This is a genomic window from Pedococcus soli (genome assembly GCF_054782575.1).
In genome coordinates, this window is record NZ_BAAGSF010000005.1 from 169,656 (window position 1) to 226,569 (window position 56,914).

General features: G+C 72.4%; 48 protein-coding genes, 1 pseudogene and 1 riboswitch (2 of these 50 only partly in view). Of the genes and pseudogenes, 30 read left to right on the forward strand and 19 right to left on the reverse strand.

Annotated elements, in window-relative coordinates; genetic code table 11:
- The 4 genes in view from ACYVKF_RS13910 to ACYVKF_RS13925 are tightly spaced (at most 34 nt apart) and all read right to left on the reverse strand, a layout consistent with a single transcriptional unit that may run on beyond the window.
- Positions 1-460 carry the 5' portion of an AzlC family ABC transporter permease gene (locus tag ACYVKF_RS13910; RefSeq protein ID WP_460967154.1) on the reverse strand. 272 nt of this gene lie to the left of the window's left edge, so the window shows 460 of its 732 coding nt (coding positions 1-460); its start codon is at positions 458-460; its stop codon lies beyond the left edge, outside the window.
- On the reverse strand, positions 457-1,062 hold the full coding sequence (locus tag ACYVKF_RS13915; protein WP_056917710.1) for a GNAT family N-acetyltransferase: 606 nt from the start codon (positions 1,060-1,062) through the stop codon (positions 457-459). The genes ACYVKF_RS13910 and ACYVKF_RS13915 overlap by 4 nt, the downstream gene beginning before the upstream one ends.
- A gap of 34 nt (positions 1,063-1,096) precedes the next feature.
- Positions 1,097-1,564, reverse strand: a complete 468-nt coding sequence (locus tag ACYVKF_RS13920; RefSeq protein WP_056919993.1) for a dihydrofolate reductase — start codon at positions 1,562-1,564, stop codon at positions 1,097-1,099.
- 29 nt (positions 1,565-1,593) lie between these two features.
- Positions 1,594-2,385 carry a thymidylate synthase gene (locus ACYVKF_RS13925; RefSeq protein ID WP_056917708.1) on the reverse strand — a complete coding sequence of 264 codons (792 nt, stop codon included), beginning with the start codon at positions 2,383-2,385 and terminating at the stop codon, positions 1,594-1,596.
- A gap of 157 nt (positions 2,386-2,542) precedes the next feature.
- Here ACYVKF_RS13925 and dapA point away from each other — a divergent pair, with 157 nt between their 5' ends.
- The gene (gene dapA / locus ACYVKF_RS13930) at positions 2,543-3,433 is read left to right on the forward strand and encodes a 4-hydroxy-tetrahydrodipicolinate synthase (protein ID WP_460967158.1); all 891 of its coding nucleotides are present in this window, start codon (positions 2,543-2,545) and stop codon (positions 3,431-3,433) included.
- Positions 3,430-5,115: a ribonuclease J gene (locus ACYVKF_RS13935; protein ID WP_460967160.1), complete on the forward strand. Its 1,686-nt coding sequence runs from the start codon at positions 3,430-3,432 to the stop codon at positions 5,113-5,115. The genes dapA and ACYVKF_RS13935 overlap by 4 nt, the downstream gene beginning before the upstream one ends.
- A 60-nt stretch (positions 5,116-5,175) precedes the next feature.
- Here the strand turns inward: ACYVKF_RS13935 and ACYVKF_RS13940 are convergent, their stop codons facing one another.
- A complete protein-coding gene (locus tag ACYVKF_RS13940) occupies positions 5,176-6,669 on the reverse strand; it encodes an aminotransferase class V-fold PLP-dependent enzyme (protein ID WP_460967161.1) in 1,494 nt (497 codons plus the stop codon).
- A gap of 42 nt (positions 6,670-6,711) precedes the next feature.
- Positions 6,712-6,824: riboswitch (SAM riboswitch) on the reverse strand.
- A 418-nt stretch (positions 6,825-7,242) separates the two neighbouring features.
- On the opposite strand from ACYVKF_RS13940, the gene ACYVKF_RS13945 reads away from it, so the two are divergent.
- Positions 7,243-10,014, forward strand: coding sequence for an FtsK/SpoIIIE family DNA translocase (locus ACYVKF_RS13945; protein ID WP_460967163.1), 2,772 nt, complete (start codon positions 7,243-7,245; stop codon positions 10,012-10,014).
- A gap of 11 nt (positions 10,015-10,025) precedes the next feature.
- Positions 10,026-11,366 (forward strand): multidrug effflux MFS transporter, encoded by a 1,341-nt coding sequence (locus tag ACYVKF_RS13950; protein ID WP_460967165.1) that lies wholly within the window; start codon positions 10,026-10,028, stop codon positions 11,364-11,366.
- A 66-nt stretch (positions 11,367-11,432) separates the two neighbouring features.
- Here the strand turns inward: ACYVKF_RS13950 and ACYVKF_RS13955 are convergent, their stop codons facing one another.
- The 7 genes from ACYVKF_RS13955 to kdpF all read right to left on the reverse strand — a co-directional run bounded on the left by ACYVKF_RS13955 (position 11,433) and on the right by kdpF (position 19,787).
- On the reverse strand, positions 11,433-12,074 hold the full coding sequence (locus tag ACYVKF_RS13955; protein ID WP_460967167.1) for a hypothetical protein: 642 nt from the start codon (positions 12,072-12,074) through the stop codon (positions 11,433-11,435).
- Between the two features lie 109 nt (positions 12,075-12,183).
- Positions 12,184-12,861 (reverse strand): response regulator, encoded by a 678-nt coding sequence (locus ACYVKF_RS13960; protein ID WP_460967169.1) that lies wholly within the window; start codon positions 12,859-12,861, stop codon positions 12,184-12,186.
- The gene (locus ACYVKF_RS13965) at positions 12,858-15,368 is read right to left on the reverse strand and encodes an ATP-binding protein (protein WP_460967171.1); all 2,511 of its coding nucleotides are present in this window, start codon (positions 15,366-15,368) and stop codon (positions 12,858-12,860) included. Before ACYVKF_RS13965 ends, ACYVKF_RS13960 begins: the two co-directional genes overlap by 4 nt.
- A 51-nt stretch (positions 15,369-15,419) precedes the next feature.
- A complete protein-coding gene (kdpC, locus tag ACYVKF_RS13970; protein ID WP_460967173.1) occupies positions 15,420-16,010 on the reverse strand; it encodes a potassium-transporting ATPase subunit KdpC in 591 nt (196 codons plus the stop codon).
- A gap of 5 nt (positions 16,011-16,015) precedes the next feature.
- Positions 16,016-18,043, reverse strand: coding sequence for a potassium-transporting ATPase subunit KdpB (gene kdpB, locus ACYVKF_RS13975; RefSeq protein WP_460967175.1), 2,028 nt, complete (start codon positions 18,041-18,043; stop codon positions 16,016-16,018).
- Complete coding sequence (kdpA, locus tag ACYVKF_RS13980; protein WP_460967177.1) at positions 18,040-19,689, reverse strand: potassium-transporting ATPase subunit KdpA; 1,650 nt, start codon at positions 19,687-19,689, stop codon at positions 18,040-18,042. Before kdpA ends, kdpB begins: the two co-directional genes overlap by 4 nt.
- Positions 19,689-19,787: a K(+)-transporting ATPase subunit F gene (gene kdpF / locus ACYVKF_RS13985; protein WP_235529273.1), complete on the reverse strand. Its 99-nt coding sequence runs from the start codon at positions 19,785-19,787 to the stop codon at positions 19,689-19,691. The genes kdpA and kdpF overlap by 1 nt, the downstream gene beginning before the upstream one ends.
- A gap of 88 nt (positions 19,788-19,875) precedes the next feature.
- On the opposite strand from kdpF, the gene ACYVKF_RS13990 reads away from it, so the two are divergent.
- Positions 19,876-20,538, forward strand: a complete 663-nt coding sequence (locus tag ACYVKF_RS13990) for an ion channel (RefSeq protein WP_056920122.1) — start codon at positions 19,876-19,878, stop codon at positions 20,536-20,538.
- Here ACYVKF_RS13990 and ACYVKF_RS13995 read toward each other — a convergent pair.
- A complete protein-coding gene (locus tag ACYVKF_RS13995; protein WP_056919986.1) occupies positions 20,535-21,737 on the reverse strand; it encodes a dipeptidase in 1,203 nt (400 codons plus the stop codon). The genes ACYVKF_RS13990 and ACYVKF_RS13995 overlap by 4 nt on opposite strands.
- A 33-nt stretch (positions 21,738-21,770) precedes the next feature.
- Here ACYVKF_RS13995 and rimO point away from each other — a divergent pair, with 33 nt between their 5' ends.
- The 6 genes and pseudogenes from rimO to ACYVKF_RS14025 all read left to right on the forward strand — a co-directional run.
- Positions 21,771-23,330: a 30S ribosomal protein S12 methylthiotransferase RimO gene (rimO, locus tag ACYVKF_RS14000; RefSeq protein WP_460967180.1), complete on the forward strand. Its 1,560-nt coding sequence runs from the start codon at positions 21,771-21,773 to the stop codon at positions 23,328-23,330.
- On the forward strand, positions 23,327-23,989 hold the full coding sequence (pgsA, locus tag ACYVKF_RS14005; RefSeq protein WP_235529272.1) for a CDP-diacylglycerol--glycerol-3-phosphate 3-phosphatidyltransferase: 663 nt from the start codon (positions 23,327-23,329) through the stop codon (positions 23,987-23,989). The genes rimO and pgsA overlap by 4 nt, the downstream gene beginning before the upstream one ends.
- Positions 23,986-24,549: a CinA family protein gene (locus ACYVKF_RS14010; protein ID WP_460967183.1), complete on the forward strand. Its 564-nt coding sequence runs from the start codon at positions 23,986-23,988 to the stop codon at positions 24,547-24,549. Before pgsA ends, ACYVKF_RS14010 begins: the two co-directional genes overlap by 4 nt.
- 105 nt (positions 24,550-24,654) lie before the next feature.
- Positions 24,655-24,954: a helix-turn-helix domain-containing protein gene (locus tag ACYVKF_RS14015; protein WP_056917698.1), complete on the forward strand. Its 300-nt coding sequence runs from the start codon at positions 24,655-24,657 to the stop codon at positions 24,952-24,954.
- A 46-nt stretch (positions 24,955-25,000) separates the two neighbouring features.
- The gene (locus ACYVKF_RS14020) at positions 25,001-25,111 is read left to right on the forward strand and encodes a GrpB family protein (RefSeq protein ID WP_200947846.1); all 111 of its coding nucleotides are present in this window, start codon (positions 25,001-25,003) and stop codon (positions 25,109-25,111) included.
- A 161-nt stretch (positions 25,112-25,272) separates the two neighbouring features.
- A pseudogene (locus ACYVKF_RS14025) lies at positions 25,273-25,362 on the forward strand (GrpB family protein); the annotation flags it as partial.
- 106 nt (positions 25,363-25,468) lie between these two features.
- Here ACYVKF_RS14025 and ACYVKF_RS14030 read toward each other — a convergent pair.
- Both ACYVKF_RS14030 and ACYVKF_RS14035 read right to left on the reverse strand, forming a co-directional pair.
- The gene (locus ACYVKF_RS14030; RefSeq protein ID WP_460967185.1) at positions 25,469-26,335 is read right to left on the reverse strand and encodes an Fpg/Nei family DNA glycosylase; all 867 of its coding nucleotides are present in this window, start codon (positions 26,333-26,335) and stop codon (positions 25,469-25,471) included.
- Between the two features lie 69 nt (positions 26,336-26,404).
- A complete protein-coding gene (locus tag ACYVKF_RS14035; RefSeq protein WP_460967187.1) occupies positions 26,405-31,192 on the reverse strand; it encodes an ATP-dependent helicase in 4,788 nt (1,595 codons plus the stop codon).
- Between the two features lie 109 nt (positions 31,193-31,301).
- Here ACYVKF_RS14035 and ACYVKF_RS14040 point away from each other — a divergent pair, with 109 nt between their 5' ends.
- Genes ACYVKF_RS14040 through ACYVKF_RS14070 form a run of 7 tightly spaced genes read left to right on the forward strand, consistent with a single transcriptional unit; the run spans position 31,302 to position 37,723 of the window.
- Positions 31,302-33,251, forward strand: a complete 1,950-nt coding sequence (locus ACYVKF_RS14040) for a glycoside hydrolase family 3 N-terminal domain-containing protein (RefSeq protein ID WP_460967188.1) — start codon at positions 31,302-31,304, stop codon at positions 33,249-33,251.
- Positions 33,252-33,276: 25 nt separating this feature from the next.
- Positions 33,277-33,498 (forward strand): DUF3046 domain-containing protein, encoded by a 222-nt coding sequence (locus tag ACYVKF_RS14045; RefSeq protein ID WP_056917694.1) that lies wholly within the window; start codon positions 33,277-33,279, stop codon positions 33,496-33,498.
- Complete coding sequence (locus ACYVKF_RS14050; RefSeq protein WP_460967191.1) at positions 33,495-34,535, forward strand: nitronate monooxygenase; 1,041 nt, start codon at positions 33,495-33,497, stop codon at positions 34,533-34,535. Before ACYVKF_RS14045 ends, ACYVKF_RS14050 begins: the two co-directional genes overlap by 4 nt.
- 33 nt (positions 34,536-34,568) lie before the next feature.
- Entirely contained in the window at positions 34,569-35,504 is a 936-nt protein-coding gene (locus ACYVKF_RS14055) for an ABC transporter ATP-binding protein (RefSeq protein ID WP_056917693.1), read from the forward strand.
- Positions 35,504-36,349 carry an ABC transporter permease gene (locus ACYVKF_RS14060; RefSeq protein WP_056917692.1) on the forward strand — a complete coding sequence of 282 codons (846 nt, stop codon included), beginning with the start codon at positions 35,504-35,506 and terminating at the stop codon, positions 36,347-36,349. Before ACYVKF_RS14055 ends, ACYVKF_RS14060 begins: the two co-directional genes overlap by 1 nt.
- The gene (locus ACYVKF_RS14065) at positions 36,346-37,200 is read left to right on the forward strand and encodes an ABC transporter permease (RefSeq protein WP_460967193.1); all 855 of its coding nucleotides are present in this window, start codon (positions 36,346-36,348) and stop codon (positions 37,198-37,200) included. Before ACYVKF_RS14060 ends, ACYVKF_RS14065 begins: the two co-directional genes overlap by 4 nt.
- Before the next feature lie 55 nt (positions 37,201-37,255).
- A complete protein-coding gene (locus ACYVKF_RS14070) occupies positions 37,256-37,723 on the forward strand; it encodes a GNAT family N-acetyltransferase (protein WP_460967195.1) in 468 nt (155 codons plus the stop codon).
- On the opposite strand, the gene ACYVKF_RS14075 is transcribed toward ACYVKF_RS14070, so the two are convergent.
- Positions 37,720-40,179: a caspase, EACC1-associated type gene (locus ACYVKF_RS14075; RefSeq protein WP_460967197.1), complete on the reverse strand. Its 2,460-nt coding sequence runs from the start codon at positions 40,177-40,179 to the stop codon at positions 37,720-37,722. The genes ACYVKF_RS14070 and ACYVKF_RS14075 overlap by 4 nt on opposite strands.
- On the reverse strand, positions 40,155-40,562 hold the full coding sequence (locus ACYVKF_RS14080) for an effector-associated constant component EACC1 (protein WP_460967199.1): 408 nt from the start codon (positions 40,560-40,562) through the stop codon (positions 40,155-40,157). The genes ACYVKF_RS14075 and ACYVKF_RS14080 overlap by 25 nt, the downstream gene beginning before the upstream one ends.
- A 271-nt stretch (positions 40,563-40,833) precedes the next feature.
- Between ACYVKF_RS14080 and recA the strand changes: the two genes are divergently transcribed.
- The 7 genes from recA (at position 40,834) to dapF (ending at position 47,462) form a co-directional block, all read left to right on the forward strand.
- Positions 40,834-41,895, forward strand: coding sequence for a recombinase RecA (recA, locus tag ACYVKF_RS14085; protein WP_056917884.1), 1,062 nt, complete (start codon positions 40,834-40,836; stop codon positions 41,893-41,895).
- A 33-nt stretch (positions 41,896-41,928) separates the two neighbouring features.
- Positions 41,929-42,576: a regulatory protein RecX gene (locus tag ACYVKF_RS14090; protein ID WP_056919978.1), complete on the forward strand. Its 648-nt coding sequence runs from the start codon at positions 41,929-41,931 to the stop codon at positions 42,574-42,576.
- A gap of 56 nt (positions 42,577-42,632) precedes the next feature.
- A complete protein-coding gene (locus ACYVKF_RS14095) occupies positions 42,633-43,421 on the forward strand; it encodes a YoaK family protein (protein ID WP_460967201.1) in 789 nt (262 codons plus the stop codon).
- A 97-nt stretch (positions 43,422-43,518) separates the two neighbouring features.
- Positions 43,519-45,036, forward strand: coding sequence for a tRNA (N6-isopentenyl adenosine(37)-C2)-methylthiotransferase MiaB (gene miaB, locus ACYVKF_RS14100; RefSeq protein ID WP_460967203.1), 1,518 nt, complete (start codon positions 43,519-43,521; stop codon positions 45,034-45,036).
- A gap of 21 nt (positions 45,037-45,057) precedes the next feature.
- The gene (def, locus tag ACYVKF_RS14105; protein ID WP_460967204.1) at positions 45,058-45,654 is read left to right on the forward strand and encodes a peptide deformylase; all 597 of its coding nucleotides are present in this window, start codon (positions 45,058-45,060) and stop codon (positions 45,652-45,654) included.
- A gap of 10 nt (positions 45,655-45,664) precedes the next feature.
- Positions 45,665-46,606, forward strand: a complete 942-nt coding sequence (miaA, locus tag ACYVKF_RS14110; RefSeq protein ID WP_460967206.1) for a tRNA (adenosine(37)-N6)-dimethylallyltransferase MiaA — start codon at positions 45,665-45,667, stop codon at positions 46,604-46,606.
- A complete protein-coding gene (dapF, locus tag ACYVKF_RS14115; RefSeq protein ID WP_460967208.1) occupies positions 46,599-47,462 on the forward strand; it encodes a diaminopimelate epimerase in 864 nt (287 codons plus the stop codon). The genes miaA and dapF overlap by 8 nt, the downstream gene beginning before the upstream one ends.
- Positions 47,463-47,513: 51 nt before the next feature.
- Here dapF and ACYVKF_RS14120 read toward each other — a convergent pair whose 3' ends face one another.
- Entirely contained in the window at positions 47,514-48,131 is a 618-nt protein-coding gene (locus ACYVKF_RS14120) for a class I SAM-dependent methyltransferase (RefSeq protein ID WP_460967210.1), read from the reverse strand.
- A gap of 84 nt (positions 48,132-48,215) precedes the next feature.
- On the opposite strand from ACYVKF_RS14120, the gene hflX reads away from it, so the two are divergent.
- The 3 genes from hflX to ACYVKF_RS14135 are packed head-to-tail and all read left to right on the forward strand — an operon-like array spanning position 48,216 to position 51,067.
- The gene (gene hflX, locus ACYVKF_RS14125) at positions 48,216-49,667 is read left to right on the forward strand and encodes a GTPase HflX (protein ID WP_056917682.1); all 1,452 of its coding nucleotides are present in this window, start codon (positions 48,216-48,218) and stop codon (positions 49,665-49,667) included.
- A gap of 13 nt (positions 49,668-49,680) precedes the next feature.
- Entirely contained in the window at positions 49,681-50,169 is a 489-nt protein-coding gene (locus ACYVKF_RS14130; RefSeq protein ID WP_460967212.1) for a GNAT family N-acetyltransferase, read from the forward strand.
- Positions 50,170-50,191: 22 nt separating this feature from the next.
- A complete protein-coding gene (locus ACYVKF_RS14135; RefSeq protein ID WP_460967214.1) occupies positions 50,192-51,067 on the forward strand; it encodes an SDR family oxidoreductase in 876 nt (291 codons plus the stop codon).
- Positions 51,068-51,163: 96 nt separating this feature from the next.
- Here ACYVKF_RS14135 and ACYVKF_RS14140 read toward each other — a convergent pair whose 3' ends face one another.
- A complete protein-coding gene (locus tag ACYVKF_RS14140; RefSeq protein ID WP_460967216.1) occupies positions 51,164-53,791 on the reverse strand; it encodes a DEAD/DEAH box helicase in 2,628 nt (875 codons plus the stop codon).
- A 70-nt stretch (positions 53,792-53,861) separates the two neighbouring features.
- On the opposite strand from ACYVKF_RS14140, the gene ACYVKF_RS14145 reads away from it, so the two are divergent.
- Together ACYVKF_RS14145 and ACYVKF_RS14150 are read left to right on the forward strand one after the other, a co-directional pair.
- Positions 53,862-54,911, forward strand: a complete 1,050-nt coding sequence (locus tag ACYVKF_RS14145; RefSeq protein WP_460967218.1) for a GNAT family N-acetyltransferase — start codon at positions 53,862-53,864, stop codon at positions 54,909-54,911.
- A gap of 57 nt (positions 54,912-54,968) precedes the next feature.
- A protein-coding gene (locus ACYVKF_RS14150; protein WP_056919972.1) for an ATP-dependent DNA helicase crosses the window boundary here: on the forward strand, positions 54,969-56,914 show its 5' portion. The gene runs 337 nt beyond the window's last position; 1,946 of the gene's 2,283 nt are visible here — the first part of the coding sequence; its start codon is at positions 54,969-54,971; its stop codon lies beyond the right edge, outside the window.

Sequence of the window (56,914 nt, forward strand, 5' to 3'; positions counted from 1 at the left end):
CCGCCAGCGCGCCGACGAGGGTGGCGAGGTTCCAGAGGACGAAGACACCGATGCCGGTGGCCCAGAAGCCGATCCGGCCCGCCGGGGCCTCGGGTTGGGCGACGCCGACCGCGGTCGACTCGTCGATCGTGAGCTGGGCAGCGGCGACGCGGCGGGCTCCGCGGACCCCGAGCAGGCGGGAGACCTGCAGGCCGTACAACCCGTTGCGCACCCCCAGCAGGGTCGAGGTCGCGATCGCCGCCGGCGCACCGGCCGGACCCGCTGCCAGGACGCCGACGAACGCGAACTGCGACCCACCGGAGAACAGCAGCAGCGACAGGGCCTGCGTCTGGAGGATGGTCAACCCCGCCGCCACCGACAGGGCGCCGAAGCTGATGCCGTACGCCCCGGTGGCCACCGCCACGGACAGCGACTGGCGCAGCACGGCCCGGCGTCGCCCGGGCGCGAGGGGCGCCGTCACGGGCCGTCGGGCTCGCCGTCGGGCCGGATGTCGGCGACGAGGCGCACCTCACGGGCGGTGTCACCCTCGGGCGAGACCACCCGGTCGCGGAAGGCGCCGTCGGGGTGCAGGCCCGAGGCGGACAGGAACGCCCGGGTCGCCTCGTCGGTGGCCAGCACCCAGGTGTGCAGGGTGTCGGCACCAGCACCCCGGAGGGTGTCCACCGCGGCGTTGAGCAGGCGTGAGCCGTGCCCGGCGCGACGAGCCTGTGGGTGGACGGCGAGGGCCGAGACCTCGCCCGTCGCACCTCCGGCGTCGGGGTCCTGGCTCGGACCGATGGAGGCGAACCCGACGACCTGGTCACCGGCGCAGGCCGCGAGCAGGCGGTAGACGCCCTGCGGTGGCGAGGCGAGCGACTGGCGCCACGCGCTGGCGAAGGCGTTGGGCTCGAAGGCCTCGAGCACCTCGGCCGGGACCACGTCGGCATACGCCTCGCGCCACACCACGGCCTGGACGAAACCCACGGCAGGGGCGTCGGTCTCCCGAGCGGTGCGCACGCTCGCGTCGGCCAGCGGCCCCGGCGTCTGGTCGTGCTGGTGGGAGTGGTCGTGCGGGTGGCTCATGCCGGCCATCCTCGCACCCCGTCGACGTGCGCCCTCAGCCGCGCTCGTAGGTGACCCAGCTGAAGCCGTCACGGTCCTCGCGCGCGGTCTCCTGCCAGTGCGTCGGGTCGATCTCGGGGAACCGGACGTCGCCCTCGGGGGACTGGTCCACCTCGGTGATGAGCAGCCGGTGCGCCCACGGCATCGCCTCGGCGTAGACCTGCCCGCCACCGCAGACGAACACCTCGTTCACCGGCCCTGCCAGCGACAGCGCCTCGCTGAGCGAGTGGGCGGTCTCGACGTCGGCGTGCGACCAGTCCGCCTGGCGGGTGACGACGATGGTGCGGCGACCTGGCAGCACCCGCCCGATCGAGTCGAACGTCTTGCGCCCCATGACCATCGGGTGCCCCATCGTGGAGCGTTTGAAGAAGGCGAAGTCCTCGGGCAGGTGCCAGGGCATGTCGTTGTCGGCACCGATGACGCCGTTGCGCCCGACCGCCGCGATGAGGGTCACGTTCGTCATGCCGACAGGGTATGCCGTGGGGTGACCGCTCAGACGGCGATGGGCGCCTTGATCGAGGGGTGCGCCTCGTACCCGACCAGCTCGAAGTCACCGAGGTCGAACTCGTCGATCTGCTTGCCCTTCGCGATGACCATGCGGGGCAGGGGGAGCGGCTCACGGGTGAGCTGCAGCTTCGCCTGCTCCACGTGGTTGGAGTACAGGTGCGCGTCGCCGAGGGTGTGCACGAAGTCGCCGGGCTCGAGGTCGCAGATCTGGGCGACCATCATCGTGAGCAGGGCGTACGACGCGATGTTGAAGGGCACGCCGAGGAAGATGTCTGCGGAGCGCTGGTAGAGCTGGCAGGAGAGTCGGCCGTCGGCGACGTAGAACTGGAACATCGTGTGACAGGGCGGCAGGGCCATCGAGTCGACGTCTGCGACGTTCCACGCCGAGACGATGTGGCGGCGCGAGTCGGGGTTGGTCCGGATGGCGTCGATGACCTTGGCGATCTGGTCGACGTGGCCGCCGTCGGGCGTCGGCCAGGAGCGCCACTGGTAGCCGTAGACGGGCCCGAGGTCGCCGTTCTCGTCGGCCCACTCGTCCCAGATCGAGATGCCGCGCTCCTGCAGCCAGCGGACGTTCGAGTCGCCGCGCAGGAACCACAGCAGCTCACCGATGATCGACTTGAGGTGCAGCTTCTTGGTCGTCAGGACCGGGAAGCCCTCGGAGAGGTCGAACCGCATCTGGTAGCCGAAGACCGAGCGCGTGCCCGTCCCCGTCCGGTCGGACTTGTCCGTCCCGGTCGTCATCACGTGGTCGAGGAGGTCCAGGTACTGCTGCACGACGGCAACCTAACACCGCGCGGCGACGGGACCCGGCGCCATACCGACAGGCGGTCCCGGCGATGATCCGGTCGCGCAGCACAGGGATCCCGCCAATGTCGGTGTCGCGGCACGAGCAGGGCGCTGGGCCGCCGCCGCGGAGCGATAGCCTGCGGGTATGAGCACAGCGTCTCCGTTCGGTCGCCTCCTGACAGCCATGATCACGCCGATGCGGCCCGACGGGAGCGTCGACGCCGAGGGTGCCAAGCGGGTCGCTCAGCACCTCGTGGACACCGGGCACGACGGCATCGTCGTCAACGGCACCACCGGTGAGTCCGCCACCCTCACCGACGACGAGAGCCTCGAGATGGTCAGCCTCGTCGCCGAGGCCGTCGGTGGCCGCGCCGCGGTCGTCGCGGGCGTCGGTTCGAACGCCACCGCGCACAGCGTCGAGATGGCAGGCCGCGCGCAGCATGCCGGCGCGACCGGGCTCCTGCTCGTCACGCCCTACTACAACAAGCCCACCCAGGCCGGGGTCGTCGCGCACTGCCGCGCCGTCGCCGGGGTGACCGACCTGCCCGTCATGCTCTACGACATCCCCGGACGCACGGCCATCCCGTTCACCCCGGAGACCCTTGCCGAGCTGGCCACCGTGCCGAGCATCGTGGCCGTCAAGGACGCCAAGGGCGAGGCGTGGTCGACGACCAAGGTCATGGCCTCGACCGACCTGCTGTACTACTCGGGCGAGGACGCGACCACGCTGCCGTGGCTGGCCATGGGCGCCATCGGCACGGTGAGCGTCGTCGGCCACGTCGCCGGACGCGAGTATGCCGCGATGATCGAGGCCGTCGACCGCGGCGACCTCGCGGCGGCCCGAGTCATCCACCAGCGCCTCATCCCGGCGGTCGACGCGATCATGAACACGTCGCAGGGCGCGATCATGGCCAAGGCGGCGCTCGTCGAGCTCGGCGTGATCGAGCACGCGACGGTGCGCCTGCCGCTGGTCGAGTCCCCTCCGGAGCACCTCGAGCTGCTGAGGGCGGGCCTGAAGGAGTCGGGTCTGCTGTGAGCCACCCGCACCCCGAGCTGACCGCACCGCCCCAGCTCGACCCGAACGGCGTCCGCGTCGTCGCCCTCGGTGGTCTCGGCGAGGTGGGTCGCAACATGGCCGTCATCGAGCACGCCGGCCAGCTGCTGATCATCGACTGCGGCGTCCTGTTCCCCGAGGACCACCACCCGGGCGTCGACCTGATCCTGCCCGACTTCGAGTACATCGAGGACCGCCTCGACCAGGTCCAGGCCATCGTCCTCACGCACGGCCACGAGGACCACATCGGCGCCGTGCCCTACCTGCTCAAGCTCAAGAAGGACATCCCGGTCGTCGGCTCAATGCTGACCCTGGCGCTGGTCGAGGCCAAGCTCAAGGAGCACCGGATCACCCCGTACACGCTCGGGGTGAAGGAGGGGATGCGCGAGAAGCTCGGGGTGTTCGACTGCGAGTTCGTCGCCGTCAACCACTCCATCCCCGATGCGCTCGCGGTGTTCGTCCGGACCCCCGCCGGGACGATCCTGCACACGGGCGACTTCAAGATGGACCAGCTGCCGCTCGACGGCAGGCTCACCGACCTGCGCGCGTTCGCCCGTCTCGGTGAAGAGGGCGTCGACCTCTTCATGACCGACTCGACCAACGCCGAGGTGCCGGGGTTCACCACCCCGGAGAAGGACATCGCGCCGGCCATCGACAAGGTCTTCCGCGATGCCGAGCGCCGGATCATCGTCGCCTGCTTCTCCTCGCACGTGCACCGCGTCCAGCAGGTGCTCGACGCCGCGGAGAAGGCCGGGCGAAAGGTCGCCATGGTCGGTCGCTCCATGGTGCGCAACATGGGGATCGCGGCCGAGCTCGGCTACCTGCACGTCCCCGACGGGGTGCTCGTCGACGTCAAGAAGCTCGACAACTTCCCCGACCACCAGGTCGTCCTCATCTGCACGGGTTCGCAGGGAGAGCCGATGGCGGCCCTCTCCCGCATGGCCAACCGCGACCACCGCATCGACGTGGGGCCCGGCGACACCGTCCTCATGGCGTCCTCGCTCATCCCCGGCAACGAGAACGCCGTCTACCGCGTCATCAACGGCCTGATGCGCCTCGGCGCCGCCGTCGTCCACAAGGGCAACGCGAAGGTCCACGTCTCGGGCCACGCCAGCGCCGGCGAGCTCCTCTACTGCTACAACATCGTCAAGCCGCGCAACGTCATGCCGGTGCACGGCGAGTGGCGCCACCTCGTGGCGAACGCCGAGCTCGCGGGGCAGACCGGGGTGCCGCGTGAGCGCGTGGTCCTGGCCGAGGACGGGGTGGTCGTCGACCTCGTCGACGGCGTCGCGAAGGTGGTCGGCGCCGTGGACTGCGGGTACGTCTACGTCGACGGTTCGTCGGTGGGCGAGTTCGACGAGGCCCTGCTCAAGGACCGCCGGATCCTGCGCGACGAGGGGTTCATCTCGGTGATCGTCGTCATGGACTCCGCCACGGGCAAGGTCGCCGCGGGCCCGGAGATCCAGGCCCGGGGCTTCGCCGAGGACGACGAGATCTTCAACCAGGTGCGCCCCAAGATCGAGCAGGCGCTCGCCGAGGCGACCGGCAAGGGCATCACCGACCCCCACCAGCTCGAACAGGTCATGCGTCGTGCGATCGGCAGCTGGGTCGGCGGCAAGATCCGTCGCCGCCCGATGATCATCCCGGTGGTCATCCAGGCCTGAGCCGCGTCCCCGCCAGGGGCGCGTCCCCGCAGGGACGCGTGTCCCACCAGGGGCGAGCTGCTACCAGGGGCGGGCGGGGGACAGGTCGCGGGTGTCCTCCACCGGGAGCCACCCCTGCGGCGTGACCTCGTAGGCCGCGCGCGGTCCGTTCGCAGCCAGGTCGGCGACCGCGGCGAGCAGGCGCTCGACGTGCTCGGCCGTCGTGCCCAGACCGACGCTGGCCCGGATCGCGGTGCCGGACCCGGCGCCATACGGGTCATCGAGGAGGGTGTCGACGCACAGGTGCGCGCAGAACTTCCCGTCGCGGACCCCGATCCCGTGCTCGGCGGACAGCGCCGCCGACACCAGCGAGCTGTCGAGCCCGTCGATCGTGAAGGTGGCGACCGCGACGCGCTCGTGGTCGTCGCCGAAGAGCGAGTAGGTCTCGACGCCGTCGACGGCGCGCAGGCCCTCGAGGAGGGCGGTGCCGAGGGCGTCCTCGTGCGCCTCGACCGCAGCGGCGCCGGTGCGGAGGGCGTGGCAGGCCGCGGCGAGGGCGACCGCGCCGATGACGTTGGGGCTCCCGGCCTCGTGGCGGGCCGAGCCGGTGTGCCAGGCGACGCCGTCCTCGGTGACGGCCCTGGTCGCTCCGCCCCCGGCGAGGTAGGGCGTCGCCGCGTCGAGCCAGTCGGAGCGGCCAGCGAGGACACCGGCGCCGAACGGCGCGTAGAGCTTGTGACCGGACAGGACGACGTAGTCGACGCCGAGCTCGGCGAGGTCCACGCGGCGGTGCGGGGCGTACTGCGCCGCGTCGAGGACGACCCGGGCACCGGCCTTGCGGGCGATCGCGGCGAGCTCGCGGACCGGCCAGACCTCGCCGGTGACGTTGGAGGCGCCGGTGAGGACGACGAGGCGGTGGCGGCCGTGGCGGTTCTTCAGCGCCGTGCGCAGCAGGACCGCGGCGTCGGCGGCGCTTCCGGGGACGGGCAGGCGGGTGGTCTGGCGCGCCTTCCACGGGAGCAGGGCGGCGTGGTGCTCGGTCTCGAAGACGAAGACCTGGGTGTCGCGCGGCAGGGCGCGGGCCAGCAGGTTGAACGAGTCGGTGCTGTTGCGGGTGAAGACCACCTCGTCGCCGGGCCGGGCCCCGACGAAGGTCGCGACCTCCTCACGGGCCTGCTCGTACCAGGCGCTGGTCACCTTGGAGGCGTACCCGTTGCCGCGGTGCACGGAGGAGTAGGTGCGCAGGGCGCTGTCGACGGCGGCCTTGACGCTGACGAGCGACGGCGTCGAGGCGGCGTGGTCGAAGTTCGCGTAGTCGACCGGGCCGTTGAGCGTGGGCACCACCAGCCCGGCCGAGACCACGGCGGGCAGGTCCTCGGACCGGTGGACGGGCAGCTCGGCCGGCAGGGGCTCGACCGCACCGCCGAGCGGCAGCGAGGCCGGCGCGACCAGAGGCGGAACGGCCCGGAGGTGCTCACGGGCGTTCTCCCGAGCGTGGGCGAGGGGAGCGGTGCGGCGGAACGCGTGGTCCGGCGTGCTCTCGGGAGTGGTCGGTGGGGTGCTCGCGATCGACATGGAGGTCAGCTCCTGGGTCCGGTGGGACCCGGGCTGTGCTCGGGTCCGCGCTTGCCGGCTGCGGGTGCAGTCGACCCGGTCGTCACCCGGAGCACCCCACCGCGGTGGAGGGTTGCTGGTCAGCAAGCCGGGGCTGTGCGCTGACACTCATGACCTTGACGACGAAGGTAGCGGCGGTCGGGTCGTCCCTCCACCAGCCGGACGGACCTTCTCGCCATCTGAGACCTCGGGGGAGGTCGGGCGGAACGGTGGTGCAGGTGATCTGGCGGGACCGGCGCACCCCCTGCCCCCGATGTCCTGGTACGCCTGCACCGGCGACCTCCCCGAGGGGTGGTCGCCGGTGCGGGCCCCGCCAGACGCAGGCTCAGCGTGGCAGGGCCGCACCCGTCGCGTCGGGTGGACCGGCCCCTGCTGCCCGAACCGGGGGGACCCCTCCACCTGTTCGGGGGAGCGGGTCCGCCCCGAACGGCGCGGGTGACGGCTCCAGGTCGGCTCCAGGTCGGCGTCAGATCCGCCCACGTGGAACGCGTGTGACGCGTGTGTCCGGTGTGACCTTCGCGTAGCCTGCGGACCATGGCCACACGTCCGTCCACCCCGACGCGCACCTCCTCGGCTGGGCAGGCGCGCAAGGGCACCGCCACCCGCCCCGCCAACCGTCGCACCACCACGCCCCGCAAGAGCCCCGCCCGGGGTTCCCGCGGCAAGGCCAGCGGTGGCGGCCTACCCCTGCCGCTGCGTGCGGTCCGCGGCACGTGGATGGGTATGGCGCACGTGGCCGGTGGCGCGGTCCGCCGCGTCGGCAACGGGGCCCGCGACCTCGAGCCCGAGCACCGTCGCGACGGCGTCGGCTTCCTCCTCCTCGGCCTGGCCATCGTCGTGGCCGCCCGCGAGTGGTGGGCCCTCGAGGGCCCGGTCGGCGACGTCATCCACGCCGTCGTGGCCGGCACCTTCGGCCGGGTCGCGTACGCCGTGCCGCTCGCGCTGCTCTACCTCGGCGTCCGGCTGCTGCGCGCCCCCCAGGACGACGGCGCCAACTCGCGCATCGGGGTCGGCCTCGGCGCGCTCGCGTTCGCGGCGTCGGGCCTGGCCCACGTGGCGGCCGGCATCCCCACCCCGCCGGCGGGTGCCGAGGGCATGCGCGACGGCGGCGGCATCATCGGCTTCCTCGCCTCCAGCCCGCTCAAGGCGGCGGTCTCGGTCTACGGCACCGTGCCGATCCTGCTCATGCTCGGCTTCTTCGGTCTCCTCGTGATGACCGCGACCCCGGTCCACATGATCCCCGAGCGCCTCGCCGAGCTGCGCGACCACCTCCTGCACCGCGGGGTCGACGTCGACGAGCCGGTCGCCGAGGAGGCCGAGAAGCCCCGGCGCCGCCGCCGGGTGATCGAGCCCGAGGGCCCGTTCGACGGTGACGAGGCGTTCGAGAAGGCTGCGGTCGTCGTGCCCGAGGGCAAGGACGGCCTGCGTCCCGGGCAGAAGCGCCCGACCGCCCCGGGCGTCCTCGCCCCCGGTGCCACCGGTGCCACCAGTTCCACCAGCGCCGGCGCCTCGGGCGCCCCACCAGTGGTTCCCGCCCGCCAGGTCGCCGAGAAGGTCGCCCTCGAGGCGCCGCCGACGACCCCCCTGCCGCAGCGGGTGGAGCAGCTCGCCCTCGCCGGCGACATCACCTACACGCTGCCCGACAACGCCCTGCTCGAGCCCGGCTCGCCGCACAAGGCCCGCAGCGCCGCGAACGACCGCGTCGTCGAGTCCCTCACCCAGGTGCTCGACCAGTTCGACATCGACGCGCAGGTGACCGGCTTCAGCCGCGGCCCGACGGTCACGCGGTACGAGGTCGAGCTCGGCCCCGGCATCAAGGTCGAGCGGGTCACCGCCCTCTCGAAGAACATCGCGTACGCCGTCGCCTCGGCCGACGTCCGGATCCTCTCCCCGATCCCCGGCAAGTCCGCCATCGGCATCGAGATCCCCAACACCGACCGCGAGAAGGTCAGCCTCGGCGACGTCCTGCGCAGCCAGGCCGCCCGCGGCAACGACCACCCGATGGTCATGGGGGTCGGGAAGGACGTCGAGGGCGGCTACGTCATCGCCAACCTCGCCAAGATGCCGCACCTGCTTGTCGCGGGGGCCACCGGCGCCGGCAAGTCGAGCTTCGTCAACTCCATGATCACCTCGATCCTCATGCGTTCGACGCCCGACGAGGTCCGCATGGTGCTGGTGGACCCCAAGCGGGTGGAGCTCACGGCATACGAGGGGATCCCGCACCTCATCACCCCGATCATCACGAACCCCAAGAAGGCCGCCGAGGCCCTCCAGTGGGTCGTGCGGGAGATGGACACGCGCTACGACGACCTCGCCCAGTTCGGCTTCAAGCACGTCGACGACTTCAACAAGGCGGTCAAGGCCGGCAAGGTCAAGCCGCTGCCGGGCAGCCAGCGGGTCATCCACCCGTACCCGTACCTGCTCGTCATCGTCGACGAGCTCGCCGACCTGATGATGGTCGCCCCGCGTGACGTGGAGGAGTCGATCGTCCGCATCACCCAGCTCGCCCGGGCCGCCGGCATCCACCTCGTGCTGGCGACGCAGCGTCCGTCGGTCGACGTCGTGACCGGCCTGATCAAGGCCAACGTCCCGTCGCGGATGGCGTTCGCGACGTCGTCGCTCGCCGACAGCCGGGTCGTCCTCGACCAGCCCGGCGCCGAGAAGCTCATCGGCCAGGGCGACGCGCTGTTCCTGCCGATGGGCTCGAGCAAGACGATGCGCGTCCAGGGCGCCTGGGTCACCGAGTCCGAGATCCAGAACGTCGTCAAGGCGGTCACCGACCAGCTCAAGCCGAACTACCGCGACGACGTCACCGTCGTCGCCGCCAAGAAGCACGTCGACGACGACATCGGTGACGACCTCGACCTGCTGCTGCAGGCGACCGAGCTCGTCGTCACGACGCAGTTCGGGTCGACGTCGATGCTCCAGCGCAAGCTGCGCGTCGGGTTCGCCAAGGCCGGTCGCCTCATGGACCTGCTCGAGTCACGCGGCGTCGTCGGACCGTCCGAGGGTTCCAAGGCCCGCGACGTGCTGGTCAAGCCGGACGACCTGCCCACGACGCTCGCCCTCATGCGCGGCGACGAGGTCCCGGACGCCGAGCCGGTCTTCGACGGCCAGGCCCTGGCCGACGAGGCCGGGGGAGTGGAGCACACCGACGAGGTGCCGGTCGGCGCACCGGCGCCGTCGTACCGGCCCGGCTACGCCCCCGACGACCGCTACGACAACGACCCGGTGGCCGCGCAGTTCGCGGGCCGCGAGGAGGTCGAGGAGTCCGGCGACGCCTGGGAGCTCACCGGGCGCGACTGAGGTCCGTCGGAATGGATCTGGGGTGGGCCGGTGTTGCCCTCCTCGTGACCGCCGCGCCCCAGACCGTGACCGACGACCGTACCCAGACGCTTCCCCAGACCTCCGTCGACTCCTCCCGCTCCTCCGACGAGGCCATGCCCCCCGCCCCGACGGGTCGCGCCTACGTGCGGTTCGTCCTCGTCCTCGGCGCCCTCATCGCCATCGGGCCGCTGACCATCGACACCTACCTGCCGGCCCTGCCCTCGATCACGCGTGACCTCGCCGCGTCCGAGTCGGCCGTCCAGTTCACCCTCACCGGCATCCTGCTCGGTATGGGGCTCGGCCAGCTCCTCGTCGGCCCCCTCGCCGACGCGGTGGGCCGCCGCCGCCCCCTCATCGCCGGGCTCGCGCTGCACATCGCCGCGTCGATCTTCTGTGCGTTCGCGCCGAGCATCGAGCTGCTCACCGTGGGTCGTGTCCTCCAGGGCCTCGGCAACGCCGCGGTGGCCGTGGTCGCCATGGCCATGGTGCGCGACCAGTTCGCCGGCTCCGCCGCCGCGACGATGCTCTCGCGCCTGATGCTGGTCATGGGCCTCGCGCCGGTGCTCGCACCGACCCTCGGTGGCTTCATCCTCCAGCTCACCTCGTGGCGCGGGGTGTTCGTCCTGCTCGCGATCGCCGGGACGATGATGGTGACGCTCGCGTCGTTCGCCCTGCGCGAGACGCTGCCGCCGGCGCGTCGCCGCAAGCTCGCGTTCAAGCCCGTCGTGGCGACCTACGGGTCGCTGCTCAAGGACCGCACCTTCGTCGGGCTCGTCCTGATCAGCGGCCTGATGTTCGCCACGCTGTTCTCCTACATCGGTGGCTCGTCGTTCGTGCTGCAGGACATCTACGGCCTGAGCGTCGCGCAGTTCGGCCTGGTCTTCGGGATGAACTCGCTGGGCTTCCTGACCGGTTCGCAGCTCAACCCGTTCCTGCTCAAGCGGTTCGAGCCCCGCGTTCTGGTGCGTGCCGGGGTCACGATCGGTGCAGTGGCCGCCCTGCTGACGCTCGCGTCGGCCGCCACCGGCTTCGGGGGCCTGACCCTGATCCTCGTGCCGCTCTGGTTCATCCTGTTCGCCTGCGGCCTGACCCTGCCGAACACCCCGGCGCTGGCGCTCACCCGCCACGGCGAGGCGGCGGGCACGGCGGCTGCGCTGCTCGGTGCCTCGCAGTTCGTCATCGGTGGGGCTGCGGCTCCCCTGATCGGCGCCATGGGTTCGGGCTCGGCCGTGCCGATGACCCTGGTGATGGCCCTGACGGCCTCCCTGGCGCTGGTCGTCGCGACCCTGACCCTGCGCGGGCGGCTGGCTCCGGTGGACGCCACCGCCTGACCGGCGGCACCGCGCACAGCGCGCCCCACCTCGAGCGCTCGACCCCGTCCTCATCGGGTCGAGCGCTCAGGGTTCGGTGGAGAAGGGCCGGACCGCCGGGCCCGGCTCGTCGTCCGCGGCAGCCGCCGCGATGTGGGCCACCAGCGCAGCGAGCGGAGGCGGGACCTGCTCCGCCGTCGTCGCCGCGGCCAGGGCCTGCGCGACGAGCGCCTTGCGCCCCGACGTCGTCCCGGAGAACCGGCGCAGCTGGTCGGTGACCGGCCGACCCTCCCACGTGGGCTGGCGCCGGAACGTCACGAAGCGGTCCAAGAGCCGGAGCCGGTCGAGCACCTCGATGACACGCTCGACCCCCAGCGCCCGGATCAGCTCGTCCTCGAGGTCCTGGTCGCAGACGTGGAAGCCGAGTGCGGCCATGTCGTCGGCCGAGCCCACGGGGTGACCGATCGACGCCAGTGCACGGGCGAAGTAGCCGGCCTCCCCGACGTCGCAGAGCCCGAGGACGCGCAGCCGGGCAGGGGCGTCACCGTTGGCGTGCGCACTCTGCGCAACGAGGTCGACGAGGTGGCGTCGGATGTTGGTGACGCCACCCATGTCGACGAGGTCGAGCCGGTCCGGCTGCACGGTGACCGGCCGCACGCCCAGCAGCGCGCGCACTGCAGCGACGTCGCTCTGGCCCTCGAGCAGGACCACCACCCGGTGCCCGGACATGGCCGCCAGCATGCCAGCGCCGGGTCGAGGCCGCCGCCCGGTTCGAGCCCGGGTCCCCGGCGGTCAGGCACCCGCGGGCCCGGACATGGCCTCGCGCGGCGACCCCGCGTCATACCTCGAGTCGGTAGCCCTGACCGGGGTCGGTGACGAGGTAGCGCGGGTGGGTGGGGTCGGGTTCGAGCTTGCGCCGCAGCTGGTTGGCGTAGACGCGCAGGTAGTTGGACTCGCGGCCGTACCCGGGACCCCACACCTCGTGCAGCAGGTCCTTCTGCGAGACGAGGTGTCCCGGACGGCGGGCGAGGACCGCGAGCAGCCGCCACTCGGTCGGCGTGAGGCGCACGACGTCGCCGCCGATCGTGGCCGTGCGCTCGGCGAAGTCGAGGGCGAAGTGCTCGGTGCGCAGGGCGGGCGGGTGGTTCTCGTTCTCGCCGGCCCGCCGCAGGGCGGCGCGGACCCGCGCCTGGAACTCCTCCATGCCGAACGGCTTGGTGACGTAGTCGTCGGCGCCGACGTCGAGCGCCTCGACCTTGTCGGCGGAGTCGGTGCGGGCGGAGAGCACGATGACGGGAACGCTCGAGGTGGCCCGCAGCCGGCGCAGGACGTCGATGCCGTCGAGGTCGGGCAGGCCGAGGTCGAGGACGACGACGTCGGGGGAGCGCTCGGCGATCGACTGGAGGGCGGATCGGCCGTCGCCGACGGTCTCGACCTCGTACCCACGCGCCCGCAGGCTGATCGCCAGGGTGCGGCGCAGGTGGGGTTCGTCGTCGACGACCAGGACCACGCTCATGCGGGCATCCTGCCATCGGCGCGGGGGAGCTCGAGGACGATCGTCAGGCCGCCACCGGGGGTGTCCTCCGCGGCGATGGTGCCGTCCATGGTCTCCATCAGGCCACGGGCGACCGCCAGCCCGAGTCCGACGCCGGACCCGCGCGGTGCGTCGTCGAGGCGCTGGAACGGGGCGAAGATCGCCGCCTTCGAGGAGTCCGGGACGCCGGAACCCCGGTCGACGACCCTCACCTGGAGGTGGTGACCGGTGGCGTACGCCTTGACGACGACCTCCTGGCGGCCGCCCGAGTGGTGCAGGGCGTTCTCCACGACGTTGGCCACGACGCGGTCGAGGAGGACCTCGTCGTAGAGGGCCAGCGGGAGGTCGTCGGCGGCCAGGACCCGGACGCGGTCCGGTGCCGACACCGTCGACACGGTGCGCCGGATGGTCTCCACCACAGCGCCCTCGCTGACCTGCGCGGCGACCACGCCGCTCTGCAGCCGGGAGATGTCGAGGAGGTTGGCGACCAGGGTGGTGAGCCGGTCGGAGGACTCCTCGATCGTCTCGAGCAGGTCGGCCTCGTCCTGGGCGTCGAACGCCGCACCGGGCTGGCGCAACGTCGAGACCGCTGCCTTGATGCCGGCCAACGGGGTCCGCAGGTCGTGCGACACGGCGCTGAGCAGGGCGGTGCGGGCCCGGTTGTCGCGGGCCAGGGCCCCGGCCCGGCGGGCCTGCTCGGCGAGGTCGGCTCGCCGCAGGACGGCCTCGGCGTGCGCGGCGAACGCGGAGACGAGGCGGCGCTCGTCGGCGGCCAGGACCGGCCCGAACAGGGCCAGGGTCGTCGTGTCGTCGACCGGTGCCAGCACCGCGGCCCGGTCCAGCTGGTCCACGTCGAACCCCGGCAGCGCCGCGACCACCTGCCACGGCGCCCGCACCGAGGGTCGTCGCACGAGTCCGGCCGTCGTCAGGTGGAACAGGTCGGCGGCCTGCTCGAGCAGCGCGGTGAGCGGGTCCTGCTCGCCCAGCAGCGTCTGCGCCGAACGCTCGAGTGCGAGCGACTCGCGCTGGGCGAGGCGCGCGGCGGCAGCACGGCGGTCGCTGAGGTGGACCGCGGAGGCCACCGAGACGGCGACGACGAGGAAGACGACGACGGCAGCAGCGTTCTGGGGGTTGGTGATGGTCAACGTCCCCACCGGGTCGGTGAAGAACCAGTTGAGGCTGAGCGACCCCAGCAGGGCGGACACGACGGCCGGGCCGAGCCCTCCCGCCAGGGCGCAGCCGACGGTCAGGGCGAGGAACAGCAGCACCTCCAGCGGCAGGTCGTGCGACTCCCTGGTCGCGATGAGCAGGGCCGTCAGCACCACCGTGCCGAGGGTCGCGAGCAGCCAGCCCGCCAGCCGCCTGCGCCCCGCGAGCGCCCCACGGCCACGCCGGGACTGGCCGCGGTGGGCCTGCTCGTGGGTGACGATGACCGTGTCGATGTCGCCCCCCGCGCCCTCGACCACGTGGCTGCCGACCCCGCGGCCGCGCAGCGCCTGCCACCAGGTCCGTCGGGAGGCGCCGAGCACCACCTGGCGTGCGTTGACCCCTCGCGCGAAGTCGAGGATCGCGGCCGCCGCGTCGTCGCCGGCCACGGTGTGGAAGGTGCCGCCCAGCTCGGCGACCAGTGTCCGGATCTCGCCGATGCTCTCCAGCCGGGCGTCGATGAGGCCGTCGGCAGGGGTGACGTGGGCGACCACGAGCTCGCCGCCGGCGCCCCGCGCGGCGATCTGGGCGCCGCGCCGGACCAGTGCCGCCGACTCGGGCCCCCCGGTCACGGCGACGACGACGCGCTCGCGGGCCGGCCACGACGACGTGATCCCCTGGTCGCGCCGGTAGCGCTCGAGGCCCTCGTCGACGCGGTCGGCCAGCCAGAGCAGCGACAGCTCGCGCAGGGCGGTGAGGTTCCCCTCGCGGAAGTAGTTGGCCAGCGCGGCGTCCACCCGGTCGGGGCCGTAGATGTTGCCGTGGGCCATCCGTCGGCGCAAGGCGTGCGGCGACATGTCGACGAGCTCGATCTGGTCGGCCGTCCGCACCACCTCGTCCGGGACGGTCTCCTGCTGACGGATCCCCGTGATCGCCTCGACGACGTCGTTGAGCGACTCGAGGTGCTGGACGTTGACGGTGGAGACGACGTCGATGCCTGCGGCGAGCAGGTCGCGGACGTCCTCCCAGCGCTTGGCGTGCCGGCTGCCGGGGGCGTTGGTGTGCGCGAGCTCGTCGACGAGGACCACCTCGGGCCGGCGCTCGAGGACGGCATCGACGTCCATCTCGCGCAGCGTGCTGCCGCGGTGCACCACCTCGCGGGTCGGCACCACCTCGAGCCCGCCCAGGGCCTGGGCCGTGTGGGCGCGACCGTGCGTCTCGACCAGCCCCACCACGACGTCGGTGCCGCGTTCGGCCCGCCGGTGCCCCTCGGACAGCATCGCGACGGTCTTGCCCACCCCGGGGGCCGCGCCGAGGTAGATGCGCAGCCGGCCGGGGGTCATGACGACATTCTCGCGTCAACGGGGGGTCGAGGGGCCATCGCCGTGCCGTTCCTAGCCGGCGGCGCGGGCCAGCGCGAGGTTGAGCTCGAGGACGTTGACCCGTGGCTCGCCGAGGTACCCGAGGGTGCGCCCTTGGGTGTGCTTCGCCACCAGTGACGCCACCAGCTCCGTGCCCAGCCCGGTCGCCCTGGCGACGCGCGGCACCTGGAGCGCGGCGTACTCGGGCGAGATGTGGGGGTCGAGCCCGCTCGCCGAGGCGGTCAGGGCGTCGGCCGGTATGCCGCCTGCGCCCCGCGTGGTGCCCGCGGCACCGTCCGCCTGCGCCACCGTCGCTCGGCGTTCGGCGACCGCCTTGGCCTGGGCGTCGCTCGAGGCGGCGAGGTTGGAGCCGCCGCTGGTGTCGCCGGAGTAGTCGCTGGTGGACGGACGACCGTGGAACCACCGGTCGCCGGTGAAGGACTGTCCCAGCAGGGACGAGCCGACGACCTTCCCGTCGTGCTCGACGAGGGAGCCGTCCGCCCGGGCGCTCAGGCCGAGTCGGCCGACGCCGAACACGACGGCGGGGTAGACCACCCCGAGCAGGACGGTGAGGGCGAGCAGGAGCCGCAGCGCGGCGGCGTACTGGCGCGTGAGTGAGGTCATGCTGGTCAGCTCAATCCGGGGAGTTGGGACACGAGGAGGTCGATCACCTTGATGCCGACGAACGGTGCGACGACGCCGCCCAGGCCGTAGACGAGCAGGTTGCGGCGCAGCAGGTCGGCCGCGCCGCCGGGGCGGTAGTGCACGCCGCGCAGGGCGAGCGGCACGAGCGCGACGATGACCAGCGCGTTGAAGATGACGGCCGAGAGCATGGCCGACTGCGGCGACCCGAGACGCATGATGTTGAGGGCGTCGAGCCCGGGGAACAGCACGACGAACATGGCCGGGATGATCGCGAAGTACTTGGCGATGTCGTTGGCGATCGAGAACGTCGTCAGCGCTCCGCGCGTGATCAGCAGCTGCTTCCCGATGGCGACGACCTCGATGAGCTTGGTCGGGTCCGAGTCGAGGTCGACCATGTTGCCGGCCTCCTTGGCCGCCGACGTGCCCGTGTTCATGGCCAGTCCGACGTCGGCCTGGGCGAGGGCAGGCGCGTCGTTGGTGCCGTCGCCCGTCATCGCGACGAGCCGACCGCCCTCCTGCTCCTTGACGATGAGGGCCATCTTGTCCTCGGGTGTGGCCTCGGCGAGGAAGTCGTCGACCCCCGCCTCCGTGGCGATCGCCGCCGCAGTGAGCTTGTTGTCGCCGGTGATCATGACGGTGCGGATCCCCATGCGCCGCAACACCTCGAAGCGTTCCGCCATGCCCGGCTTCACGACGTCCTTAAGCCGGACGAGGCCGAGGACCCGTGGCGCCCGGCCGGCGGCAGCCAGGGCCACCACCAGCGGCGTGGCACCGTCCCCGGCGATGGCGTCGGCGAGCCGTCCGGTCTCGTCGGGAACTTCGCCCCCCTCCTGGGTGACCCACGCGGTGACTGCCGACGCCGCGCCCTTGCGGATGCGCGTCCCGTCGGGGAGGTCCACGCCGGACATGCGCGTCTGCGCCGTGAACTCCACGAACTCCGCTCCCTGCGAGGCGAGCACGTCCGCCGACGTCACACCCCCGAAGTGCTCCAGGGAGGTGGCCAGCTCGACGATGGAGCGCCCCTCGGGCGTCCCGTCCGCGAGCGACGACAGGTATGCCGCCTGTGCCAGTTCGCCGTCCGCCGCACCGCTGACCGGGGTGAGCTCGCTGGCGCGCCGGTTGCCCAGCGTGATCGTGCCGGTCTTGTCGAGCAGCAGCGTCGACACGTCGCCCGCCGCCTCGACGGCCCGGCCGGACATGGCCAGGACGTTGCGCTGGACGAGCCGGTCCATGCCGGCGATGCCGATGGCGGAGAGCAGGGCGCCGATCGTCGTCGGGATGAGGCAGACGAGCAGGGCAACCAGGACGATGACCTGTTGCAACCCGCCCGAGTACGACGCCAGCGGCTGGATCGCCATGACGGTGACGAGGAAGAGGATCGTCAAGGTGGTCAGCAGGACCGTGAGGGCGATCTCGTTGGGGGTCTTCTGCCGCGAGGCGCCCTCGACGAGCGCGATCATCCGGTCGATGAAGGTCTCGCCGGGACGGGACGTGATCCGCACGACGATGGCGTCGGAGAGCACCGTCGTGCCACCGGTGACGGCGCACCGGTCGCCGCCGGACTCACGGACCACCGGGGCGGACTCGCCCGTGATCGCCGACTCGTCGACCGTGGCGACGCCCTCGACGACGTCCCCGTCGCCCGGGATCACCTCACCGGCGACGACGCGCACCCGGTCGCCGATCCGCAGCGCCGTGCCGGGAACGGTCTCGGTGCCGCCATCCTCCCTGAGCCGGACCGCCAGGGTCTCCGTCCGCGTGGCCCGCAGGGTCGCGGCCTGGGCCCGGCCACGGCCCTCGGCGATGGCCTCCGCGGCGTTCGCGAACAGCACGGTGGCCCAGAGCCAGAAGGCGACGCCCCAGCCGAAGACCGAGGGGTCCAGGACCGCCAGGACCGTCGTGAGGACCGAGCCGATCCACACCACGAAGATCACCGGGGTCCGAACCAGGTGGCGGGGGTCGAGCTTGGTCACGGCCTGGGGGAGGGCCGCGAGGATGGTGGTGCGGTTCATGACAGGGCCTCCGCGAGGGGTCCGAGGGCGAGGGCGGGGAAGAAGGTCAGGCCGGCGAGGACCAGGGCGATGCCGACGAGCAGGCCGGTGAAGAGAGGTGTGTGGGTCGGCATGGTGCCGGCGGTCTCGGGCCGACGCCGTTGCGCTGCAAGGGAACCCGCCAGGCCGAGCACGAGCATCATCGGGACGAACCGACCGACGGCCATGCAGAAGGCGAGCGTCAGGTTGAACCAGGGGTTGTCGGCGGTGAGGCCGGCGAAGGCGCTGCCGTTGTTGTTGGCGGCCGACGCATACGCGTAGAGCACCTCGGTCAACCCGTGCGGCCCGCTCGCGAGCATGGTGCTCCGGGGGCCGTCCATGGACAGGGCCGCGCCGGTGAACCCCAGGACGAGGACGGGCATCACGAGCGAGTACAGCGCTGCCATCGTGATCTCGCGCCGGCCGATGGTCTTGCCCAGGTACTCGGGGGTACGACCCACCATGAGCCCTGCGACGAACACGGACAGGATCGCGATGACGACGATGCCGTAGAGGCCCGAGCCGACTCCGCCGGGCGAGACCTCGCCGAGCAGCATGTTGGTGAGGACCACCCCTCCGCCGAGCGGGCTGTAGGACTCGTGCAGCGAGTTGACCGCACCGGTGGAGGTGCTCGTCGTCGCCGCGCCGAACAGGGCCGAGGCCCAGACGCCGAACCGCTGCTCCTTGCCCTCCATCGAACCCGTCGACGCGGAGGCGGCAGCGACCTCGGCCCAGGTGGTCAGCGCGACGCCCGCGCCGAACAGCACTGAGGCGAAGCCGAGCAGGGCGCGTCCCTGTCGGCGGTCGCCCACCATGATCCCGAACGCGCGGGGGAGGGCGAACGGCACGACGAGCAGGAGGAAGACCTCGAAGAGGTTGGTGAAGGGGTTGGGGTTCTCGAACGGGTGGGCGGAGTTGGCGTTGAAGTACCCGCCACCGTTGGTCCCGAGCTCTTTGATGGCTTCCTGCGAGGCGACCAGGCCTCCGCGGATGACCTGCTCCGCGCCGGAGAGGCCGGTCACGGTGGACGGCGCTGCCAGGTTCTGGACGACCCCGCCGACGAGGAGGACGACGGCGGCGAGCACGGCGCCGGGCAGGAGGACGCGGACCGTACCGCGCACCAGGTCGACCCAGAAGTTGCCGATGCGCCCCGTCCCGTCGCGCAGCAGCGCCCGGGTCAGGGCGATGCAGACCGCGAGGCCCACGGCGGCGGACACGAAGTTCTGGATGGTGAGCCCGAGCGTCTGCACGAGGGGCGTCACACCCGCCTCCCCGGCGTAGCTCTGCCAGTTCGTGTTGGTCACGAAGGACACCGCGGTGTTGACGGCGGTCGTCACCCCCATGCCGTCCGATCCCTGGCGCAGGGGCAGTGAGGTCTGCAGGAGGATCAGGCCGAGCAGGAGGACGAAGCCCACCACGCTCACGGCACCCACGCTCACGGCATACGCGCGCCATCCCTGCTCACGTTCGGGGTCCACTCCGGCGACGCGGTAGAGCACCCGCTCCACCCGCCAGTGCCGGGTGTCGGTGAAAACCTTCGCGATCCACGTCCCGAGCGGGACGCAGACCACGACGAGGGCGACCACCAGGGTCAGGAGGGACAGCAGCCCGGCTGCTGCCTCGGACATCAGAACCGCTCCGGGCGGACGAGCGCGTAGACCAGGTAGGCCAGCAGCGCGAGGCCGAGCAGGGCGGCGACGAGGTTCTCGATCACGGTGTCAGTCAAGGTCGCCCGACCGGGGCACCTCCTCGCGTTGACGGCGCCTTGACTGGCGTTGACGCGATCTTGACGGGCGGACCCTAGGGTGGTCGCCATGCGCGACTGGTTGAACGCCGTCAAGAGCCACCCGAGCGGGGTCCTGCTCGCGGCGCAGCTCCTCGAGGTGCTCGCCTACCCGTTCGCCGGCGACACCCCGCTCGGCCGGACCGTCATCGGCCTCTTCGGCGTCCTCGTCCTGGCCGTGGCCGTGTACGCCGTGCGTGCCACGCCGGCGCTCACCTGGGTGGCCGTGGTGCTCGGCGTGCCCGTCGTCGCACTGACGATCGCCGAGGGGTTCGTCCCGGGGAACCAGCAGGTGGTCCTGTGGTCCTCCCTGCTGCACGCGGCGTTCTACGGCTACACGGGGTACGGGCTGATCCGCTACCTGTTCGACGACTCGTGGGTCACCCGCGACGAGATCTTCGCCGTCGGAGCCAACTTCACCGTCGTGTCGTGGATGTTCGCCTACCTGTTCATGGCCGTGCAGGTCGTCTGGCCGGGGTCCTTCATCGCCTTCCAGGGCGAGGGCCACCGGACCTTCCTGGAGCTGCTCTACCTGTCGTTCGCCAACCTCACGAGCGTCGGGCTGTCCGACGTCACCGCGGTCCTGCCCCACGCCCGCTCGGTCGTCATCATCGAGCAGGTCGCGGGCGTCATGTACGTCGCGCTGATCATCGCCCGGGTCGTCGGGCTGACCATCACCCGCTGGCGCAACTAGGCGCGGACCCCGTCGAGCTCGGCGATGGTGGCCAGGCTCGGGCCGCGCTCCGCCTGCAACCGCCGAGCGCCTTCCTCCGCCTCGCCCAGCACCCGGACGATGTTGCCGCTCGTGAGCTTTCCGAGGTCGTCGTCGGACCACCCGCGGTCCGCGAGGGCCTCGAGGAGGGCGGGGTAGCAGCTGACGTCCTCGAGGCCGTCAGGCAGCTGACCGACGCCGTCGTAGTCGCCACCGACCCCGACGTGGTCGACGCCTGCCACCTCGCGGATGTGCTCGCAGTGGCGCACGACGTCCTGGAGGGTGGCCCCCGGCGCGGGTGACGTCCGTCGGACGTAGTCCTTGCCCCAGGCCTCGAAGGCCGGACCATCGGCCTGGGTGACGCCTGCCTCCGCCGCCGCGGCGACGGCTTCGGCCTGCCAGGCCGCGGCGTCGGGGTTCACGAACTTGGGCACGAAGGTGACCATGCAGACCCCGCGGTTGTCGCGCAGTGACTCCAGCACGTCGTCGGGGGCGTTGCGCGGACTGTCGGCCACCGCCCTGGCGGAGGAGTGGCTGAAGATCGCCGGCACCTCGGCGACCCGGAGGGCGTCGCGCATCGTGCCGGGGGACACGTGGGAGAGGTCGACGAGCATGCCGATGCGGTTCATCTCGCGCACCACCTCGACCCCGAACGCCGACAGGCCGCCGAGGACGGGTGCGTCCGTGGCCGAGTCGGCCCAGGGCACGTTGCTGTTGTGCGTCAGCGTCATGTAGCGCACCCCCAGCACGTGCAGCATCCGCAGCGTCGCCAGCGAGCTGTTGATCGAGTGACCGCCCTCGGCGCCGAGCAGCGAGGCGATCCGCCCGGACCCCCAGGCGGCCGTGATGTCGTCCGCGGTCCGGGCGAACGCGAGGTCGGCGCCATACCGGGCCACCATCTGGTGACCCGCGTCGATCTGCTCCAGCGTGGCGCTCACGGCGTCGTCTCCCGAGAGCTCGGCGGGCACGAACACCGACCAGAACTGGCCGCCCACCCCACCGGCCCGCAGGCGGGGCAGGTCGGTGTGGGTCGGCGTGCCGCCGGCAGCGAGGTCGAGGCGGTCGAAGTCGTAGCCCACCTGCTCGCGGGCCTCCCACAGGAGGTCGTTGTGCCCGTCGATGACGGGGTGCTGGCGCAGCACGGCGGCGACGCGGTCGGCGGTGGTCGTCACGGCGGTCATGGCGCCCACGCTACTCACCGTAGAGTGGGCGCCATGAGTTCGACCGAGCAGCGCAGCGTGGCCCTGGTGACCCTGGGGTGCACCCGCAACGAGGTCGACTCGGAGGAGCTGGCCGGCCGGCTCGCCGCCGAGGGGTGGCTCCTCGTCGACGACGCGGACGACGCCGACGTCGCAGTGGTGAACACCTGCGGGTTCGTCGAGCAGGCCAAGAAGGACTCCATCGACGTGCTCCTCGAAGCCTCTGCGCGCAAGGGCCACTCGAAGACCCAGAAGGTCGTCGCGGTCGGGTGCCTGGCCGAGCGGTACGGCAAGCAGCTGGCGGCCGAGCTGCCCGAGGCCGACGCGGTGCTCGGCTTCGACTCCTACGCCGACATGTCCAGCCACCTGCGCGCGATCCTCGACGGCAACGCCCCCGAGTCGCACACCCCCGGTGACCGCCGACGCCTGCTGCCCCTGTCGCCCGTGCAGCGCCAGGCCGGTTCGGTCGGAGTCGCGCTGCCCGGTCACGGTGGGCCCTCCGGCCCTGCCGTGTCCACCGCTGCTGCCGTGCCGTCCCAGGACGGCACGTCGCCCGAGCAGGTCGCCCCCAGCGAACCGGTCGACGTCACCATCGAGGGTCCGGTGCCGGCCTCCGGCCCGCGCGTCATCCGCGCCCGCCTCGACGGCCGCCCGTGGGCGCCGCTGAAGATCGCCAGCGGTTGCGACCGGCGCTGTGCGTTCTGCGCCATCCCGTCGTTCCGTGGGGCCTTCGTCTCGCGCCGACCGATGGACATCGTGGCGGAGGCCCGCTGGCTGGGGGAGCGCGGCGTCAAGGAGCTCTTCCTCGTCAGCGAGAACTCCACGTCCTACGGCAAGGACCTCGGCGACATCGGCCTGCTCGAGAAGCTGCTCCCCGAGCTCACCGCCGTGCCCGGCATCGAGCGGGTCCGTGTCTCCTACCTCCAGCCCGCCGAGATCCGCCCCGACCTGCTCGACGCGATGGCGTCGATCCCCGGCGTGGTCCCGTACTTCGACATCAGCTTCCAGCACGCCTCGGCCACCCTCCTGCGCTCGATGCGCCGGTTCGGTGGGCGGGAGGCGTTCCTCGGCCTGATCGACGAGGTCCGCGCGCGGGCGCCGAAGGCCGGCATCCGCAGCAACGTCATCGTCGGGTTCCCGGGTGAGACCGAGGCCGACCTCGACGAGCTCGAGGCGTTCCTCGTGGCCGCGCGGCTCGACGTCGTCGGTGTGTTCGGCTACTCCGACGAGGACGGCACCGAGGCGGAGACCTACGGCGACAAGCTGCCCGAGCACGTCGTCGCCGAGCGCGTGTCACGGTTCACCGCCCTGATCGAGGAGCTCAACCTCCAGCGCGCCGAGGAGCGGATCGGTGAGACGGTCGACGTGCTCGTCGAGTCGGTCCCGAGCGGAGACCTCGGCGACGGTGACGACGACGAGCCGATGGTGGTCGGTCGCGCGGTGCACCAGGGTCCGGACGTGGACGGCGTCACCCTGCTCGCGCCGGAGGACTGGCCCGGCCTGGCCGTCGGCGACATCGTGCACGCGGTGGTGGTGGCAACCGAGGGCATCGACCTCGTGGCAGAGCCGGCATGAGCGAGTCGGCCCCGCTGCCGGACCCGATGACCGAGCCGGTCTCGACGCCGACACCGAGCGCCTGGAACATCGCGAACGCCCTGACGGTCTCGCGGATCCTGCTCGTGCCCGTCTACGGCTGGCTGCTGCTCGCCGGCAGCGGCCACAACCCGACGATGCGGTGGTGGGCGGCTGCCGTGTTCGTCATCGCCACGGCGACCGATCGGGTGGACGGCGACATCGCCCGCAGCCGGGGGCTCATCACCAACTTCGGCAAGATCGCCGACCCCATCGCCGACAAGGCGCTGATGAGCATGGCGTTCATCGGCCTCGCCTCCCTCGGTGACCTCCCGTGGTGGATGACCCTGGTCGTGCTGGTCCGCGAGTGGGGCGTCACCGCGATGCGCTTCGTCGTGATCCGCCACGGTGTCATGCCCGCCGGGCGCGGCGGCAAGGTCAAGACGGCCCTGCAGAGCCTGGGCCTGACCCTGTTCACCCTGCCGCTGTCCACGTTCCCCGGCTCCGACGTCTGGCACCTCGTGGCGTGGCTGGTGCTGGGCCTGGCCGTGCTCGTCACCGTCGTCACCGGGCTCGACATCGCCTACAAGGCCCACCGCCTGCGCCAGACCAGCGAACGTGCTGCCATGAAGCGCGCCGCCCGGGCCGCCCGACGCCGATGACCGGGGCGGGGTCGGCCGCGGACGTCGTCGCTGCGCTGCGCGCGGCCGGGACGACCGTCGCCACCGCCGAGTCGCTCACCGGTGGCCTGGTCGCCGCGGCCCTCACCGACGTGCCCGGAGCCTCCGCCGTGGTCCGCGGCGGGGTGGTGAGCTACGCGACCGACGTCAAGGCGTCCGTCTTGGGTGTCGACCCGGCCGTCCTCGCCGAGGGTGGCGCCGTCCAGGACAGGGTGGCCCGCGAGATGGCGCTGGGTGTCGCCCGCGTGTGTGGCGCCGACCTCGGCGTCGCGACGACCGGCGTGGCCGGACCCGATCCGCAGGACGGCCGCCCGGTGGGGACGGTCTTCGTCGCGGTCGCCCGGGCCGGTCAGGAGCTCGACCGCGTCGAGGTGCGCGAGCTCGCCCTGACGGGCGACCGTGCGGGGATCAGGGCTGCGACCGTCGCCGCCGCCCTCGCCCTCGTGAGCGAGATCATGGGCAGGTCGGCGGACGTGGACGGCGCGTCGGGGTGGACGCGTGGGGTCGGTGGGGCGGAAGATTCCGGCCGTGCCCGTCGTTGACCCGTGCGAACCTCGTGATTCCCGAATCCTGCGCGCGCAGCGTCAGGGCTGCGGGGTACCGTGGTCCCGTACCCGTCCCGGTGACGACCAGCTGAAGGAGGCGTCATGATCCTGCTCCGTCGCGAACTCGGTGACGTCCTCCGTGAGCAGCGCCAGTCCCAGGGCCGCACGCTCCGCGAGGTGTCTGCCGCGGCCTCGGTGTCGCTGGGGTACCTCAGCGAGGTCGAGCGCGGTGAGAAGGAAGCCTCGTCCGAGCTGTTGTCGTCGATCTGTGGCGCCCTGCACCTGCCCCTGTCCGAGGTCCTCGGCCAGGTCTCCGAGCGGGTCGCCGAGACCGAGGCGCTGACCGCTCCGGTGTCGCTGCCGCTGCCGGCCACCGCGCTGGTCTCGGCCTCCGCCGCCTGACGCACCCGTCCGCGGGGACGACGAGCGGCCGCCTCCCGAGGTCGTGGTGGGTGCTCTCTGCCTGTCCGTCGAGCACGTCGGCTCCACGTCGGTTCCGGGGCTGTCCGCCAAGCCCGTCATCGACATCCTGCTGCTCGGACCCGATTCGGACGAGTGAGCCCCCGTGCCGGTCCTCGAGGCGTTGGGTTGCACGCTGCGCATCCGCGAGCCCGACTGGCTGGAGCACCGGGTCCTCTCCCGGCGTCGTGAGAGCGGGGCCCCGTTCGAGTGAACCTGCACATCTCCTCGCCCGGGGCAGCCGACGCGGAGGTCGCCCGGATGCGCCGCCTCCGGGACTGGCTGCGCGGCCACCCCGACGACCGTGAGCGGTATGCCGCGACCAAGCGCGATCCGGCGACCCGCCGGTGGCGGTACGTCCAGGACTACGCCGACGCCAAGACGGAGGTCGTCGAGTCGATCCTGCGTCGCGCGGGCGCGCCCGATGCTCCCCGAGGGCCTCCGCCCGCCAGGAGGATCAGGCGCGGCGGTACGGCGTGGCCCGACCGCCCGACGACCCCATGGGGCGCTGTGGTCGCCCGTCGTCCGTCGGTCCGAGACCGCCCTGACAGCTCGGGCAGTAGAACATCGTGCGCTCCTGCGGCGCCTGTCCGATCATCGCGACCCGGATGCCGGTGCCGCAGCGTCGGCAGGGCCGTCCGGACCGGGCGTGGACGAAGCTCTCCTCCCCCCGCCGCCGAACCCCGGTGCTCGACTGCACGGCGTGGTGGCGGGCGGTGTCAAGGAGCCGGTGGGCCCGGTCCACGAGACGTTCGACGACGTCGGCCTGCAGGTCGGCGGCCGCGGTCCACGGATGCACCTTCTCCATGAACAGGCTCTCCGAGGCCCACAGCGTGCCGACCCCGGCGAGGTTGCGCTGGTCGAGCAGGGCGGCCCCGATGGTGGTGGGGGAGGAGCGCAGGTTCGAGACCGCCACGACGGCGTCCCAGTCCGGCCCCAGGACATCGGGCCCGAGGTGGCCCACGACGTCCGACTCACGACTGGTGGGCAGCAGTTCGAGCACGCCGAGACGCAGCCCCAGTGCCGTCCACTGGTGCGTGCCGACGGCAGCCCGCAGGTCGGCCCTGCGCAGCCAGCGTCCGTTGTCCGCGGGCGCCTCGACGCGCCACTGTCCCTCCATGCGCAGGTGCGAGTGCATCGTGACGCCGTTGTCGAGCCGGTGCAGGACGTGCTTGCCACGGCTGACCACCTCGGTGGTCGTCGCGCCACGGAAGTCGGTCGTGGCGATCTCCGGGAACCGCACGTCCCAGAGCGTGATCTCCTGACCCGCCACCGCCCGGTGCAACCGCGTCGCCGTGCGCCAGACCGTGTCGCCCTCAGGCACGCACGGACCCGTTCACGAGAGCGGTGGCCAAGGAGGTGACGACGCCGATGCGCCCACCAGCGGAACGGCTCATCGCCGCAACCGCAGCCCGCGAGGGGTGGCGTGGAAGCCGGCGTTGGCCAGGGCCGCCACGAGCGGGTGCTCGGACCCGAGCAGGGCCCCGCCGTCGGCCTTCTCGACCGTCAGTCGGCCGAGGGCACCTTCCCGTACCGCGAGGGCCAGCGCGTCGGCTGCTCCCTGGAGGCGCATCGGGTCGTCGGTCCAGGACAGGAGCGTCTTGCCACCGCGCTCGACGTAGAGCACCAGCTCGCCGTCGACGAGCACCACCAGGGCTCCGGCCTTGCGACCGGGCTGGTGACCCTTGCGGCCTCCGGCTGACCCGCGGGCGGCCTTGCCCGCCTCGCTGTCGGCCGGGTCGTCCTCGTCCCGGGTGACGCGGTCGGGCCATGGGAGGGCAGCGCCGTAGGCGTTGGCAGGGTCGGTCGCAGCGAGCACCAGGGCGGGACCCTGCTGCTCGTCGGGGTCGCCGCCCGGCTGCCGTGCACCCGCACGGATCCGGTCGATGGCCCCGGTCGTCGAGAACTGGGCCGCACCCAGGGACTCGACGAAGTACCCGCGCCGCACCCGCCCGGACTCCTCCGCAGCAGCCAGCACCCGGTAGACCCCGGCGAACCCGCCGGGGACGTCCTCGGCGACGACCGAACCCCGGGTGACGACGCCGTACCGGTCGAGGAGCACCTCGGCGGTGGCGTAGGCCCGCACCGTCGCATCGCCCTCGGTCTCGGGGAGCAGCGACCAGCGCCCGGCGCCGGCCGGTGGGCCGGAACGGGCCGGCAGGGACGGACGACCCAGGCCGCGTCGTCCCGACAGGGTGCCCAGCGAACCCTGCCGCCCGGCATACCGCGAGGAACGGGGACCGGACGTGCTGCGGCGGTGGGCCGTGCGGCCGCCGGAGAGCAGCGCCCGGAGCGGAGCGATGGTGTCACCGCTCAGGTGCCCCGCCCAGACCAGCGCCCAGAGGTCGGTGAGCACCTGCTCGTCGTCGGTGCTGCCGACGGCGTCGGAGAGGGTACGGAAGAAGTAGGCGCCGCCCCCCGACAGCGCCTCGACCATGGCTTGCTGCGACTCGCTCAGGGACTCGTCCCCAGGCGGGGGCATCGTGAGGTGCGCCGTGTCGGCGAGGTGGAGGGAGACCCAGCCGTCGTCGCCGGGGAGCGACCCGTGGCCGCGCCACAGCACCTCGCCGCTGCTGGTCAGCTCGTCGAGCAGGGCCGCGGTGTACCCGGCCACGCGGGTCGGCAGGACGAGGGTCTCCAGTGCGCTCGCCGGGAGCACCGCACCGGCGAGCTGCTCCACGGCGCGGATGAGTCCGTCGCGACCGCGCAACCCACCACCGACGCCCTGCCACTGCGGCAGGAACCGCGCGAGCTCGACCGTCGCGACCGGCTCGACCTCGGCGCGCAGCGCTGCCAGCGACCGCCGGCGCAGCATCCGCAGCACCTCGGCGTCGCAGTAGTCCAGGCCGTGCCGGCCGCCGCCGTTCTCCAGCGGGAGCAGCTCACCCTCGACGACGCGGCCGGAGGCCACGAGCCGGCGCAGGGTGTCGAGCGCGACGGCTGGTCCCACGCCCCACCACGCGGCGACCGTGGACACCGGGAACGGGCCGTGGGTGCGGGCGAACCGGGCGACGAGGTCACCGAGCGGGTCGGGGACTGGCTCGAGGAAGGCCTGGGGGACGCCCACGGGCAGCGAGGCGCCGAGGGCGTCGCGAAGTCGACCGGCGTCCTCGATGGCGGCCCAGCGCTCCTCGCCGGCAACACGGACCCGGATCAGGCGGCGCGCACCCTCGAGGTCCACGAGCCAGCCGCCGATGTCCTTGTGGGACAGGGCCTCCTGCGACCGACGCTGGATCTCGGACAACGACAGGGGACCGAGCACGCGGAGCAGGTCGGCGATGTCCTCGGCGTCCCGGCAGGCGCGCTCGGGCACGAGGCGCTGGAGCTCGTTCTCGGTGCGGGTGACCTGCTCGGGGTCGAGCAGGTCGCGCAGCGACAGGCCCTCACCCCGCCCGAGCAGCTCGGCGAGCAGGGTGGGGTCGAGGGACAGGGCGGCTGCGCGCTTCTCCGCCAGGGGCGAGTCACCCTCGTAGAGGAACTGCGCGACGTACCCGAACATCAGGGACCGGGCGAACGGCGAGGGCTGGCGCGACTCGACGTCGACGAGGGTGACCTCGCGCGACTCGACGGCCTTCATCAGGGTCTCGAGCCCGGGCACGTCGAACACGTCCTGGACGCACTCGCGCACGGTCTCGAGGATGATCGGGAACGAGGCGTACTGGCTGGCGACCTCGAGCAGCTGGGCGGCTCGTTGACGCTGCTGCCACAACGGTTGGCGGCGGTCGGGGCGACGTCGGGGGAGCAGCAGGGCACGCGACGCGCACTCGCGGAACCGGGCGGCGAACAGGGCCGACCCGCCGATCTCCGAGGTGACGCGGTCGTGCACCTCGTCAGGGTCGAGGCGCACCAGCTCCATCAGCTCGGCGCCGACCCCGCGCCCGTCCTCGAACTCGAGGTCGGGCAGCCGGAACACGATCCCGTCGTCACCGTGCATCGCCTGCACGTCGACGCCGAACCGCTCACGCATCCGCGCCGAGACGCACAGCGCCCACGGAGCGTGCACCTGGCCGCCGAACGGCGAGTGGACCGCGACCCGCCAGTCGCCGATCTCGTCGCGGAAGCGCTCAACGACGATCGTGCGGTCGTCGGGGACGTGGCCGGTGGCCTCCTTCTGCTCACGCAGGTAGGCGAGCAGGTTGTCGGTGGCCCACTCGTCGAGGCCGGCAGCGGTGACGCGCTCCCTGGCCTTGGCGTCGCTCAGGCCCACCACCTCGCGGACGAACGCCCCCACGGCCCGACCGAGCTCGGCCGGACGACCGAGCTGGTCGCCCTTCCAGAACGGGAGCTTGCCCGGCATCCCGGGGGCCGGGGTGACGAGCACCCGGTCGTGGGTGATGTCCTCGATCCGCCAGGTGGACGTGCCGAGGGTGAAGACGTCGCCGACGCGCGACTCGTACACCATCTCCTCGTCGAGCTCGCCCACGCGCCGACCGGCACCCTCGGACGAGGCGAGGAACACGGCATACAGGCCGCGGTCGGGGATGGTGCCGCCGGAGGTGACGGCGAGGCGCTGGGCGCCGGGGCGCCCGCTGAGGACACCGGTGACGCGGTCCCAGACGATGCGCGGTCGCAGCTCGGCGAACTCGTCGCTGGGGTAGCGGCCGGACAGCATGTCGAGGACCGACTCGAGGATCGAGCGCGGCAGCGACGAGAACGGTGTGGCTCCGCGCACGACCTTCTCGAGGTCGTCGACGGTCCAGTCGTCGAGGGCGCACATGGCCACGATCTGCTGGGCCAGGACGTCGACGGGGTTCGCCGGGACGCGCAGGGACTCGATGGCGCCCGCCCGCATGCGTTCCACGACGACCGCCGTCTGGACCAGGTCGCCGCGGAACTTCGGGAACAACACGCCCCGGGAGACCGCTCCGACCTGGTGACCGGCCCGACCCACGCGTTGCAGCCCGCTGGCCACCGACGGTGGGGACTCGACCTGCACGACGAGGTCGACCGCACCCATGTCGATGCCGAGCTCGAGGCTCGAGGTCGCGACGACGGCCGGGAGGCGACCCGCCTTGAGGTCCTCCTCGATGAGCGCCCGGTGCTCCTTGCTCACCGACCCGTGGTGGGCGCGGGCGAGCACGGCCGGGGCCCCGTTCGTCGAACCGGCCTGGGCCATCATCTGGGCCGGGGTGCGGGACCCGGCAGCTCCTCGACGCTGCTCCGCCGCCGACGGGGCGGTGGTCGCAGCGCCCGTGAGCTCGCTCCCCGACTCCTCGGCCTCCGCGCGCTCCGCGGCGACCTTCTCGAGGCGTTCCTCCCAGATCTCGTTGAGGCGGCTGGTGAGCCGCTCGGCGAGGCGGCGCGAGTTGGAGAACACCAGGGTCGAGCGGTGCGAGGCGATGAGGTCGACGATCCGCTCCTCGACGTGCGGCCAGATCGAGGCGCGGCGCTCGCCACCCGCCGCGGGCCCGGAGAGGTCGTCCTCGATCACCTCGCCCAGGCTGGACATGTCGGCGATGGGCACGACGACGTCGAGGTCCCACTCCTTGGTCGACGGCGGTCGCACGATCTCCACCGGCCGGCCACCGGCGAGGTAGCGGGCGACCTCCTCGACGGGCTCGACCGTGGCGGACAGCCCGATCCGCTGGGCGGGTGCGTCCAGGAGGGCGTCGAGCCGCTCGAGGGTCAGGGCGAGGTGGGCGCCGCGCTTGGTGCCCGCGACGGCGTGCACCTCGTCGAGGATCACCGTCTCCACACCGGCGAGGGCCTCGCGAGCCTGCGAGGTGAGGATGAGGAACAACGACTCGGGCGTCGTGATGAGCACGTCGCTCGGGGTGCGGGCGAACGCGCGCCGCTCGTTGGCCGGGGTGTCGCCGGAGCGCACCGCCACCGTGATGTCGGGCTGCGGGAGGCCGAGCCGGGTGGCCGCGTGACCGATGCCGACCAGGGGTGAGCGCAGGTTGCGCTCGACGTCGACGGCGAGGGCCTTCATGGGGGAGATGTAGAGGACGCGGCAGCGCTTGAGCTTCTCCGGCGGTGGCGGGGTGCTCGCCAGCCGGTCCAGCGCCCACAGGAACGCCGACAACGTCTTGCCCGAACCGGTGGGGGCCACGACGAGGGCGTGCTGCCCCGAGCTGATCGCCTCCCAGGCCCCTGCCTGCGCCGCGGTGGGCTCGCTGAAGGAACCGCGGAACCACTCCGCGGTGGCGGGGGAGAAGCGCTCGAGGACGTCGGAAGCCATGTGCTGGACAGCCTGCCACGGGCCACCGACACCTGCTGCCGGCCGGCCCGTGGGACAACCCTCGCCGCCCCCGCGGCGTCCTACTGTGTGTGGCGAGCGGTCGCCATACGTGACCGAGGACGAGGGGGACGGCATGCGGGTGCGGCGCACGGCGACGGTGCTGGTTGCGGGTGTGGTGAGCGGCGTGGTGGCGCTGGCGGGAAGCGGTCCGGCCACGGCTGCGACGGTGCCGACGCGGTCGGCACCGGCCCAGGAGGTCTTCGCCCGGATGACCACGGCCCAACGGGTGGGTCAGCTGTTCATGGTCGGGACGCCCGCCACGGGGGTCAGCTCGGCAGTCTCCTCGGCCATCGCGAACCAGCACGTGGGCTCGGTCATCCTCACCGGGCGCAGCACGGCCGGCGTCACGGCCACGAGGTCCGTCACCAACGCCCTGCAGTCGCGGGCCACCGCTGCAGCCACGGCCGGCGTTCCGCTCGCCGTCGCCACCGACCAGGAGGGCGGTCTCGTGCAGGTGCTCAAGGGCACCGGGTTCTCCGCGATGCCCAGCGCCCTGGACCAGGGCCGCTCGACCGCGACGGCTCTCAAGGCCTCGGCGACGACCTGGGGGCGGCAGCTCGCCTCGGCAGGCGTCAACGTGAACCTGGGGCCGGTCGCCGACACGGTCCCGAGCGCGGCGTTCGCCCCGCACAACGCCCCCATCGGCGCGTTCGACCGCGAGTACGGCTACACCCCGGCGACGGTGGGCTCCCACGCGGCCGGGTTCGCAGCGGGGATGCGTGCTGCCGGGGTGATGCCGACGGCGAAGCACTTCCCCGGTCTCGGCCGGGTCACCGCCAACACGGACACGACCGCGAACGTCAAGGACACGACGACGACACGCACCGATCCGTACGTCGCGCCGTTCCGCACCACCGCCGCGGGTGGGGCCGAGTTCCTCATGACCTCCTCGGCGATCTACACCAGGATCGACGCCAGCCGGCCCGCGGTGTTCTCGCCCACGGTCGTCACGGGCATGGTGCGCCACGACCTGGGATTCGAGGGCGTCGTGATCTCCGACGACCTCGGGCACGCCCAGGCGGTGGGTGCCTGGACCCTGGGGCAGCGGGCGGTCGACTTCATCCTGGCCGGCGGCGACATGGTGCTCACCGTCGATGCCGCCCAGGCCCCCGCGATGGTGTCGGCGGTGCTGGCCAGGACGTCGTCGGACTCCTCCTTCCGGGCCCTGGTGGACACGGCGGCCCTGAGGGTCCTCACGGTCAAGCAGCGGATGGGCCTGCTGCGCCCCACCGGGGCGGTCCGGGCGACCGACGTCGACGAGGACGCCGGCTCGGACGTCGTCGGGCGGGCCACGGACGGCTCGCTGCGCCTGCTCCGCGGCGACGACCGTGGGGGCTGGAAGGCCGTGACGGCACCGGCCGCGCCGTCGTTCGCCGCCGCCGACCTCCTGCTGAGCGCGGGTGACCTCGACGGCGACGGCCACACCGACCTGCTGGCACGGCGTTCGTCCGACGGTGCACTCCTGTTCCACCGGGGCACGGGACGGGGCGGCTTCGGTTCCGGCACGGTCATCGGCACGGGGTGGAGCAGCCTCACGGCGATCGTCGCGCCCGGTGACGTCAGTGGTGACGGCCGTCCCGACCTGCTGGCCCGCGACGCCTCCGGCGCCCTGCGCCTCTATCGCTTCGGTACGGGCGCCAGGTTCCTGCCCGGGACCACCGTCATCGGCACGGGGTGGGGCGGCCTGGACCGCATCCTCGCCGTGGGTGACTTCGACCGTGACGGCCACGCCGACCTCGTGGCACGGCTCGCCTCCGACGGCAGCCTCCGGCTCTACCGGGGGACAGGGGCGAGCGGGTTCCACTCCGCGGTGACCATCGGCAGCGGCTGGGGTGGCTTCGACACCCTCGTCGGTCCCGGGGACCTCGACGGGGACGGCCTCTCCGACGTGCTCGCACGCCGGCCCTCGGGCGCCCTCAGCCTCTACCGCGGGACGAGGTCGGGCCTGCGGCCGGGCACGCCGGCAGGGACCGCCGCGGGGCTGGCCCTCTTCGGCTGACGGCGGGGGTGCCTAGACTCGCGACGTGCGACTGAGCAAGTTCTGGGACCTGATGAACGACGAGTTCGGCGAGGGCTACGCCAGCTCCCTCGCCCGGCACCACGTGCTGGGCGTGCTCGGTGACCGCACGGCGCTCGAGGCGATCGAGGCGGGCGAGAGCCCGCGCAACGTCTGGGCGGCGATCTGCGACGCCATGGACGTGCCCGAGGCGCGTCGCCTCGGGGTGGAGCGGAAGCCCGCGCGGTGACGTCCGGGCGCACCGCGGTCGGGCCGCTCGTCCTCGCCCCCATGGCGGGCGGGCCGAGCACGGTGGCCCTCGCCGCGGCTGCCGCAGAGGGCGGCGTGTTCCCGTTCCTCGCCGGGGCCTACCTCGCTCCCGACCGCCTCGCCACCGACCTCGACGAGCTGCGCGACGCGTCGCCGCACCCGTTCGGGGTCAACGTCTTCGCGCCGTCCCCCGACCATCCCTCGATGCTCGAGGACGCCCACCGGTATGCCGCGCTGCTGGCTCCGTGGGCCGCCTCTGCCGGGGTGCGGCTGGGGGTGCCGCGGTACGACGACGACGCCTTCGCGGCGAAGGTCGACCTCCTCGTCGAGGCGGCCCCGGCGGTCGTGAGCTTCGCGTTCGGGTGGCCACCGGCCGAGGTGGTCGAGCGGCTGCAGGCGGTCGGCACGTTGGTGTGGGTGACCGTGAACGACCCCGCCGAGGCGGACTGGGCCCGCGAGCTCGGGGTCGACGGCCTCGTCGCGCAGGGCTGGGAGGCCGGGGGCCACCGAGGTGGGCCGGTCGACGCCGGCGAGCCGCAGCCCCTGGTCCGCGACCTCGTGACAGCCCTGGTGGCCCGGACCGACCTGCCCGTCGTCGCGACGGGAGGGGTGGTCGACGGCCGCGGAGCGGCCGACCTGCTGGCCCTGGGCGCATCCGCGGTGGCCCTGGGCACTGCGTTCCTCGCCTGCCCGGAAGCGGGTACGGCGCCGGTTCACGTGCACGCCCTGACCCACCGCGACGGCACCGTGGTCACTCGGGCGTTCACCGGTCGCAGCGCGCGGGCCCTCGCCACCACGTGGACGGACCTGTTCACCGAGGCCGCCCCCGCGGCATACCCGCACGTGCACCACGTGACCGCACCGTTGCGGGCGCACGGGAAGGCGACGGGGGAGGCCGAGCTCGTCCACCTGTGGGCGGGCACCGGGCACCGGCAGGTCCGGCCGCTGCCGGCGGCCGAGCTGGCTCGCACCCTCGTCGCCGAGCTCGAAGGGGCGCGCGACCCGAAAACCCGGTGAGCGGTGTCGGGGGACCTCGCTAGGTTGGGGCGAGTGAGTGGTGACGACGAGATCCTGCTGCGGGCGCGAGGGCTGACCAAGACGTTCGGGGACTTCACGGCGGTCGACGGGATCGACTTCGCGGTGCGCAAGGGGGAGTGCTTCGGGTTCCTCGGCCCGAACGGTGCCGGCAAGAGCTCGACGATGCGCATGGTCGGCTGCGTCTCGCCGGTGACCAGCGGTGAGCTGAGGCTGTTCGACCTCGACCCGGCCACGGACGGTCCGGCGATCCGCGCTCGCCTCGGCAGCTGCCCGCAGCGCGACACCCTCGACGAGGAGCTCACCGTCCAGGAGAACCTCTGGATCTACGGGCGGTACTTCGGCCTGTCCCGCAAGGAGGTCCGGTCCCGCGCGACCGAGTTGCTCGACTTCGCCCAGCTCACCGAGCGGGCCGGTGACAAGGTCGAGCCGCTCTCCGGCGGCATGAAGCGCCGACTCACCATCGCGCGCTCCCTCATCAACTCACCCGAGATCCTGCTGCTCGACGAGCCGACCACCGGGCTTGATCCCCAGGCCCGACACGTGTTGTGGGACAGGCTGTTCCGGCTCAAGCGGTCGGGGGTGACGCTCGTCCTCACGACCCACTACATGGACGAGGCCGAGCAGCTGTGCGACCGCCTCGTCGTCATGGACCACGGTCGGATCGTCGCCGAGGGGTCGCCGCGCCAGCTCATCGACGAGCACTCGACCCGCGAGGTGCTCGAGCTGCGGTTCGACGCCGACGACCACCACGGCCACGCCGACGCGGTCGCGGGGATCGGCGACCGCGTCGAGGTGCTGCCCGACCGGTTGCTCGTCTACGCCGACGACGGTGATGCCGCTGCCGCCCAGGTGCACGCCCGCGGCGTCCAGCCGCTCTCGTCCCTGGTCCGGCGCTCGACGCTCGAGGACGTGTTCCTCACCCTGACCGGGCGGACGCTGGTGGACTGATGGCCCTCGACGACCCGGTGACCCGTGACGACGCGCTCAGCCGCTCCACCCGCGGCCTGCGCGAACCCCTGTCGGCGACCGAGCGCGTCCTCGCCGTCGTCGGCTACCACGCGACCGTCTACTCGCGGACGTGGCGCGGCAGCATCATCTCCCGGCTCCTGTCGCCCGTGCTCTTCATGCTGTCCATGGGCATCGGCCTGGGCGCGCTGGTCGACGACCGGGCCGGGGGCATCGACGGCCGCCCCTACCTGCACTTCGTCGTCCCGGGCATCGTCGCCACGCAGACGATGTGGGTGGCGTGGAGCGAGTCGAGCTACCAGGTCCTCGGCTACATCAAGTGGAACATGGGGTACCACGCGCAGCTGGCGACGCCGCTGCGCGTGCGCGACGTCCTGGCCGGCCACTTCCTCGCGATCACCGGTCACCTGGTGGTGGCGACGACGCTGTTCATGGCGGTGGCCGCGCTGTTCGGCGGGTTCGACTCCTGGTGGGCGGTGGGGTGCCTGCCGATCGGGGTGCTCACCGGGTTGGCCTTCACGACACCGATCTTCGCGTTCACGGCGACCCAGGAGGGTGACAACGGCTTCAACATCCTCTACCGCTGGATCATCACCCCCCTCATGCTCTTCTCCGGCACGTTCTTCCCCGTCGACCAGCTCCCGGGGTGGATGCAGCCGGTCGCCTGGGTGACGCCGCTGTGGCACGGCGTCGAGGCCTGCCGGGCGGTGGCCGGGGGCTCGGTCGCGGTCCTGCCGTTCGTGGGCCACCTGCTCGTGCTGCTCGCGTATGCCGCCGCGGGCTGGCTCCTCGCCGAACGCACCTTCACGCGGAGGTTGGCCTCATGACGACGACGCGCACGACCCGACCCGCGCGACCCGGCGGCCGTCCCGGAGGTGTCGGGCGGCTGGCCCGCGCGCTGCCCCTGCCCGCGGGTGCGGGACTCGCGCGGATGCTCGTCGAGCGCAACATCACCTCGTTCCGACACGGTTGGATCGCGCTCGTCACCGGCTTCGCCGAGCCCGTGTTCTACCTGTTCTCCCTCGGCATCGGCATCGGCGCCCTGGTCCGCACCGTGACGACCGACTCGGGGATGACCGTCACCTACCCGCAGTTCGTCGCCCCGGCCCTGCTGGCCGCCTCGGCGATGAACGGCGCGGTCATGGACTCGACGTTCAACGTCTTCTTCAAGCTCAAGTACGCCAAGCTCTACGACGCAGTCCTCGCCACGCCCATGGGGCCGCGGGACGTCGCCGTGGGCGAGATCAGCTGGTCGCTCATCCGCGGCGGGATGTACTCCGCCGCGTTCCTCGTCGTGGCCCTCCTCGCCGGTGCGGTGCGGTCGTGGTGGGCCCTGCTCGCCCTGCCGGCCGCGATCTTCATCGGCTTCGCGTTCGCGGCCGTGGGGATGTTCGCGACGACGTTCATGCGCTCGTGGGTCGACTTCGACTACATCACCCTGGCGATCCAGCCGATGTTCCTGTTCTCGGCGACCTTCTTCCCCCTGTCGACCTATCCCGACGCCCTGCAGTGGTTCGTGCGCCTCACCCCGCTCTACCACGGGGTCGCGCTGGAGCGCGCCCTCATGCTCGGCGACGTCGGCTGGGGCGTGCTGGCCCACGTCGGCTACCTCGTGGTCCTCGGGGTCCTCGGTGTCGTGGGGGCCTCCCGGCGGCTCGAGCGCCTGCTGCTGTCCTGAGCTCGTCACGGGAGGGCGGCCTCGCGGGGCCGACCTCGACGCCTAGCATCGGCGCATGGACGAACCCGTGGACCAGGCCTCGGACGTGGTGCGTTCGGCGCCCTTCGCCGACCTCGACCGGCTCACGGCCTACGGGCTGTGGGCGCTGCGCTCGGAGGTCTTCGTCGTCGAGCAGGACTGTCCCTACCTCGACCTCGACGGCCGCGACCTCGCACCCCGCACGCGTCACCTCTGGATCGACCGGGCCGGTGCACCGGTGGCGACCCTGCGGGTGCTCGACGACGAGGCCGACGGTGGCGCCCTGCGCATCGGCAGGGTGGCGACGGCCCGCGCCTGGCGCGGCCGCGGCCTCGCCGCCCGTCTCGTCACTGCAGTCCTGGACGGGGCGGGGGAGCGGGACGTGGTGCTCGACGCCCAGTCCCACCTCGTCGACTGGTATGCCGCCTTCGGGTTCGTGCCGAGCGGGCGAGGGTTCGTCGAGGACGGCATCCCGCACACGCCGATGCGGCGGGTCGGCGGCTAGTCCGGAGGTCGGTCCTGCTCCTGGTTCTCGACCGGAGGGTCTTCGCCTCCCGGGCGGACGGCCACCGCGATGACCACGAAGGCGGCGAGGGCGAGCAGGGCGTACGGCACCCCATACAGCGGGAAGCCCCCGCGCCTGAGCAGGCGCCAGTAGGCGACGACCGTGCCGGCTGCCGCGAACGACCAGCCGACCAGCAGGAGGCGTCCCAGCACGCTGGGCCGCACCACGGTGGTCAGCAGCGGGGCGAGCACGACGAGGACGATCATCTCGATGTCGTGGGCGGCGTTCCCCGGCTGGGAGCTGCCCACGTTCGCCGCGGCCACCCGCACGAAGGGGACGGCTGCGAGGAGCCCGACCACCCCCGTCAGGGCGGCGCTGCTCCACGCGGGCGGCGCCACCACCAGGGAGTGCTCGCGGCGGAGGATGACGAGGGCCCCGGCCCCGACGACCACGAGGCCGATGAGGCCGCCGAACTCGAGGAAGAACCCTGCACCGAGGTTGGCGGTGCCCTCGGCGTGCCAGATGCGCGGAAGGTCCCACACGCCCCAGAGGGCAGCCGTCGCCGCGCCGGTGACCAGGGCAGGTCCGACGTGCGTCCACCGGTGCAGCCGCAGGGTGAGGATGCCGCCGGCCAGGCCGACGAAGCCGGGGAACAACCAGGCCCACACGAGGTCGGGCTCCACCAGGGCCTGCGTACCACCCGTGAACCGCACCGCGAAGGTCGCGACGATGGCACTCCCCGAGCTCACGACCGCTGCGCGTCCGACGGCCCGAGCCCGCGGCGACGGGGCAGCCGGGGACGGCCCTGTTCCTGCGCCGCCGGGGGCGCGGAGTCGACCCAGGAGCGCCGTCACCCCCCCGGCCAGGGTCGTCAGGCAGCCCGCCAGGGCGACCCAGATCCCGACGTCGACCTCGCTCGACCCCAGGTCGGAGGACACGTCGAGGATCATCACCAGGGCGACCGCCGCTGCGACCGCTGCGGCTGACACCACCCAGCGCCAGGGCGCGAAGAGTGCGCGGAGGTACAGGGTGCCGAGCGCCACGACGATGCCGACCGCACCCACGACGAGGAGGACCGTGGACAGCCGCGGGTCGAACGCGTGCGCGTCGTCGCCGCGGACGAAGTACGGCAGGAGGGCGGAGAGCAGCGTCAGGGCGCCACCGGTGAGGGCCGTCCGACCGGCCGAGACCCGCTGGCGGGCCGCGCGTGGGTCGTGCGCCGCCGACCCCGCCGACTCCGCGACCGACCCGGTGACCACTGGCGTGACCGACCCGGTGACCACTGGCGTGGCGGACGGGGTGGCCAAGGGGGCGGGGGACGGGGTGGCCCTGGCGGTGGCGGCGCGCCGCTCCGTCCGTGGAGCGGCGGGGGCCCGTGCCGGGGTGGCCGGGGGCGCGGTGTCCTCGGGTCGGGAGTCGTCCCGCGGCGGGGACTCAGTCACGGTCTCGGTCACAGGCGTCGGCACCGTCGGGTGACCCGGGTCGAGAGCGGCGCGGGCCGCGTCGGCCACGTAGGACGTGTCGGAGCGCGCGATGGCCTCCAGCGCCTCGCGGGCACCCAGGGAGACACCCGGGTCGACGTTCGCGAGGCGCGCCCGCAGCTCACCGACCGCTCCCAGCCGGGTGTACATGTTGTCGTCCTCCACGGCCGCCCGGAGGTCCGGTGGCAGGGGGACCGCCCGGACCCGCTTGCGCCGGCTCCTCGCGACGTAGAGCTCGCCCTGGAGCTCGATGTCCCGGCTGGGCGTCTGGTTCGGGTTCTGCGCTCGGACCTGGTCGAACACGTAGTCGTAGAGCTCGTTCAGCGAGACCAGACCGTCCTCGTCCCGGTCGGCGGCGCCGGTGCTGAGGCCCTGGACCAGCGCGGCGGTGAACACCGACGGCTGGACCTGGTCGTCGGTGGCCAGCGCGCTGCCCTCGAACGCGTACTCCATCGCGCTGGACGCGGTGATGACCGCGCGGCCGCGGCCGCCGCCCAGCTTCCCGGCGGGGAAGCTGTCGAGCACGTTCGCCGGGCCGGCGGCCCGGACCGCGACCCCTTCCCCGAAGGCGCCGCCGTAGCAGCAGTCGAGGAACAGCACGATGCTGCGAGCCCTGGATCCCCGCATGCACCGCTGGACGAAGTCGGCGGAGACGGCGGTGGACGCCAGCCGGTCCGGGCGGGTGTTGGTCGCGGCGAGGAACAGCTCCCCGGAGTCGCTCTTGAGTCCGTGGCCGGAGAAGTGCAGGAGGAGCAGGTCCTCGGGCCGTCCTTCCGCGAACAGGTCCTCCACCTGGGCCTGCACGGCGTGGGAGGGCGCGTTGTGCACGACGCGGACCTCGAACCCCCCGACCTGGGGATCGCCCAGCACGGCGGCCAGCGCCTCCTCGTCCGCCGCGGGGGCCTGCAACCGGCTCAGCCCGGTGTGCTCGAACTCGTCGCTCGCGACGATCAGGGCGGTGCGTCGGCCGTCCACGACGGCGCCTTCCCTGCGTGGCGGGCCAGGAAGAGGGACACCAACCGGTCGTTCTCGGCCGGGGTCGCGCCGGACAGCTCGAGGACGTCACCCTCGAGCTCGAGGTGGATGCTGCGCGGCGCCTCGTGCCCCCGGTCGAGCCAGGCCCGGACCGCCGCGACCAGGGCGGTGAGGCCGCCGGACCCCATGAGGGCCACGACGAGGGTGCTAACGGTGGGGGCGTCGACACCGCGGGCGCCGGGAGGAGCGTGCTGCGGCGGGCCGGGGCGCACGTCCGCGCCGTCGAGCTGCCCGAGCTCGTCACGCAACAGCCGGGCGAGCTGGTCGAGACGGGCCCGGTCGGACCCGGCTTCGGCCAGCGTCAGGTGCACCGTGGGCTCCATCGGCCCGCCTCCTGGCTCGTGTTCCCTGCACCACCGATGCTACTGCTGCCGACCCGCGGCGTGTCGCGCGTGTCGTGTCGGACTTCGAACAGATGTTCGGTATGTTCGTCCACAGGTGGAACCCCCGCAGGACCACCGTCCACAGGCCGCAGACCGGCCCGGGACGGCTGTCGGTGGAGACACCTAGCGTCTGACCCGACAGCAGCTGACAGCGACCGGGTCGAAGGCAGGCGCGCCCGACTCGACATGGAAAGAAGGAACGGTGGCCAAGATGTCCGGTGGCAACACTGCAACAGTGGACCAGAAGGCGAAGTCGCTCGACTCCGTCATGGGGCAGATCGAGAAGAACTTCGGCAAGGGCGCCGTGATGCGCCTCGGCGACGACGTCCGTCCGCCCATCGACGTGATCCCCACGGGGTCGATCGCGCTCGACGTGGCCCTCGGTATCGGCGGGCTCCCGCGCGGTCGGGTCGTGGAGATCTACGGGCCGGAGTCCTCCGGCAAGACGACCGTCGCCCTGCACGCCGTGGCCAGTGCCCAGCGGGCCGGTGGCATCGCGGCGTTCATCGACGCCGAGCACGCCCTCGACCCCGACTACGCCAAGAAGCTCGGTGTCGACACCGACGCCCTCCTCGTCAGCCAGCCCGACACGGGCGAGCAGGCGCTCGAGATCGCCGACATGCTGATCCGCTCCGGCGCCATCGACATCATCGTCATCGACTCGGTCGCAGCCCTCGTGCCGCGCGCCGAGATCGAGGGCGAGATGGGCGACAGCCACGTGGGCCTGCAGGCGCGCCTGATGTCCCAGGCCCTGCGCAAGCTCACCGGTGCCCTGAACACCACCGGCACCACGGCGATCTTCATCAACCAGCTCCGCGAGAAGATCGGCGTCATGTTCGGCTCGCCCGAGACGACCACGGGTGGCAAGGCGCTGAAGTTCTACGCCTCGGTCCGCCTGGACGTCCGCCGCATCGAGACGCTCAAGGACGGCAGCGAGCCCGTCGGCAACCGCACCCGCGTCAAGGTCGTCAAGAACAAGGTGGCCCCGCCGTTCAAGCAGGCCGAGTTCGACATCCTCTACGGGCAGGGCATCTCCCGCGAAGGTGGCCTCATCGACATGGGTGTCGAGCACGGCTTCGTCCGCAAGGCCGGCGCCTGGTACACCTACGAGGGCGACCAGCTCGGCCAGGGCAAGGAGAACGCGCGCCAGTTCCTCAAGGACAACCCCGACCTCGGCAACGAGATCGAGAAGAAGGTCAAGGAGAAGCTCGGCATCGGACCGCAGGTCGACAAGCCTGCCGACGCGATCCCCGAGGTCCCGGTCGAGTTCTGAGCCGCGGCTCACCCGACCGACGACTGAACCCGCATGACTGATCGACACGCTGCGGCAAGGGCTGCCCTCGAGGCCGCCCTTGCCGCAGCGTCGTCCGGCCCGGCAGCACCCGAGCCCGCCCGCCGCCCGCGCCGCTCGAAGGCCTGGCAACCCATCCCCGGTGACCCCGAGAGCGACCTGCAGACCCGCGACTCCGAGCCGGATGCCCACGACGTCGCCCGCCAGATCGTGCTGCGACAGCTGGCCATGGCGCCACGGAGCCGCAAGCAGCTGCGCGACAAGCTCAAGCAGCGGGAGTGCCCCGACGACGTCGCCGAGGCCGTGCTCGACCGGATGACCGAGGTCGGCCTGATCGACGACGAGGCGTTCGCAGGCATGCTGGTGCGGTCGCAGCAGGCCGGTCGTGGACTGGCCAAGCGCGCCCTGGCCCGCGAGCTGCGGACCAAGGGTGTCGACGACGAGACCGCCCGAGCCACGCTCGACGCGATCGACCCGAATGCCGAGCGCGACCAGGCCGAGCGCCTCGTCGCCAAGAAGCTGCGCTCCATGCACGGGCTCGACGTGCTCGTGCAGAAGCGCCGACTGGCCGGGATGCTGGCCCGCAAGGGGTACCCGGCCGACCTGTCGATGGCCGTCATCCGCGACGCCCTGGCGCAGGCGCAGGAGCACCAACGCGACTGAGTGACCAGGTCCTGCGAGTGGGCGGACAGGTCCGCGCACGCACCTAGGCTGCAGTCGTGGAGCCCCTGCCGCACGTCCGACCGAGCCAAGCTCGGTCGAGCCTGGCTCGGCGTGCCCGGGCCTACCTGGTCGATGCCGCCGACGCCGCGCGTTCCGAGCAGGCCAACCGCCACCTGGCCAACCTGCTCGCCCTCATCGCAGGCACGCTGAACTCCGTCGGCTTCGTCGCGGTCTCGGTCTACACCTCGCACATGACCGGGCTCACCGCATCGGTGGCCGACCACCTCGTGCTCGGGGCCTACTCGGTGGTCGGGGTGGGGCTGTTGGCGATCGGGTCTTTCGTCCTCGGGGCGATGGCCTGCGCCGTCCTGTTCAACTGGGGCCGTCGTCGCGGGTTGCGGGGGAGGTACGCGAACGTCCTGGTCGTCGAGGCCCTGCTCGTGCTCGTCTTCGGTGGTGCGGCCGACCTGCTGGTGTGGCGCCACCGCACCATGGTGTTCGTGGCCGTGCTCTGCTTCACCATGGGCCTGCAGAACGCCATCATCACCAAGATCTCGCAGGCCCAGATCCGGACCACGCACGTGACCGGCATGGTCACCGACATCGGGATCGAGCTCGGCAAGCTCGTCTACCGCAGCCGGCGCGCCGGGCTGGAGCCGGTGCGGGCCGACCTGTCGAAGCTGTCGATGCTCTCGGTGCTCGTCGGACTGTTCTTCGTCGGCGGGCTCGTCGGTGCAGCGGGCTACCTCGCGATCGGCTTTCCCGTGCTGCTCGTCCCGGCCGTGGTGCTGCTCGCGGTGGCCCTGCCACCCGTCCTGGCCGACCTGCGCCGCATCCGCAGCTGACCGCCCGTCGTCAACCGGCCACCGGGGGAGCCCACGCCGTGGACATGGGGGAGCGCGACGCCCGGGAACGCCGGCACCACGTACCCTTGCCGGTGCGATGACCACACAGACGACGCAGAAGACCTACGACGTGCGCACCCACGGGTGCCAGATGAACGTGCACGACTCCGAGCGCCTCGCCGGCCTGCTCGAGACGGCCGGGTACGTCGACGTCAACAGCGTGCCCGCGGGCGAGCGCCCGTCCGCTGCGGACGTGGTCGTGTTCAACACCTGCGCCGTGCGCGAGAACGCCGACAACAAGCTGTACGGCAACCTCGGCCAGCTGCGACCCGAGAAGACCGCGAACCCCGACATGCAGATCGCGGTCGGTGGGTGCATGGCCCAGAAGGACCGCGCCACCATCGTCGAGCGCGCGCCCTGGGTGGACGTCGTGTTCGGCACCCACAACATCGGCAGCCTCCCGGCGCTGCTCGAGCGGGCCCGCCACAACCGCGAGGCGCAGGTCGAGATCCTCGAGAGCCTCGAGGTCTTCCCGTCGACGCTGCCGACGCGGCGTGACTCCGCCTACGCCGGCTGGGTCTCGATCTCGGTGGGCTGCAACAACACCTGCACGTTCTGCATCGTCCCGAGCCTGCGCGGCAAGGAGGCCGACCGCCGTCCGGGCGACGTCCTCGCCGAGGTGAAGGCGCTCGTCGAGCAGGGCGTCGTCGAGGTGACGCTGCTCGGCCAGAACGTCAACACCTACGGCGTGGAGTTCGGCGACCGGCTGGCGTTCGGCAAGCTCCTGCGGGCCTGTGGCGAGATCGAGGGCCTGGAGCGGGTGCGCTTCACGAGCCCTCACCCGGCTGCGTTCACCGACGACGTCATCGCCGCGATGGCCGAGACCCCCAACGTCATGCCCAGCCTGCACATGCCCCTGCAGTCGGGGTCCGACCGCGTCCTCAAGGAGATGCGCCGCTCCTACCGCAGCGCCAAGTTCCTCGGCATCCTGGACAAGGTCCGCGCGCAGATCCCGGACGCCGCGATCACCACGGACATCATCGTCGGCTTCCCGGGCGAGACCGAGGCCGACTTCGAGGAGACCCTGCGCGTCGTGCGCGAGTCACGGTTCTCGAGCGCGTTCACGTTCCAGTACTCCATCCGCCCCGGCACGCCGGCCGCGACCATGCCCGACCAGCTGCCGAAGGCCGTGGTGCAGGAGCGCTACATGCGCCTGCTCGCCGTGCAGGAGGAGGTCTCCTGGGCGGAGAACCGTCGCCTCGAGGGCCGTGAGGTCGAGGTGCTCGTGGCGACCGGCGAAGGTCGCAAGGACACCGCGACCCACCGCCTCTCCGGCCGTGCACGCGACAACCGCCTGGTCCACTTCGCCGTGCCCGAGGGTGCCGAACGCCCCCGCCCGGGCGACCTGGTCACCGTCGGGGTCACGTATGGCGCCCCGCACCACCTCGTCGCCGACGCCGCCCTGGAGGGGGGCGCCTGGTTGGTGCGCCGCACCGCCGGTGGCGACGCGTGGGCCGCGCTGCAGGACTCCCCGGTGCCCGGGAAGCCGGCGGTCTCGCTCGGCATGCCCAGCGTCGGCCGACCCGCCGCGGCACCCGCACCCGCCTGCGGCTGACGATCTGGAAGACTCCTGCGCATGACGATCCGGCCCATCGTGATCCTCGGGGAGCCCGTGCTCCACCGACGTGCCGAACCCGTGACGGCGTTCGACGCAGACCTCGCCGAGCTCATCTCCGACATGTTCGAGACCATGGACGCCGCGAACGGTGTCGGCCTCGCGGCTCCGCAGATCGGAGTCGGGCTGCGGGTGTTCACCTGGCAGATGGACAACGACGACGACGTCCCGACGCGGGGCGTGATCGTCAACCCGTTCGTCAGCCCGAGCAAGCCGGCCCAGGAGGACCCCGACCCGCACGAGGAGGTGGAGGGCTGCCTCTCGGTACCGGGGGAGAGCTTCCCGCTCAAGCGGGGTGAGCTCGCCACGGTGACCGGGTTCGACGGCGAGGGCAACGAGATCGCGTTCGAGGCCTCGGGATGGTTCGCGCGGTGCATGCAGCACGAGTACGACCACCTCAACGGTTTCCTCTACCTCGACCGGCTCAACGACAAGTGGGGCAAGAAGGCGCGCAAGGCCACGAAGAAGGCCGGCTGGGGCAAGCCGGGCAGCAGCTGGATGCCCGGGGTCGACCCGGACCCCTTCGGCCACGACGCACCCGACGACCACGACCTGTGACGTCGTACCGGTGACGCGACCCCTGGTCGTCGCTGTCGTCGGCGCCACGGCGACCGGCAAGTCCGACCTCGGCCTCGACCTGGCCGAAGCCCTCGGCGGCGAGGTCGTCAACGCGGACGCCAGCCAGCTCTACCGGGGGATGGACATCGGCACGGCCAAGCTGGCTCCGACCGAGCGGCGCGGCATACCCCACCACCAGCTGGACGTCCTCGAGGTGACCGACGAGGCCTCGGTGGCGGCGTACCAGGCGTCGGCGCGCGAGGACCTCGCCGCGATCCAGTCGCGTAGCCACCACCCGGTCGTCGTGGGCGGGTCGGGGCTGTACGTCCGGGCGGCGCTCGACGTCCTCGAGATCCCTCCGACCGATCCGGCAGTGCGCGCGCGGCTCGAGGCGCAAGCGGCAGAGCTCGGTGCCGCCGCGATGGCCGAGCGACTGCGTGCCGTGGATCCCGTGGCGATGCAACAGATCGAGCCCAACAACGTCCGCCGTATGGTGCGCGCGCTCGAGGTCGTGGAGCTCACCGGACGGCCGTTCTCGGCGACGATGCCGCGGCGTGAGTTCGTGCAGCCCACCGTGGTCGTGGGCCTGAGGGTGGCCCGTCCCGAGCTCGACGCCCGCATCGCCACGCGCGTGGACGCCATGTGGGAGCACGGTCTGCTCGACGAGGTGCGGGACCTCGCCCGGGTCGGGCTCCGGGAGGGTCGGACCGCGTCACGGGCCCTGGGGTACGCCCAGGCGCTCGCCGAGCTCGACGGCCGGCTCGACGGCGCCCAGGCGAGGGAGGAGACCGTCACGCTCACCCGCCGGTTCGCGCGCCGCCAGGAGTCGTGGTTCGGTCCGGACCACCGGATCCACTGGCTCGACGCCGGGATCGCGGACCGCGAGGACCTCACGGCGCGGGCGCTGGCCGCGGTACGGGCGGCGATCAGGGACAATGGTGGGCATGGCTGACCAGACCCCCTTCACCAAGGGACACGGGACCGAGAACGACTTCGTCCTCGTGCCCGACCTCGAGGGGGCCCGCCCGATCACCGCCGAGCAGGCCGCCCGGCTCGCCGACCGCCGCGCCGGCATCGGTGGCGACGGGGTCATCCGGGTGGTCCCGACGTCGTTCGCCTCCGAACCCGAGGTGCTCTCCCAGGCGGGTGCCGCCCGGTGGTTCATGGACTACCGCAACGCCGACGGCAGCATCGCCGAGATGTGCGGCAACGGCACCCGCGTGTTCGCCGCCTACCTGCGTCGCGAAGGCCTGGAGACGGCTGACGAGTTCGCCATCGCGACCCGTGCCGGGGTGAAGGTCGTCCGGTTCGAGCGACCCGACCTCATCGCCGTCGACCTCGGCACGTGGCGCCTCGCCCAGCCGCAGATCGCGGACGCCGAGGGGTTCGACGCCCTGGTGCACCTCGACGGACACGAACCGCTGTCGGCCCTGACGCTCGACCTCGGCAACCCGCACACCGTCGTGGCCCTGCCCGAGGCGGTCGACCTCGACGCGCTCGACCTGTTCCACGGGCCCGTGGTCAACCCGGAGCCGGAGCACGGCACGAACATCGAGTTCGTCCGGCCCATGGGAGCCGGGCACATCCGGATGCGGGTGCATGAGCGCGGCGTCGGGGAGACCCGCTCGTGCGGCACCGGCGCGGCGGCAGCAGCCCTCGCGACCCGTTTCTGGGCCGGCGACCGGGGCGACTCGTGGACGGTCGACGTCCCCGGCGGCCGCCTCCAGGTACGGATGCTGCCGGACCGTCACGTCGAGCTCGCCGGACCGGCGCTGCTCGTGGCCGACGGCACCACCTCGCTGGTCTAGCCTCGCCGCTCGGGCAGCCGCGGCCCTGATCGCGTCCGGGGACGGGTGCTCTCAGGCGGTGCGGCGGACCTCGAGGACCCGGAAGCCCTTGTCGAGGGCGAAGCGCCCCACCACATACGCGTCGGCAGGGAGCTGCTCACCGAGCCACTTCTGGAGCGAGTCCGAGCCGAGGTTCTTCTGCACGACGAGGTAGGCGGCGCCGCCCACCGCCAGGCGGGGGAGCCACGTGAGCAGCATGTCGTGCAGGACGGCCTTGCCCACCCGGATCGGTGGGTTGGACCAGATCGCGGCGAACTCCACGTCGGCGGGCACGTCCCCGGGCCGGCAGGCGTGCACCGAACCGAGGTCCAGCGACGCCGCGGTGGTGCGGAGCAGGTCCAGGGCCCGCTCGTTGACGTCGACGCCGTACACGGTCGCCCCGGGCGACCGCAGGGCCAGGGTCAGGGTGATCGGGCCCCAGCCGCAGCCGAGGTCGAGCAGCGCCCCGGTCTTGGGCGGGGCCGGTGCCTCCCGCAGGAGGACAGCGGTGCCCTTGTCGATCCCGTCGGGGCTGAAGATGCCTGCCGCGGTGCGCACGGTGACCTCGCGCCCGGCGAGCTCGACGGTCGTGGAGCGCTGCTGCGCCGCGCTGACCGGCTCGGCGGTGAAGTAGTGGTCGTGGTCGTTCATCGGGGCCAACGCTAGGGCCACCCAGGGGGTGGGGACATAAACGGGTCGCCGCTGCCGTTGAATCGGTGAGACCCTGAGGGAGACATGACACCACGCTCTGACATCTTCGACTTCCGCGCCACCGCGCTCTCCGACGAGGACGACACGCTCGTCACCGGTGAGGAGCACGGCTTCGACGGCGACCAGTACGACCGAGAGGACCGCGCGGCCCTGCGCCGCGTCGCCGGGCTGTCCACCGAGCTCGAGGACGTCACCGAGGTCGAGTACCGCCAGCTGCGCCTCGAGCGCGTCGTGCTCGCCGCCGTGTGGACCGAGGGCTCCGCCGAGGACGCCGACAACTCGTTGCGCGAGCTCGCCGCCCTGGCCGAGACCGCCGGGTCGACGGTGCTCGCCGGCCTCGTCCAGCGCCGCTCCAAGCCCGACACCGGCACCTACCTCGGTTCGGGCAAGGCGATCGAGCTGCGCGACATCGTCATCGCCGAGGGCGCCGACACGGTCATCTGCGACACCGAGCTGACGCCGTCGCAGCGGCGTGCGCTGGAGGACGTGGTCAAGGTCAAGGTCATCGACCGGACGGCCCTGATCCTCGACATCTTCGCCCAGCACGCCAAGTCCAAGGAGGGCAAGGCGCAGGTCGAGCTGGCCCAGCTGCAGTACCTCCTGCCGCGCCTGCGTGGCTGGGGTGAGTCGATGTCCCGCCAGGCCGGTGGCCAAGCGGCAGGCGGCCAGGGCATGGGTTCGCGCGGTCCGGGTGAGACGAAGATCGAGCTCGACCGTCGCCGGATCAACACGCGGATGGCCAAGCTGCGCCGCGAGATCAAGGAGATGAAGACCAGTCGCGACACGCGCCGCCTGAGCCGCAAGGCCCACGAGGTGTCCAGCGTCGCCATCGCCGGGTACACCAACGCCGGCAAGTCCTCGCTGCTCAACCGCCTCACGGGGGCCGGTGTCCTCGTCGAGAACCAGCTGTTCGCCACCCTCGACCCGACGGTCCGTCGCGCCGAGACCGAGGACGGTCGCCTCTACACCCTCGCCGACACGGTGGGCTTCGTCCGGCAGCTGCCGACGCAGCTGGTCGAGGCGTTCCGGTCGACGCTCGAGGAGGTGGCCGATGCCGACCTGCTCCTGCACGTCGTCGACGGTTCGCACCCCGACCCCGAGGGCCAGATCAGCGCCGTGCGGGCGGTCCTCGCCGACGTCGACGCCGCGGACGTCAAGGAGGTCATCGTCGTCAACAAGGCCGATGCCGCCGACCCGGAGGTGCTCGACCGGCTCCGTCGCCACGAGAAGCACTGCATCGTCGTCTCGGCCCGCACGGGTGCCGGGCTCGCCGAGCTGCGTGCCCTCATCGCCGACGAGCTGCCCCGGCCCGACATCGACGTCGAGGTGCTGCTGCCGTACGACCGCGGTGACCTGGTGAGCCGCCTCCACGAGGAGGCCGAGGTGCTCTCCAGCGAGCACACCGAACGCGGCACGCACGTCAAGGCGCGCGTCCACCCCGAGCTCGCGTCCGAGCTCGCGGACTTCGCCGCCTGACGGGGAGCGCGTCGTGCAGGTGCGTGCGGGTGGTCTGGACACCCCGCAGGTGGCGGCGCTGCTCGCTGCCCACGTCGAGGACATGCGGCGATACTCCCCGCCCGAGAGCGTGCACACCCTCGACCTCGACCGCCTGCGCACCCCGGACCTCAGCTTCTGGAGCGTCTGGGAGGGCGACGAGGTGCTCGCGTGCGGGGCGCTGCGCGAGCTCGACCCCCGTCACGGCGAGCTCAAGTCGATGCGTACCGCGCCGACTCACCGTGGTCGGGGCATCGGTGCCCACGTCCTCGACCACCTCGTCGGCGAGGCCACGGCCCGCGGCTACACCCGGCTCAGTCTCGAGACCGGCTCACCGGAGGAGTTCGCCCCCGCCCGGCGCCTCTACGCCCGCCGCGGTTTCGTCGAGTGCGGCCCGTTCGGCCCGTATGCCGCGGACGACTTCAGCGTGTTCATGACCCTCGACCTGGCTGCCGAGCAGCACCGCTCACCGGACCGCCCCTGATCCGGCGGTCTACGCTCGGGCCATGGCCGACGAGCGATCGCAGCACCCGGAACCGACAGCCGCCGGACGCCTCGGGATCACCGGGGTGACCGGAGCGCTGGGTGGGGCGGTGCTCCAGCGGCTGGCCGGGCAGGGAGAGCGCCTCGTCCTGCTGGCCAGGCGCCCTGACGCAGCCCCCTCCGTGCCGGGCGCCGAGGTCCGTCAGGTGGACTACGCCGACACCCCCGCGGTCCGGGAAGCGCTGTCCGGCATCGACACCCTGCTCATGGTCTCGGCCTCGGAGGACGCCGACCGGCTCGGCCAGCACCGCGCATTCGTCGACGCGGCCGCTGCCGCCGGGGTCCGGCACGTCGTCTACACGTCGTTCCAGGGTGCCGCCGCCGACTGCACCTTCACGCTCGGGCGCGACCACTTCGCGACCGAGGAGGCGATCCGGGCCTCGGGCATGGAGTTCACGTTCCTGCGGGACAGCTTCTACGCCGACTTCCTGCCGCTGATGGCCACCAACGGCGTCATCCGTGGCCCGGCCGGTGACGGACGCGTGGCTGCGGTGGCGCGGGAGGACGTCGCGGACGCAGCCGCCGCGGTGCTGGCAGACCCGACGGCCCACGCGGGCGAGACCTACGACCTCACCGGCCCGGAGGCACTCAGCCTGGCCGAGGCCGCCGAGATCGTCACCGAGGTGACCGGCAACCCCACGCGCTACGTGGACGAGACCATCCCCGAGGCCTACGCGTCGCGCGCGTCCTACGGTGCGCCGGACTGGCAGGTCGACGCCTGGGTGTCGACGTACACCGCGATCGCCCGTGGCGAGGTCGAGCAGGTCAGCGACGTGGTCGAACGACTCACCGGGCGGCCGGCGACGAGCCTGCGCGAGCTCCTCACGCGCAGCGGCTGATCCATGCGCCGGTGACCCCGGGTCTGTGAGCGAGCCCACGGGTCAGGGCGCGTCGGATCGGTCGAAGACCGGGGTCGGGGTGGCTGCCGTGTTTCGTCAGAGGCGGCGGAGGGCGGTGGTCAGGACGACCGGTTCGCCGGCCTCGTCCGAGGCGTCGAGGTCGACGGTCGCCTCGATGACCCAGTCGTGGTCGCCCTCGGGGTCCTCGAGCGTCTGGCGGGCCAGCCACAGGCGGTGGTCGCCCTCGGGCTCGTTCTCGCCGGGCGCCGGACCCGTGGCCGTGGAGAGGTGCAGCAGTGCCGGGCCGCGGGCCGCGCCGTCGGTGCCGATGGTGTCGTGCTCGGCGTAGTAGGCGCCCAGCGCCTCGTCCCACGCAGCCTCGTCCATGATCGCGTGACGCGGCGGCTCGGGGATCGACGCCGCAGCCTCTTCCAGGGCGGCGAGGTCGCGGAACCGGTCGCGGGATGCGAGCTCGACGCGGCGGAACATGGCGTTGCGCACCATGACTCGGAAAGCCTTCTCGTTGAACGTGATCGGGCGACTGGCCCGTGTTCCACCATGCGCCGCGAGGCGTTCGAGCTCGTCGAGCCGAGCGTTCGCGTCGGGGTCGGTGAGCGCCTCCCACTCGTCGAGCAGAGAGGAGTCGGTCTGTCGGACGGTCTCACCCAGCCACTCGTGCAGGTCCTCGAAGGCCTCGCTGCGGTGTGCCTCGGGGACCGTCTGGCGCAGGGTCCGGTAGGCGTCGGTGAGGTAGCGCAGGACCAGGCCCTCGGACCGGGCGAGCTGGTAGAACGCCACGAACTCCGTGAACGTCATCGCACGCTCGTACATGTCGCGCACGATCGACTTCGGTGACAGCGCCGACTCGGAGACCCACGGGTGGCTCTGCCGGAAGATCTCGAACGTGGCGTCGAGCAGCTCGGCCAGCGGCTTGGGCCACGACACGTCCTCGAGCAGCTGCATCCGCTCCTCGTACTCGACGCCGTCGGCCTTCATCTCACCGACGGCCTCGCCCCGGGCCTTGTACTGCTGCTGCATCAGGATCTGCCGCGGGTCGTCGAGGATCGCCTCGATGACCGACACGATGTCGAGCGCGTGGGTCGGCGACTCGGGGTCGAGGACGTCGAGCGCGGCCAGGGCGAGCGGCGCCAACGGCTGGTTGAGGGCGAAGTCGTCGGCGAGCTCCTCCCGGACGGCGATGGTGCGCCCGTCGGGACCGGGCGGGTCGACGCGGTGGAGCACACCGGTGTCGAGCAGGCTGCGGCCCAACGTGATGGCTCGCCGCGCGAGACGCGCCTGGTTCCGCGGGGACTCGTGGTTGTCGCGGAGCAGCCGGGCGAGGGCCGTGACCGGGTCACCCGGCCGCTGCACGAGGTTGAGGATCATCGAGTGGTCGACCCGCATGCGGGACACGAGCGGCTCGGGCTCCGCGGCGACGAGCTTGTCGTACGTCTGCTCGGTCCACGACACCTCGCCGTCGGCAGGCTTGCGACGCTGCACCTTGCGTCGCTTCTTGGGGTCGTCGCCGGCCTTGGCGAGGTTCTTCTCGTTCTCGATCACGTGCTCGGGCGCCTGGATGACCACCGATCCACTCGTGTCGAAGCCGGCCCGTCCTGCCCGCCCGGCGATCTGGTGGAACTCGCGCGCCTTGAGGATCCGCTGGCGGGACCCGTCGAACTTCACCAGCCCGGTGAACAGCACGGTCCGGATCGGCACGTTGATGCCGACACCGAGGGTGTCCGTGCCGCAGATGACCTTGAGCAGGCCGTCCTGGGCCAGCTGCTCGACGAGCCGCCGGTACCGCGGCAGCATCCCTGCGTGGTGGACGCCGATCCCCGCGCGGACGAGGCGGGACAGGGTCTTCCCGAACCCCGCCGTGAACCGGAACCCGGCGATCCTCTCGGCGATCGCCTCCTTGTCGGCCTTGAGCGAGGACTTCATCCCGACGAGGGCCTGGGCCTGCTCCAGGGCCGACACCTGGGTGAAGTGGACGATGTAGACCGGCGCCTGGTGGGTGGTCAGGAGCTCCTCGATCGTCTCCGGCAGGGAGGTCATCGCCCAGGAGAAGCTCAGCGGGATGGGCCGCTCGGTCCCGGTGACCAGGGCGGTGGGACGACCGTTGCGCCGCGTCAGGTCCTCGGCGAGCTCGGTCATGTCGCCGAGGGTCGCCGACATGAGCAGGAACTGCGCCTGCGGGAGCTCGAGCAGCGGCACCTGCCAGGCCCAGCCCCGGTCCGGCTCGGCGTAGTAGTGGAACTCGTCCATGACGACCAGGCCGACATCGGCGTCCTTGCCCTCGCGCAGCGCGATGTTCGCGAGGATCTCGGCGGTGCAGCAGATGATGGGGGCGTCGGGGTTCACCGAGGCGTCGCCGGTGAGCATGCCCACCTCGGACGCGCCCAACACCTCGCACAGGGCGAAGAACTTCTCGCTCACCAGGGCCTTGATCGGAGCCGTGTAGAAGCTCACCCGGTCGCCGGCGAGCGCGGCGAAGTGCGCGCCCGTCGCGACGAGCGACTTGCCCGAGCCGGTGGGCGTCGACAGCACGACGTTCTCCCCGGCGAGCAGGGCGATCAGCGCCTCGTCCTGGTGGGGGTAGAGCGGGAGGCCCCGCTGCGTCGCCCACGCCGAGAACGCGTCATACGCCTCGTCGGGGCCGGCTGCGGCGCCATCGAGCAGGTCAGGCAGGGACGGGGTGGTGGCGGCTGCCTGGTCGGTGCTCATCGCCACCATCCTCTCAGGGGGCGCCGCCGGTCGTCCCCACCGTGTCGGGGGCGCGTGCTTGGCTGGACCCATGGCCTTCGAGACGACGACGGCGCGCCTGCACCTGCGGCGCCCGACCGAGGCGGACCGAGACTTCCACTCCACCGTGCACAGCGACCCACGCCTCTACGCACACGCCCCGCACGTGCTCGGGACGCCCGCGACCAACGCCGCCTTCTTCGAGGCGATCCTCGCGCACTGGGCGGAGCACGGGTTCGGCTACTGGGTCGCCCAGGACCGCGACTCCGGTATGCCGTTGGGCTGGGTCGGCGTGAAGCAGCAGGACGGGTACCTCAACCTCTACTACCGGTTCGTGCCCGAGGCACAGGGACGTGGCCTGGCCCGAGAGGCAGCCCGGGCCGCCGTCGCGATGGCGACCGAGTGGCACCCGCACGACCCGGTCCGTGCGGTCGTCAAGGACCACAACCCCGCCTCGGTCCGGACGGCCGAGTCCGCGGGACTCGTCCGCACCGGTGCCCGGATGGTGCTGGCCGACGACCTCCCGGACGAGCCCGACTCGGCGGTGTTCGAGGCGCCGCGGGTGTCCCGGCTCGAGGCGCTCGACGACGGTGTGCGGGCGGAGGTGCTGGCCCTGTGGACGGCGGTGAACGACGCCGGGGGAGCGGTCGGCTTCCTGCCCGGCGCCCCGTCCGAGCGGGTGGCGAGCGCACTGGCTGCCCACGAGGAGCAGATGGCGGCCGGCGCCGCCGTGGCCGGGGCGCTGCGTGAACCAGACGGCACGTTGGTCGGCTGGGCCTGGTGGGTGCGGACCGCCAACCCCCTCCTGCACCACGGGCGCTGGCTCTACCGCGTCATGGTGGACCCGACCCGGCAGCGCCGTGGGCTGGGGCTCTCGCTCATGGCGGGGATGCACCGGATCGCGCGCGACGACGGCGTCGAGCTGCTCCAGCTCGGGGTGCGCAGCGGGTCGGGGGCGAGCGGGTTCTACGCTCGGTGCGGCTACACCGAGGTCGGCCGCATCCCGGGGGCGATCCGGGTGGCACCGGGCGACGACCGCGACGACGTGACCATGGCCAGGCGGGTCGACGGCCGCCCCCTCGTGCCGCACGGTGGAGCCTGACCAGGACGCTGGGGACGCCTGGCACGAGTGGTCGGTGACACGGCATACCCTGTCCGGGTGGCTTCCCTCGACGACCTCCTGCACGCTGCCGTCCAGGGAGTCGGGGGAGTCGAACGCCCCGGCCAGGTCGAGATGGCCCATGCGGTCGCGGACGCGATCGAGAAGGACGAGCACCTGCTCGTGCAGGCGGGCACCGGCACCGGGAAGTCCCTCGCCTACCTGATCCCGGCGGTGATGCACGCCCAGAAGACCGGCAAGCCCGCGGTCATCGCGACGGCCACCCTGGCGCTGCAGGCCCAGATCGTCGACCGCGACATGCCCCGCCTTGCCGAGGCCATCGCCCCGATCCTCGGTCGCCAGCCCACCTACGGCCTGGTCAAGGGCCGCCGCAACTACCTGTGCGCCCACAAGCTCGAGGGCGGCTTCCCCGACGAGGACGAGGGGCTGTTCGGGGTCGGCGAGGTGGACAAGGCCGCTTCCCGCCTCGGGCAGGAGGTCGTCCGGCTGCGCGAGTGGGCCGACACGACCGAGTCCGGCGACCGCGACGAGCTCGTCCCCGGCGTGAGTGAACGGGCCTGGCGACAGGTGTCGGTCAGCGCGCACGAGTGCATGGGCAGCAAGTGCCCCGCCCTGGCCGACTGCTTCGTCGAGCGCTCACGGGAGGCGGCCAAGGAGTGCGACGTCATCGTCACGAACCACTCGTTCATGGCGATCGACTCCTTCGAGGGGCGGCAGATGCTGCCCGAGCACGACGTCCTCGTCGTCGACGAGGGCCACGAGCTCGTCGACCGCGTCACCTCGACGATCACCGACGAGATCACCGGCCCGATGGTGGCAGCGGCCGCCAAGCGCGCCGGTCGGATGGCCGACTCGGCCGAGACCGTCGACGACGCGGCCGACTACCTCGCCGGGGTCCTCGACGAGCTGCCCGAGGGCAAGCTCGGCGGCATACCGGACTCGCTGGCCATGGCCCTCGCCCGGGTGCGCGACACCTCACGGCAGGTGATGACCGAGCTGAAGCCCGAGAAGGGGGTGGAGGCAGACGGGGCCCGCAAGGTCGCGCAGGCCGCGATCGAGGAGGTGTTCGAGAACTCCTCCCGCATCCTCGAGGAGCGGGACCTCGACGTCGTCTGGCTCAACCGCGACCCGCGCCGCGGATCGATCCTTCGGGTGGCGCCCATGAGTGTGGCGATGTTGTTGCGCGACAAGGTCTTCGGTGACCGCACCGTCGTCATGACGTCGGCGACGCTCGAGCTCGGCGGCACGTTCGACGCGGTGGCCGGGACGATGGGCCTGCGGGGCGAGGGGGCGCCCGAGTGGCGTGGTCTCGACGTCGGCAGCCCGTTCGACTACCCCCAGCAGGCCATTGCCTACGTCGCCCAGCACCTCCCCGCGCCGGGGCGCGACGGCATCAGCGAGCAGACCCTCGACGAGATCGAGGCGCTCATCCGCGCCTCCGGCGGCAGGGCGCTCGGCCTGTTCTCGTCGATGCGCGCGGCCCGTGACGCGACCGAGGCGATGCGCGAGCGCTTCGACGGGGAGATCGGGTTCCTCTGCCAGGGCGAGGACCAGATCACCACGCTGGTGCGGCAGTTCGCCCGCGACCCGAAAACCTGCCTCTTCGGCACCCTGACGTTGTGGCAGGGCGTCGACGTCCCCGGGTCGTCGTGCCAGCTCGTCATCATCGACCGCATCCCGTTCCCGCGACCCGACGACCCGTTGTCCTCGGCGCGGTCCCAGGCGATCGCGCGGATGGGTGGCAACGGGTTCATGGCCGTCTCGGCGACGCATGCCGCCCTGCGCCTCGCCCAGGGGGCCGGTCGCCTCATCCGCCGCGCCGACGACCGTGGGGTCGTCGCCTTCCTCGACTCCCGCATGATCACGGCGCGGTATGCCGGGTTCCTCCAGAAGTCGCTGCCCCCGTTCTGGCCGACGACCGACCGCGACCGGGTGCTGGCCGCCCTCAAGCGCCTCGACGAGACGGCGGCCGCACCGCTGACCGT

What these genes read in the sequence shown, in the direction of transcription:
- recA (WP_056917884.1), top strand. Translation starts at nt 40,834, where the DNA reads ATGTCCGGTGGCAACACTGCAACAGTGGACCAGAAGGCGAAGTCGCTC.
- ACYVKF_RS14015 (WP_056917698.1), top strand. Translation starts at nt 24,655, where the DNA reads ATGATCCTGCTCCGTCGCGAACTCGGTGACGTCCTCCGTGAGCAGCGC.
- ACYVKF_RS13960 (WP_460967169.1), bottom strand. Translation starts at nt 12,861, where the DNA reads ATGAGCGTGGTCCTGGTCGTCGACGACGAACCCCACCTGCGCCGCACC.
- ACYVKF_RS13920 (WP_056919993.1), bottom strand. Translation starts at nt 1,564, where the DNA reads ATGACGAACGTGACCCTCATCGCGGCGGTCGGGCGCAACGGCGTCATC.
- ACYVKF_RS14145 (WP_460967218.1), top strand. Translation starts at nt 53,862, where the DNA reads ATGGCCTTCGAGACGACGACGGCGCGCCTGCACCTGCGGCGCCCGACC.
- kdpB (WP_460967175.1), bottom strand. Translation starts at nt 18,043, where the DNA reads ATGAACCGCACCACCATCCTCGCGGCCCTCCCCCAGGCCGTGACCAAG.
- ACYVKF_RS13940 (WP_460967161.1), bottom strand. Translation starts at nt 6,669, where the DNA reads ATGTCGATCGCGAGCACCCCACCGACCACTCCCGAGAGCACGCCGGAC.
- kdpC (WP_460967173.1), bottom strand. Translation starts at nt 16,010, where the DNA reads ATGACCTCACTCACGCGCCAGTACGCCGCCGCGCTGCGGCTCCTGCTC.
- hflX (WP_056917682.1), top strand. Translation starts at nt 48,216, where the DNA reads ATGACACCACGCTCTGACATCTTCGACTTCCGCGCCACCGCGCTCTCC.
- ACYVKF_RS14080 (WP_460967199.1), bottom strand. Translation starts at nt 40,562, where the DNA reads ATGGAGCCCACGGTGCACCTGACGCTGGCCGAAGCCGGGTCCGACCGG.
- ACYVKF_RS14035 (WP_460967187.1), bottom strand. Translation starts at nt 31,192, where the DNA reads ATGGCTTCCGACGTCCTCGAGCGCTTCTCCCCCGCCACCGCGGAGTGG.
- ACYVKF_RS13995 (WP_056919986.1), bottom strand. Translation starts at nt 21,737, where the DNA reads ATGACCGCCGTGACGACCACCGCCGACCGCGTCGCCGCCGTGCTGCGC.
- ACYVKF_RS13955 (WP_460967167.1), bottom strand. Translation starts at nt 12,074, where the DNA reads ATGTCCGGGCACCGGGTGGTGGTCCTGCTCGAGGGCCAGAGCGACGTC.
- ACYVKF_RS13990 (WP_056920122.1), top strand. Translation starts at nt 19,876, where the DNA reads ATGCGCGACTGGTTGAACGCCGTCAAGAGCCACCCGAGCGGGGTCCTG.
- ACYVKF_RS14065 (WP_460967193.1), top strand. Translation starts at nt 36,346, where the DNA reads ATGACGACGACGCGCACGACCCGACCCGCGCGACCCGGCGGCCGTCCC.
- pgsA (WP_235529272.1), top strand. Translation starts at nt 23,327, where the DNA reads ATGAGCGAGTCGGCCCCGCTGCCGGACCCGATGACCGAGCCGGTCTCG.
- ACYVKF_RS13945 (WP_460967163.1), top strand. Translation starts at nt 7,243, where the DNA reads ATGGCCACACGTCCGTCCACCCCGACGCGCACCTCCTCGGCTGGGCAG.
- ACYVKF_RS14070 (WP_460967195.1), top strand. Translation starts at nt 37,256, where the DNA reads ATGGACGAACCCGTGGACCAGGCCTCGGACGTGGTGCGTTCGGCGCCC.
- kdpA (WP_460967177.1), bottom strand. Translation starts at nt 19,689, where the DNA reads ATGTCCGAGGCAGCAGCCGGGCTGCTGTCCCTCCTGACCCTGGTGGTC.
- ACYVKF_RS14090 (WP_056919978.1), top strand. Translation starts at nt 41,929, where the DNA reads ATGACTGATCGACACGCTGCGGCAAGGGCTGCCCTCGAGGCCGCCCTT.
- ACYVKF_RS14135 (WP_460967214.1), top strand. Translation starts at nt 50,192, where the DNA reads ATGGCCGACGAGCGATCGCAGCACCCGGAACCGACAGCCGCCGGACGC.
- ACYVKF_RS13915 (WP_056917710.1), bottom strand. Translation starts at nt 1,062, where the DNA reads ATGAGCCACCCGCACGACCACTCCCACCAGCACGACCAGACGCCGGGG.
- ACYVKF_RS13965 (WP_460967171.1), bottom strand. Translation starts at nt 15,368, where the DNA reads ATGACCCCCGGCCGGCTGCGCATCTACCTCGGCGCGGCCCCCGGGGTG.
- dapF (WP_460967208.1), top strand. Translation starts at nt 46,599, where the DNA reads ATGGCTGACCAGACCCCCTTCACCAAGGGACACGGGACCGAGAACGAC.
- ACYVKF_RS14120 (WP_460967210.1), bottom strand. Translation starts at nt 48,131, where the DNA reads ATGAACGACCACGACCACTACTTCACCGCCGAGCCGGTCAGCGCGGCG.
- ACYVKF_RS13950 (WP_460967165.1), top strand. Translation starts at nt 10,026, where the DNA reads ATGGATCTGGGGTGGGCCGGTGTTGCCCTCCTCGTGACCGCCGCGCCC.
- miaB (WP_460967203.1), top strand. Translation starts at nt 43,519, where the DNA reads ATGACCACACAGACGACGCAGAAGACCTACGACGTGCGCACCCACGGG.
- def (WP_460967204.1), top strand. Translation starts at nt 45,058, where the DNA reads ATGACGATCCGGCCCATCGTGATCCTCGGGGAGCCCGTGCTCCACCGA.
- ACYVKF_RS14140 (WP_460967216.1), bottom strand. Translation starts at nt 53,791, where the DNA reads ATGAGCACCGACCAGGCAGCCGCCACCACCCCGTCCCTGCCTGACCTG.
- ACYVKF_RS14060 (WP_056917692.1), top strand. Translation starts at nt 35,504, where the DNA reads ATGGCCCTCGACGACCCGGTGACCCGTGACGACGCGCTCAGCCGCTCC.
- ACYVKF_RS14010 (WP_460967183.1), top strand. Translation starts at nt 23,986, where the DNA reads ATGACCGGGGCGGGGTCGGCCGCGGACGTCGTCGCTGCGCTGCGCGCG.
- rimO (WP_460967180.1), top strand. Translation starts at nt 21,771, where the DNA reads ATGAGTTCGACCGAGCAGCGCAGCGTGGCCCTGGTGACCCTGGGGTGC.
- dapA (WP_460967158.1), top strand. Translation starts at nt 2,543, where the DNA reads ATGAGCACAGCGTCTCCGTTCGGTCGCCTCCTGACAGCCATGATCACG.